General features: G+C 74.9%; 16 protein-coding genes. 5 read left to right on the forward strand and 11 right to left on the reverse strand.

Annotated elements, in window-relative coordinates; all coding sequences use genetic code 11:
* The 11 genes from AB0H12_RS42500 to AB0H12_RS42550 all read right to left on the reverse strand — a co-directional run.
* Nucleotides 1-9,088: amino acid adenylation domain-containing protein (locus AB0H12_RS42500; protein WP_499631592.1), on the reverse strand; the 9,088-nt coding region annotated here is incomplete at its 3' end.
* Nucleotides 9,081-10,079 carry a TauD/TfdA family dioxygenase gene (locus tag AB0H12_RS42505; protein ID WP_499631594.1) on the reverse strand — a complete coding sequence of 333 codons (999 nt, stop codon included), beginning with the start codon at nucleotides 10,077-10,079 and terminating at the stop codon, nucleotides 9,081-9,083. The genes AB0H12_RS42500 and AB0H12_RS42505, both read right to left, overlap by 8 nt.
* 49 nt (nucleotides 10,080-10,128) lie before the next feature.
* Nucleotides 10,129-10,584 (reverse strand): flavin reductase family protein, encoded by a 456-nt coding sequence (locus tag AB0H12_RS42510; protein ID WP_499631597.1) that lies wholly within the window; start codon nucleotides 10,582-10,584, stop codon nucleotides 10,129-10,131.
* Nucleotides 10,585-10,631: 47 nt separating this feature from the next.
* The gene (locus tag AB0H12_RS42515) at nucleotides 10,632-12,215 is read right to left on the reverse strand and encodes a tryptophan halogenase family protein (protein WP_499631600.1); all 1,584 of its coding nucleotides are present in this window, start codon (nucleotides 12,213-12,215) and stop codon (nucleotides 10,632-10,634) included.
* A 45-nt stretch (nucleotides 12,216-12,260) separates the two neighbouring features.
* Nucleotides 12,261-14,315 carry an aminotransferase class I/II-fold pyridoxal phosphate-dependent enzyme gene (locus tag AB0H12_RS42520; RefSeq protein ID WP_499631603.1) on the reverse strand — a complete coding sequence of 685 codons (2,055 nt, stop codon included), beginning with the start codon at nucleotides 14,313-14,315 and terminating at the stop codon, nucleotides 12,261-12,263.
* Complete coding sequence (locus tag AB0H12_RS42525; RefSeq protein WP_499631606.1) at nucleotides 14,315-14,614, reverse strand: DUF1330 domain-containing protein; 300 nt, start codon at nucleotides 14,612-14,614, stop codon at nucleotides 14,315-14,317. Before AB0H12_RS42525 ends, AB0H12_RS42520 begins: the two co-directional genes overlap by 1 nt.
* Before the next feature lie 2 nt (nucleotides 14,615-14,616).
* The gene (locus AB0H12_RS42530; RefSeq protein WP_499631608.1) at nucleotides 14,617-15,618 is read right to left on the reverse strand and encodes an ornithine cyclodeaminase family protein; all 1,002 of its coding nucleotides are present in this window, start codon (nucleotides 15,616-15,618) and stop codon (nucleotides 14,617-14,619) included.
* 11 nt (nucleotides 15,619-15,629) lie between these two features.
* Entirely contained in the window at nucleotides 15,630-16,277 is a 648-nt protein-coding gene (locus AB0H12_RS42535) for a type 2 periplasmic-binding domain-containing protein (RefSeq protein ID WP_499631611.1), read from the reverse strand.
* A gap of 70 nt (nucleotides 16,278-16,347) precedes the next feature.
* The gene (locus tag AB0H12_RS42540) at nucleotides 16,348-17,286 is read right to left on the reverse strand and encodes an aminotransferase class IV (protein WP_499631614.1); all 939 of its coding nucleotides are present in this window, start codon (nucleotides 17,284-17,286) and stop codon (nucleotides 16,348-16,350) included.
* Nucleotides 17,283-18,677 (reverse strand): phenylacetate--CoA ligase family protein, encoded by a 1,395-nt coding sequence (locus AB0H12_RS42545; protein WP_499631617.1) that lies wholly within the window; start codon nucleotides 18,675-18,677, stop codon nucleotides 17,283-17,285. Before AB0H12_RS42545 ends, AB0H12_RS42540 begins: the two co-directional genes overlap by 4 nt.
* 24 nt (nucleotides 18,678-18,701) lie before the next feature.
* The gene (locus AB0H12_RS42550) at nucleotides 18,702-19,010 is read right to left on the reverse strand and encodes a Dabb family protein (RefSeq protein ID WP_499631619.1); all 309 of its coding nucleotides are present in this window, start codon (nucleotides 19,008-19,010) and stop codon (nucleotides 18,702-18,704) included.
* A gap of 186 nt (nucleotides 19,011-19,196) precedes the next feature.
* Here AB0H12_RS42550 and AB0H12_RS42555 point away from each other — a divergent pair, with 186 nt between their 5' ends.
* From AB0H12_RS42555 to AB0H12_RS42575, 5 genes are all read left to right on the forward strand, one after another.
* Complete coding sequence (locus AB0H12_RS42555; protein ID WP_499631622.1) at nucleotides 19,197-20,480, forward strand: condensation domain-containing protein; 1,284 nt, start codon at nucleotides 19,197-19,199, stop codon at nucleotides 20,478-20,480.
* A gap of 5 nt (nucleotides 20,481-20,485) precedes the next feature.
* Nucleotides 20,486-21,727: a cytochrome P450 gene (locus AB0H12_RS42560; protein WP_499631625.1), complete on the forward strand. Its 1,242-nt coding sequence runs from the start codon at nucleotides 20,486-20,488 to the stop codon at nucleotides 21,725-21,727.
* The gene (locus AB0H12_RS42565) at nucleotides 21,724-32,367 is read left to right on the forward strand and encodes an amino acid adenylation domain-containing protein (RefSeq protein ID WP_499631628.1); all 10,644 of its coding nucleotides are present in this window, start codon (nucleotides 21,724-21,726) and stop codon (nucleotides 32,365-32,367) included. The genes AB0H12_RS42560 and AB0H12_RS42565 overlap by 4 nt, the downstream gene beginning before the upstream one ends.
* A complete protein-coding gene (locus AB0H12_RS42570) occupies nucleotides 32,364-42,407 on the forward strand; it encodes a non-ribosomal peptide synthetase (RefSeq protein WP_499631631.1) in 10,044 nt (3,347 codons plus the stop codon). The genes AB0H12_RS42565 and AB0H12_RS42570 overlap by 4 nt, the downstream gene beginning before the upstream one ends.
* Nucleotides 42,404-42,499, forward strand: a 96-nt coding sequence (locus AB0H12_RS42575; RefSeq protein ID WP_499624959.1) for an MbtH family protein, incomplete at its 3' end; no start/stop codon positions are given. The genes AB0H12_RS42570 and AB0H12_RS42575, both read left to right, overlap by 4 nt.

The raw sequence follows: 42,499 nt of genomic DNA on the forward strand, positions 1-42,499 counted from the left end.
CACCGGCACCGGCACCGGCACCGGCACCGGCACCAACAACCCCGACCGGACCAGAACCCGCCACCGCCGCCAAACCCGCCACAGTCCCCCGACGAAACACATCACGCGCCGAAAACACCACACCCAACCGACGAGCACGACCCACCAACTGAATCGACAAAATACTGTCCCCACCCAACGCGAAAAAATCATCCTCCACACCCACCGAACCCACACCCAACAACTCACCGAACAAACCAGCCAACACCCCCTCCACCCGAGAACGAGGAGCGACGGACGCGGTGGTGAACCGGGGTTCGGGCAGGGCGCGTCGGTCCAGCTTTCCGTTGTCCGTCAACGGCAACTCGTCCAACACCACGAACACCGCGGGCACCATGTGCTCCGGCAGTGCCGCGGCGACGCGTCGCCGGACGTCGTCGGTGCGGACGTCGTGACCCGGCTCGGGCACCAGGTAGGCGACGAGGTGATGGGCGCCAGTCGGGGTCCGGTTGGCCGTCACGGCCGCCTGCCGCACGTCCGGACCGCCCACCAGGGCGGCCTCGACCTCACCGGGCTCGATGCGGAACCCGCGGACCTTGAGCTGGTCGTCGGCGCGCCCCAGGTACTCCACTTGGCCGTCGGCCCGCCACCGGGCCAGATCGCCGGTGCGGTAGAGCCGTTCCCCCGGGCCACCCCACGGGTTCGCGACGAACCGCTCGGCGGTGAGGTCCGGGCGGTTGAGGTAGCCCCGGGCCAGTTGGACGCCCGCGACGTGCAACTCGCCGACGACACCTGGCGGCACCGGGTTGAGCGCGGTGTCCAGGACGTGCACGCGCGTGTTGAGCACCGGCCTGCCGATCGGCGGCGCCGTGCCGTCGTGGGTCAGCGGCCCGGTCACGGTCGCCGCGACGGTCGTCTCCGTCGGACCGTAGGCGTTGACCAGGTGCCTTCCCGTCGACCAGCGGGCGACCAGCTCGGCCGAGCACACCTCGGCGCCGGTCATCAGCCCGCGCAGCTCCGGCAGGTCGCGCACCGGCACGCTCGCGAGCACCGAGCACGGGATCATCACCTGGGTGATCCGCCGCTGCGCGAGCAGGTCGGCCAGTGCGTCGCCGGCGAGCGGGCCGGGCGGTGCGAGCACGACCGTGCCACCGGTGAGCAGCACCGGGCACCAGTCGAGCACCGCGACGTCGAAACCCGCGGAGAGGTGCTGGAGCATCCGCGTGCCGGGTCCGAGGTCGAACCGGCGCACCTGGTCGGCAACCATGTTGGCCAGCCCGGCGTGCGTGACCACGACGCCCTTCGGCCGTCCGGTCGAGCCGGACGTGTAGACCACGTAGACCGGGTGGGACGGCAGCAGGGGCGACCGCCGCTCGCCATCGGTCACGTCGTCGGCCCGGTGCGCCGCCAGCTCGGCCTCGACGGCCGCGTCACCGAGCACGATCATGCCGGGCGCCTCGGGCCTGGGCCGGTCGCCGACCACGACGGCCGGCCGTGCGTCGGCGAGCACGAGCGCGATCCGCTCGGCCGGGTAGTCCGGGTCCACCGGCACGTACGCGCCGCCCGCCTTGAGCACCGCGAGCAGCGCCACCACCAGGCCGGCCGAGCGGGGCAGCACGACGGCGACGAGCCGCTCCGGGCCGACGCCGTGCGCGATGAGCAGGCGCGCCAACCGGTTCGCGCGCCCGTTCAGGTCCTGGTAGGTCAGCGCGGTCCCGTCGTGTTCGAGCGCGACCGCGTCCGGGCAGCGGGCGGCACGCGCCTCGATCCCCTCGACCACGTGCCGCCACGGCACGTCGCCCGCCGAGTCGTTCCACCCGGTGAGCACCCGGTGGCGTTCGTCCTCCGACAGCACGTCGATGCGGTCGACCCGGCTCCCCGGCTCGGTCGCCATGGCGCGCAGCACGCGCAGCAGGCGGTGCACGAGCAGCTCGACCGTGCCGCGGTCGAACAGGTCCGTGCTGTAGCCGAGCACGCCGCTCACCCCGGTCCGGTGCTCGTCCACGGTGAGCCACAGGTCGAACTTGGTGACCTGCGCGGCCACCTCGACCGGTCGGACCCGCAGCCCCGGCGGCCCGACGTGCCGCCCGGCCGCGGTCTCGAAGCCGAGCATGACCTGGAACAGCGGGTTCACCCCGACCCGGCGAACCGGGTTGACCGCCTCCACGACCCGCTCGAACGGCACGTCCTGGTGCGCGAACCCGTCGACGGCCACCTCCCGGACCCGGCGCAGCAGCTCGGCCGCGGTCGGGTCGCCGCCGGTGTCCACCCGCAGCACCAGCGTGTTGACGAAGAACCCGACCAGGTCGCGCAGGGACTCGTCGTCCCGGCCGCCGACGGCGACGCCGAGCGGGACGTCCCGGCCCGCGCCCATCCGGGACAGCAGCACCGCCATCGCCGCCTGGAGCACCATGAACACCGTGGCGTTGCCGGCCCGCGCGAACCGGACCAGCTCCGCGTGCAGCCCGGGGTCGATCTCCACCGGGACGACCGCGCCGCCGAGCGTCGGCTCCGCCGGGCGCGGCCGGTCGACGGGCAGCCGGATCTCCTCCGGCAGCCCGGCCAACTGCCCGGTCCAGTACTCCAGCTGCCGGGCCAGCGGGCTCGCCTCGTCGTCCTCCTGCCCGAGCAGGTCCCGTTGCCACCGCGTGTAGTCCGCGTACCGCACCGGCAGGGCGGGCCACCGCGGCGTGGCGCCGGCGAGCCGGGCCCGGTAGGCCTCGAAGAGGTCGCGCGTCAACGGTCCCGTCGACGCGCCGTCGACCACGATGTGGTGCATCACCAGCAGCAACACGTGGTCGGTGGGCGACAACGCGAACAGGTGCGCGCGCAACGGCGGCCGGGCGGCGAGGTCGAAGCCCTCGGCGGTGGCCGCGGCGAGCGCCGCGGGCAGGTCGGCCTCGGCGAGCGCCGTCACCGACAGATCCGGAGCGACGGGGTCGAGCACGTGCTGGTGAGGGCTGCCGTCCACGTCCGGGAAGGTCGTGCGCAACACCTCGTGGCGCTCGACCACGTCGGCCAACGCCGACGCCAGCGCGGAAGCGTCCAGTTCGCCGGACAGCCTCAGGGCCAGCGGCAGGTGGTAGGCGGCAGTCGAGCCGGCCATCCGGCCCAACGCCCACAGCCGCTGTTGCGCGAACGACAGCGGCACGTGCTCCGGCCGCGGCCCGGCGGCGAGCACCGGCCTCGGTCGGTCGCCGCCGAGCGCGGCCTCGGCCACCCGGTCGGCGAGCGCGGTGGGCGTCGGGTGCTCGAACAGCGCGCGGATGGGCAGGTCCACCGCGAGGAGGCGGCGGATGCCCGCGATCAGCCGGGTGGCCAGCAGCGAGTGCCCACCGAGGCCGAAGAACGAGTCGTGCGGCCCCACGTCCTCGATCCCGAGGACTTCGGCGAACAAGCCGCACAGGATGCGTTCGCGCTCGGTGCCCGGTCGTTCGCCCGGTCGTGCCTCGACCGGCGCGGGCAGGGCGGCGCGGTCCAGCTTGCCGTTCGGGGTCAGCGGGAGCTCGTCCAGCACGACGTACCCGGTCGGGACCATGTAGTCCGGCAGCAGCCGGGCGGCGTGGTCGCGGACGCGGGCGACGTCCACCGGCCCGGCGCCGACCAGGTAGGCGACGAGCCGCCGGTCGCCCGGCACGTCCTCCCGCACCACCACGGCCACGCCGGCGATCGCGGCCGACTCGGCGAGCACCGCCTCGACCTCGCCGAGCTCGATCCGGAACCCGCGGACCTTGACCTGGTCGTCGGCGCGCGACACGAACTCCAGCTCACCGGCGGTGGTCCGGCGGACCAGGTCACCGGTCCGGTACAGGCGGCTGCCGGGCGGGCCGGACGGGTCGGCGACGAACCGCGCCGCGGTGACGTCGGGTCGGTCGAGGTAGCCGCGGGCGAGCTGCGCGCCACCGACGTACAGCTCACCGGTCACGCCGGGCGGTGTCGGCCGCAGCATGGCGTCGAGCACCTGGAACCGGGTGTTCCAGACGGGGTCGCCGATCGGCAGCACCCCGGTCGGGATCGGTTGTCCGGGCTCGATCCGCCAGACGCTGCACCCGACCGTGGTCTCGGTCGGCCCGTACTCGTTGAGCACGGTCACCCCGGGGTGCGCGTCCCGCCACCGTTGCAGCACGGCGCCCGGCAGCGGCTCGCCGCCCAGCACCAGCTCGTGGGTCGGCGAGCGGTCCGGCGGCAGGGAGGTCAGCACCGGCACGTGGCTGGGCGTCGCCTTGACGAACGCGGGCCGCTCGCCCGGGTCGGGAAGGCCCGCGACCCGCACGGAACCGCCGGACAGCAGCGGGGTGACCAGGGCGGTCATCGTCAGGTCGAAGACCACCGGCGAGTGCAGCAGCGCGGTCCGCGCGGTGGCCGGGTAGGCGGACCGGCACCACCACGCGTAGTTGACCAGGGCCGCGTGGTCGATCACGACGCCCTTCGGGCGGCCGGTCGAGCCGGACGTGTAGATCACGTACGCGGCGTTGGCCGGTCGGGCCGGCACCGGCACGCCGGTCGGACCGGTCAGGTCGGCGAGGTCGGTGATCACCACGGCCGGGTCGGTGTCGGCGACGAGGCGGGCGATCCGCTCCTGCGGGTGGTCGGGGTCCAGCGGCACGTACACGCCACCGGCCAGCCACACCGCCCACACCGCGACCACGAGGTCGACCGACCGGGGCAGGCACACCGCCACCGCCCGCTCCGGCGTCACCCCGCGGCCCGCCAGCACGCGTGCGAGCCGGTCGGCCCGGCGGTCCAGCTCGGCGTAGGTCAGCACGTCGTCGCCGCGCACCACCGCCACCGCGTCCGGCGTGCGGGCGACCTGCCGCCGGAACAGCTCGGCGACCGTGGCGGACGGGACGTCGTGCGTGGTGTCGCCGCCGATGACGTGCCCGCGCTCGTCGTCCTCCAGCACGTCGACGCGACCGATCCGGCCGTCGGGGTCGGCCGCCATCGCGGTCAGCACCCGCAGCCACCGACGCCCGAGCCGGGCGGCCGTGCCGGCGTCGAACAGGTCGGTGCTGTACTCCACGAAGCCGTCCACGCCCAGCGGCGCCCCGTCCGGCGCGTACCGCTCGGTCAGCGAGAACAGCAGGTCGAACTTCGTCGCGTCGGCCTCGACCGGCAGCACGCGACTGTCCACACCCGACAGCTCCGGCACGGCCTCGACGTGGTTCTGGAACGCGAGCATCACCTGGAACAGCGGGTTGCGGGCCAGTGAGCGGTCCGGGTTGAGCACCTCGACCAGCCGCTCGAACGGGACGTCCTGGTTGGCGAAGGCGGCCAGGCCGCGGTCGCGCACCCGGTCGAGCAGCTCGGCCACCGTCGGGTCGCCCGAGGTGTCGGTGCGCAGCACCAGGGTGTTGACGAAGAAGCCGATCAGCTCGTCCAGCCCGTCGTCGGCGCGGCCGGCGGACGCGCCGCCCAACGGGATGTCGGTGCCCGCGCCGAGCCTGGTCAGCAGGATCGCCAAACCCGCCTGCGCCACCATGAACAGGCTGGCCCCGCGCTGCCGGGCGAGCGCGACGAGGTCGCGGTGCAGGTCCGCGGGGAGCTGGAAGTGCTCCCGCGCGCCGCGGTAGCCGGGTGTCGCGGTCGACGGCCGGTCGACGGGCAGGTCGATCCGCGCCGGCAGCCCGGCGAGCTCCTCGGTCCAGTGGGCGAGCTGCCGGGCGATGGGGCTGTCCGGGTCGTCCTCGGCGCCCAGCACCTCCTGCTGCCACAGGGCGTAGTCGGCGTACTGCACCTCCAACGGCGGCCAAGTGGGCGCGCCGCCGTGCCGCCGGGCGTCGTAGGCGGTGGACAGGTCGCGGCTGAGCGGCGCCGTGGACCAGCCGTCGCCCGCGATGTGGTGCATCACCAGCAACAGCACGTGCTCGTCCGGGCCGAGCTCGAACAGCCGAGCGCGGAACGGCAGGTCGACGGTCAGGTCGAAGCCGGTGGACGCCTCCGCGGCGAGCCGCGTGTCGAGCCGGGCCGGCGGCAGCGCCACCACGGGCAGGTCGACCGGCGCCGGGGCGTGGACGAGCTGGACGGGTGTGCCGTCGACCTCCGGGTAGGTCGTGCGCAGCACCTCGTGCCGCGCCGTCACGTCGGCCAGCGCCGCGCGCAGCGCCGGCACGTCGAGCGGCCCGGACAGCCGCACGGCCAGCGGCACGTTGTAGGCCAGGCTGGCGTGCTCCAGCCGGTTGAGGAACCACAGCCGCCGCTGGGCGTAGGACAGGGGTGGTCGCGGTGGCCGCGGCATGGCCCGCACCGCGGGGCGCGCCTGCCCCGCACCGGCCAGCCGGGCCGCGAGACCGGCCACCGTCGGCGTCTCGAACACCGCTCGCATCGGCAGCTCGACGCCGAACACCGAGCGGACCCGGCTGATCAGCCGCACGGCCATCAGCGAGTGCCCGCCCAGCCGGAGGAACGAGTCGGCGACCCCGACCGACGACACCCCCAGCACCTCGCCGAACAGGCCGCACAGGATCTCCTCGGTCGGCGTGCGCGGCGCGCCGCCCTCGGACCAGGCCGCCGGGTCCGGCGCGGGCAGCGCGTCCCGGTCGACCTTGCCGTTGCGGGTCACCGGGAACTCGTCCACGACCACGATCGCGCCCGGGACCATGTACTCCGGCAGCACGTTCACCAGGTGCTCCCGGATCGAGGCGACGACCTCGCCCGCCCGCCGCGAGAACGACGGTTCGCTGGTGTGCGCGGCGAGCCGCCGGTCCGGCACGCCCGCGGGCAGGTGCGTGTCCACCGGCCGCTCGTCGCCCGGCGGGTGGAAGACCGCGTCGAACTCGGCGGCGCCGCGCCACGTGGTGGCGACCCGGTAGCCCAGCCGCTCGCCGAGCACGTGCACGTCCTCGGGATCGACGCCGCCGCACACGTCGAGCAGGTCGCGGCGCAGCTCCCGCGCGGCGGCCACCTCACCCGCCAACCTGGCGTTGGGCAGACCGGTGACGCGCAGGCCGCCCGGCGCGCCCGCCGACAGCCGCCGGGCCACCTCGTCCAGGTCACCGCCCCACGGCACGGTCGGCACGGACGCCAGCGACCGCAGCCGGTCGGCGGGCCCCTTGTGCAGCACGACGTCGTACCGGTGGCGGGTCAGCTCGTTGTGGTGCGCGCCGCGCTTGAGCCGCACGTCGACACCGGCGATGTCGGGCACGTGGTCGCGCAGCGCGCTGAAGAACTCCGGCGCGACCAGCAGCTCCTTGTCCAGCAGCACGGCGCGTTCGATCGACCGGCGCAGCGCCGCCTCGTCGCCGTCGAGCCGGCCGAGCCGCACGGCGGTGTGGAACACCCGGCGCAGGGCCAGGTTGCGGAGGTCGCCGATGACCATCGCACCACCCGGCACGAGCAGCCCCATGGCCCGCCGCACCACCTCGGCGAGGTGGTCGACGTGCGGGAAGTACTGGGCGACCGAGTTGAGCACCACGGTGTCGAACAGCCCGCGCGGCAGCCCGTCGACCACTTCCGCGGCCTGGACGCGCAGCTCGACGTTCGTGTCGTCGGGCAGCGCGGCCCGCAGCCGTGCGACGGCCGCCGCGGAGAAGTCCGTCGCCCAGTAGGTCTCGCACCGGGGCGCGAGCTCGGCGAGCAGCAGTCCGCTGCCCACGCCGATCTCCAGCACGTGGCGCGGCCCCAGCTCGGCGATCCGGTCCACGGTGGCCCGCCGCCACTCCCGCATCTGCTCGACCGGCAGCGGCTCGCCGTCGTAGCTGCTGTGCCAGCCGGTGAAGTCCTCGCCGAGCGGCGCGGGAGCGGCCTGGCGGTAGTGCGCGTCGTAGATGCCGCGCCACTCGTCCACCTGGGCCTCGGCGGTGGACTCGTCGCGGTCGGAGTCGTCCACGACGACGTACGCGACGAGCTGTGCGTCCGGCGCGTTGCGGGCCACGACCGCGGCGCCGGCGACCACCGGGTGGTCGACCAGCGCGGCCTCGACCTCGCCCGGCTCGATCCGGTGGCCGCGGACCTTGAGCTGGTCGTCGGTGCGGCCGAGGAACTCCAGCTCGCCGTCGGGACGCCACCGGCCCAGGTCGCCGGAGCGGTACATGCGGGCGCCCGGCTCACCGAAGGGGCTGGCCACGAACCGCTGCGCGGTCAGCGCCGGGCTGTGCAGGTAACCGCGGCCGAGCTGGGCCCCGGTCACGTACAGCTCGCCGGGCGTGCCCTCCTCGACCGGGCGCAGCGAGGCGTCCAGGGCCTGCACGGCGCTGTCGGGGAACGGCGTGCCGACCGGCAGCGGGGGCCGCGGGTCGACCAGCGGTGCGCTGGCGGTGACCGCGATGGCGGTCTCGGTCTGGCCGTAGACGTTGACGAACTCCCGGCCCGCGGACCAGCGTGCGGCCACCTCCACCGGGCAGCGGTCGCCGCCGATCACCACGGTGCGCAGCGCGGGCAGGTCCACCACGGGCACGCTGCCGAGCGCGGCGGGCGGCAGCTGCGCGTGCGTGATGCCGTTGTCCGCGAGCAGGGTGACCAGCTCGGACCCGAGCGGGTAGCCGGACGCGGCGGGCAGGACGAGCGTGGCGCCGGACAGCAGCGCCATCGCCTGGTCGGCGATGGCCGCGTCGAAGCCGGGTGAGACGTACTGCACGACCCGGCAACCCGGACCGAGCCGCAGCCGTTCGACGTGCGCGGTGGCCGACCGCAGCAGCGCGGCGTGCTCGACCACGACGCCCTTCGGCCGACCGGTCGAGCCGGAGGTGTAGACGAGGTAGGCGGCGTTGTGCCGCAACGGCCCGGCCGGATCGGCCTCGCCCGTCGCCGACGGGTCCAGCACGGGTGTCCCGGCGAACCGCTCCGGCTGGTCGGTCACCACCAGCGCGGGCCGGGCGTCGCGGACCAGCAGCGCGAGCCGGTCGGCCGGCACGGCGGGGTCCACCGGCGCGTACACGCCGCCCGCCCGCCACACCGCCAGCAGCGTCACGACCAGGTCGACGGAGCGCGGCAGGCACACCAGCACCACGCGCTCGGGACCGACGCCGTGCGCGGCGAGCGCGCCGGCCAGCCGGGCCGAGCGGCGGTCCAGCTCGCGGTACCCGACCTCCACCGGGCCGTGCGCCACCGCGACGTCGTCACCGGATCGCAGGACCTGCCGCTCGAACAGGTCGACCACCGTGGCCTCACCCACGTGCGCCACCCAGGTCGGTCCCGACGGCCTCCAGCACCTGGCCGTTGCCCGGCCGCAGCGCCCGCGACCTGCGGTGGTCGAGGTGCACGAAAACCCGTTGCAGCCAACGGTCACGGCCGTCGTAGCGCGGCGTGAACGGCGTGCGCCCGTGCAGCGCGAGGCGGTTGTCCACGATCGCGAGGTCGCCGGGTGCCAGCACCACGGTCTCGCACACCTCCGCCAGCGCCGCGCCGAGCCGTGCCATGGCCCGCTCCGCCGCCTCGTCCAGCGGGCGGGTGCTGAGGAAGTCCACCCGGATGTCGGGGTCGTCGTGGGCGCCGCCGAGGACGGGGTGCGGCACGGGAGCGTGTCGCACACCTCCGAACGACCCCGGCGGCTCGGTGACGAACCTCGGTGCGGCCAGCACCGACCGGTCCGGCGTGGACAGCAGCGGCAGCGCCCGGCGGACGGACGCGATCTTCAGGCCCGCCACGTCGTCGTGGTCGTTGCGCAGGCACAGCAGCGCCACGTGGTCCGGTCGGTGGTCGTGGAACGCGTTCTCCACGTGCATCGTGAGCGCGACCGAGCCCGCGTTGCCCTGGAACTCCTCCCGGCCCGGCACCGGGACGACGTCCTGGACCAGCGCGCCGCCCTTCTCCTGCCGGAACGCGACCGCCTCGCCGAGCTGGAGCGCGATCAGCACCAAGGCCGCGGCGGGCACCGTCACATCGCGCTGCGCGGACTCGGCCACTCGCGGCGTGTCCGGCAGTTCGTCCGGTCGCACGGGCAGGTTCCCCAGCAACAGCATGCCGTCCGGTCCCGCGTCGTGCCGGAACCGGCGCAGCCGCCCGCTCAACCGCTCCGGCAGCCGGCACGACAGGTCGCGGGCCAGGTCGACGAAGCGCGGGTCGTCGAGCAACCGGGACGGGCCCGCGCCGACCAGCTCCGCGATGGCGTCGAGCTCGGCCCGCTCGGCCAGGTCGAGCACGAACGACGAAGAATCCTCTGCCATGACAACCCCAGTTCTCACTGTCGTGCGGTCTCCCGTGCGAGCACCCGGCTCACTGGTCGGGCCAGGTGGCGTAGCGGCGCAGGCCGTACAGCAACGGCGGTTCCGCCGCGGTGGTCGACACCCGCCGCACCTCGCCGAACACCACGGCGTGGTCACCCGCGTGGAGCAGGCGCCGCACCTCGCAGTCGGCGATGGCGTGCGCGTGCTCGGCCAGGTGCGGCCCGCCCGCGTCCGGTCCCACCTGCCACGGGACCCGCTCGAACCGGCCCGGCGCGCCGGACGCGAACAGCTCGGCCACGTGCCGCGCACCGCCGTGCAGCAGGTTCACCGCGAACGCGGCGCCGTCCTCCACCGCGGCCAGCGTCGGGCTGCCGGCACGCAGGCACACCAGCAGCGTCGGCGGCGCGACGGCGACCGAGCACAGCGACGAGCACGTCATGCCCCGCGGCTGCCGTCCCGGACCCAGCGCGGTGACCACCGCGACCCCGGTCGGGAACGCGCTCATCAACGACCGGAAACCCCGCTCGTCGACGGGTTCCGCCGCGGCACGGGTCACCGCGGCCCGCCCGGCGCCGGTTCCGGCCGCAAGCCCTGCAGCTCGGCGAAGTACCCGTACTGCGAGGGGAGCCGGTCGACCAGGTACCGCGCCTGGTCGCGCACTCGGGCGAACTCCTTGGCCGCGGCGGTCTCGTCGAACAGGCCGAGCGCGGGCGCGGACCGGGTCGGCAGGCCGCCGAGCCCGAGCAGCATGCAGATGTAGGAGTACGGCTCGAACCCGTGGTAGTGCGGGAAGATCGTCTCGGTGTCGGGCAGCCTGGTCCGCCACTGCTCCAGCCGCTCCGCCAACCCGTCCGGGAGCGCCCGGGTCTTGGCGTCGCGCCAGTACCGGTTGTCCGTGCGGGCGGCGGCGTGGTAGTGGAGCACCAGGAACTCGCGGACGCCGTCCATGCACCGGCCGACGACCCGGTTGTACGAGGCCCGCTGCCCCTCGTCCCAGCCCTCCGCCGGGAAGTGCTTGACCAGCTGCTCGATCGCGTGCTGGATGAAGAAGATCCCGGTGGACTCCAAGGGCTCCACGAACCCGCTGGACAGACCGATCGCGACGCAGTTCGCGACCCACGACTCGGCGCTGCGGCCGATCCGCATCCGGATGTGGTTGGCCTCCAGGTCCTCGGCCGCCGGTCCGACGAACCCGCGCAGCGCCGCCTCGGCCTCCTCGGGTTCGCAGTAGTCCGACGCGTACACGTACCCGGTGCCGATCCGGCCGAACAGGGGGATGGTCCAGATCCAGCCGGCGTCCATCGCCGTCGCCGTGGTGCACGGCCGGAGGCCGCGTTCCTCCATGTCCACCGGGACGCGCAACGCGACCGCGCGGTCGTTGGGCAGGGTGTCCTGGTAGGACTGGAACGGCACGCCCAGGGCCTGGTTGAGCAGCAGCCCCCGGAAACCGGTGCAGTCGATGAACAGGTCACCCTCGATCGGGCCGTGTTCCTTGGTGAGGACGTGGCTGATCCAGCCGCGTTCGTCCAGGGTGATGTCGACCACGTCGTCCACCACGTGCCGCACGCCGCGCGCGGTGGCGTAGCGGGTCAGGTAGTCGGCGAGCAGCGAGGCGTCGAAGTGGTAGGCGTACGGGAACTGGGTGTTCTGCTCGGCCAGCGTGGTGCGGTAGGTCCGCCCGTCCCCGCGTTCGGCGAACTCCTGCTCGAACAACGTCCCGTCGAGGTAGCGGGGCGAGCTCTTGGCCTCGCACAGGGAGGCGATCAGGAAGCAGTCCTCGTCGAACCGCTCGGACGGCTGCTGCCGCAACCACCAGTCGGTGAGCGGGAAGCCGTCGACCACCCGGATGCGCTCGAACGGGTGGTAGAAGTGGTGTCCCGGCTCGCGCCAGTTCTCGAACCGGATGCCCAGCTTGTAGGTGGCGTGGCAGGCGGGCATCCACTCCCGCTCGTCCAGGCCGAGGAACTCGAAGAAGTGCCGGACCGTGCTGAAGGTCGCCTCGCCGACGCCGATCGTGCCGACCCGGGCGGACTCCACGAGCGTCACCGAGACCCGGTCGCCGAAGGCAGCGCGCAGGTACGAGGCGGTCATCCACCCCGACGTGCCGCCACCGACGATCACTACGTTGTTGAGCACTTTCCTACCTCCCCCGGGCACGACGGCCCTCGTGCAGCGGATGTGTCACGCCGTGGTCAGCGCGTAGAGCCAGGTGGACGGCGAGCCGAACGGCACGCGGCGCTCGACGCGCAGGTCGGCGTCGGCGAAGGCGCGCTCGTAGGTGTCCCGGCCGAGGATCGGGGTGTCCATGAAGGCGTGCACCAGCTCGAACTCCAGCGAGAAGGCGGGCAACGGGCCCCGGTGCCGGTCCCAGTCCTGGCCGACGGTGTCGGCGATCAGGAAGCGGCGCGCGTCGGGGAACGCCTCGCGCAGCGACACCATGACGCCCGCCGGGTCGCCGGTGGCGGCGAAGAGGTCGTGCATCATCAGGAAGCTGGTCACCAGGTCGACGCCGGGGAACACCCGGCCGTCGGCCTGCCGGAGCACGTCGTCGTGCACGATCTCGACCCGGTCGGCGAGCCCGGCGGCACGCACACGCCCGGTCGCGGCGGCGCACGCGTCGGCGCTGATGTCGATGCCGACGCCCCGTCGGCCTGGGTCCGCGCCGCACAGCCGCACCAGCCGCGAGCCGTCACCGCAGCCGATGTCCGCCACGGAGGCGAACTCCAGCCCGGCGAGGACTTCCTCCTCCACCGGCCGCATCAGCGTCCGGCCCGCCATGCCGGAGCCCGCGGCCACGCGGTCCTCGTCGCGGCGGACCTCCCGCCCGAACGCGACCTTCCCGGTGGCCAGGCCGGCCAGTTCGAGCAGCATCGAGCCGTACCCGCCGACACCCCAGACGATGAACCCGAGGTGCCGCACCAGGTCGCGGCCCGCCGCGGTCAGCGTGGCGGTCTCGCCGACCAGCTCGACGTACCCGAGCAGGGCGGCCGTGCGCAGCAGCGGGCGGAGCCTGGTGGGGCTCGTGGCGCCGCGGTCGGCCAGCGCGGCGACCGACCGGCTGCCGGCGGCCAGCTCCTCCCACACGCCCAGCTCGCTGAGCGCGAACGCGACCTGCGTGCCGACGTAGCCGTTGAACAGGTCGGGCAGCGTCGGCGCGTCGAGGGTCGGCACGGTCACGTCCGGCGGTGCGCCCAGCCCGACCGTCAGCGCGTGGGGCCGCGGCAGCACGTCGCGCAGGGCCGCGCAGAACGCGTCCACCTGCGCCGGCGTGCCCACGGTGACCCGCAGGTGACCGGGCAGGCCGAACACGGCCAGGTCCCGGACCAGCACGCCGTGCTCGGCGGCGAGGCGGTCCGCGATGTGCGTGCTGTCGCCGCCGGTGCGGACCAGCACGAAGTTCGTCGCGGACGCGACGTGCCCGACGCCCAGCTCGGTCAAGCCGGCGCAGAGCCGGGCACGGGCCTCGGCGGTCCGCCGGCGGACCTCGTCCACGAAGCCGCGGTGGCCCAGGGCGGCGACGACCGCCGCCTGTGCCGGCCGGTTCACGCTGAACGGCACCGCGCGGCGCGTGTGTCGCAGCCGGCCGATCAGGTCCGGCGGGCCGAGGACGCACCCGAGCCGCAGCCCCGCCAGGCCCCACGCCTTGGAGAACGTGCGCAGGACCAGCAGCCGCCTGCCCGCCGCGACCGCGGCCACAGCGTGCTCGTAGGCCGGTCCGGCGAACTCCATGTACGCCTCGTCGAACACCGCGACCACCCCGGCCGCCTCGGCGGTGGCGATGATCCGCTCCACGTCGGCGGGGTCGAGCACGGTGCCGGTCGGGTTGTGGGGGTTGCACACGTAGGCGAGCACCGGGACGTCCGCGAGCGCGTCGAGGAGCGCGGGCACGTCGAGGCGCAGGTCGCGCAGCGGCACGGTCCGCGGTGTCGCGTCGGCCACCCGGCAGGCGCTGACGTAGCCCGGGAAGGTCGTCTCGGTGACCAGCACCGCGTCGCCGGGGCGGGTCAGCGCCAGGGTGGTCAGCAGCAGCAGCTCGTCGGCGCCGTTGCCGACCTCGACCATGTCGACGCCGACGCCGAAGTGCTCGGCCACCGACTGGCGCACGTCGAGCGCCTCGTTGTCGGGGTAGGTCCCGGACCGGCCGTCGACCTCGACGGCTGCCGCCTTCAGCGCCTCCGGCGGTGGCCCGTACGGGCTTTCGTTGCAGTGCAGGCGCAGCGCGCCGTCGTCGTCCATCACCCGTCGCCCCCGGTTCCCTCGACCAAGACCAGCTGCATGTCGGAGCCCTCCCGCAGCGGCACGATCGCCCGGTACTCGGGCGAGGCGTACCAGCGGCGGGCGTGCTCGGCGGACGGGAACTCCATGACCGACAGGTGCGTCGGCCACCAGTCCCCCTCCAGCACGTCGAACCGGCCGCCGCGGATGGCGAACCGGCCGCCGTGCAGGTGGAGCGTGCGCAGCACCTCGGCCCGGTAGCGGGCCATCGACTCGGGGTCCGCGACGCTCGTGACGTTCCCGATCAGGAAGGTCGGCACGCTCACTCCCCCGTCCGAGGGCCGAAGGCGACCCTGGTGCCGAGGCCGCGCGCGGTGGCCGCGGCGGCCACGTGGAAGCCCGAGGCGATGTCCTGGGCGGCGAGGCCGAGCGACTTGTAGAGCGTGATCTCCGCGGGGTCGCGGCGGCCGGGGTGCCGGCCCAGCAGCACCTCGCCCAGCTCGGCGAGCACGTGGTCGGCCCCGATCAGGCCTTCGGTGGAGGGGATCAGGAGGTCGTCCGCCTCGACGGCGGCCGATTGGCGGCTGTCGACGAAGACCGAGCACCGCGCCACGGCGTCCGACTCCAGCTCGCGGTGGCCCCGGACGGACGCGCCGATCGCGTTGACGTGCGCGCCGGGGGCGAGGTCCGCCGCGCGGACCACCGGCTCCCGGCACGGCAGCGTGGTGCAGACCAGGTCGGCGCCGGTCAGGGCGTCCGCGACCGTGGTCGCCACCTCGACCGGCACGTCCACTGTGGACGCGGCCAGCTCGCGGAACTCCTCGGCGTGCCGCGCGGTGCGACTCCACACCCGGACCCGCCGCAGGTCACGCACGAGGGCCATCGCCTCCAGGTGGCTGCGTGCCTGAACGCCGGAGCCGAGGATCGCGAGGTCGCCGGCGTCCGGGGCGGCCAGGGCGCCGGTGGCGACCGCCGACACGGCGGCGGTGCGGATCGCCGTGACCGCCGCGCCGTCGAGCAGCGCGGCCGGGTAACCGGTGTCCGGGTCGAACACCACGACCACGCCGACCACGGAGGGCAACCCCTTGGCCGGGTTGCCCGGCTTGAGGGCGACGGCCTTCAACCCGAATCCCGCGTCGGTGTCGCCGGCCACGTGGCAGGGCATCGACGCGAACACTTCACCGCCCGGCGGGGGCACGACGACGGTCCGCAGGGGCTGCGTCACGGCCCCACCGCTGTACCGCCGCATCACCTCAGCCATCAGCGGGATGGCGAGGTCCATCGGGTACGCCTCGCGGACCGCGGCGCTGTCGAGCACCAGCACGTTGCCTCCTCTCACGGTCGGGGGTGGACGGACGGCCCGCGCTCGGGGGCGGACTTCCCGGTGGCAGGCCCGGCGGGCCGCTCGGCCACGAACACCGACCAGAGCATCCGGATCGGTCTGGTCCGCGAGATGAACCGCAGTCCGTGGAGCCGCGCGGCGGTCTCGGTGGTCAGGGCCAGGTCGGTGGCGCCGTCCACGGCGGCGCGTGCGGCCAGGCTGGTCGAGGACATGACCTTTATCTCGCCCGCCGTGTACCGGTCCGGCAGCAGTTGCATGATCAGGGGCACCGGGGAGGGGTGGCTCGCGATGACCGGGCGTGCGGGCACCTCGCGGCCGTCGTCCGGCACCGCCAGCCCGTACTCCGGTGTGTCCATAACGAACACCTCCGCCAGCGCGATGCGGGTGTCCATGTAGAACTCGTTGACCGACTTGTACGCGTTCGCGACGACGAAGTGGCTGACCTCACCGGACCGCAACGCGCCCGCCGCCTCCTCGTAGGTGTCGAACAGCCGCAACCGCGGGTGGTCGTCCGCCGCGGCGAGCCGCCGTGAGGCCAGGCCCGCCGCCTGCTCGCTGCTCGTGCCCGCCGGGCCCAGGGTGCCGATGGTGACCGGCCGGCGATGTGCGGTGTCGATGGTGATCCAGCCGAGCGCTTCCACGGTGATCGCTCTCCTCGTGCTCCAGCCCGGCGGATCGGCCGGGCGGGCCTCGCAGGCCGACGGATGCCGTTCATCGCGGCCCGATCCTGGTGATCCAGCCGGTGTGCGGTGGCTCGTCGCCCCGCACCACCCGGTCGTAGCGGGTGGCCAGCGCCTCGGTGACCGCGCCGGACTCCGGACCGCCGATCGGTCGTCCCGCGATCTCGACGACGGGGGCGATCCCGAGGCCGGTGCCGGTCAGGAACACCTCGTCGGCGGTCAGCAGGTCCGACGGCGCCAGGTCCTCCTCCACCGCCGGTATGCCGAGCTCGGCGGCCAGCACGAGCACGGTGTCGCGGGTGATGCCCAGCAGGATCCCGGCGTCGGCGGGCGGTGTCGTCAGCCTGCCGCCGCGTACCGCGAACACGTTCGACGTGCCCGCCTCGGCCACCTCGCCGCGGGCGTTGAGCATGATCGCCTCGTCGCAGCCTGCCGCCCTGGCCTCGTCGGTGGCGAGCGCGGAGTTCACGTAGCCGCCGGTCACCTTGGCCCCCACCGGGATCTCCGCGCGGCCGGGACGGCGCCACGAGCTGATCGCGCACCGCACACCCGCCGCGGGCCGGTACGGGCCGAGGCGCGTGATCAGGATCGACAGCCCGTCCGAGATGCCCGCGAGCCCCACGCCCGGCGGCGTGCCGGGCCGCAGCGACCGCTTGTAGGCGACCGGCCGCACGTACCAGTCCGCGGGTTCGTCCTCACGACCCAGCAGGTCCGCGGTGATGTCGATCAGCTCCCCGGCCGTCACGCGCGGTTCGATGCGCAGCACCCCGCACGACCGCAACAGCCGTTCGTAGTGGTCCTGCGCCCGGAACAGGACAAGCTCACGGCCACCGGCGGGGCGTGCGCGGATGCCCTCGAACACGCCCGTGCCGTAGTGCAACGCCTGGGTGTTCAGCGGCACGGTGGCCTCGTCCAGCGGCACGATCGCGCCGCCGTGGTACGCCCAACGCCCCGGCCGCGGCGCGGTCACGACGTCCGCCGCGCCGCGATCAGGCGCGCCGCACGCGTCTCGTCGCCGACCCCCGACTCACGCCGGTCCACCACCCGGGCGGCCTTCCAGCTCACCATCGCGCCGGTGCCCGTGATCGCACCGGGATCCCCCGCCACGACCTCCAGCCCCGTGGACAGCTCGTCGCGGCAGCGGTCGGCCACGCGGCGCAGCGCGGGGTCGCCCGGCGCCGGCCCGTCCCGCAGCACCAGCGTGATCCGGTCCTCGCCCGCCACGTGCTCCAGCACGACCTGGTAGTCCAGGAAGCCGGTGACGCCGTCGAGCAGCAGGTCCTCCAGGTCGTACCCGGTGACCACGTGGCCGTTGAGCCGGATGCGGTCGCGGGTCCGGCCCAGCACCTCCAGCCGTGGCGCGGGCACGACCTCGCCGCGTCGGGCGGGGTACATCCGCACCAGGTCGCCGGTCCGGTACCGGACGAGCGGTTTCGCGCCCTGGTACAGGTTCGTGACGACCAGCTCACCGTGGCGGACGCCCCGCGCGTCCGGCCGGACCAGCCGGGCGGTGGCCGGGTCGACGACCTCGTAGTGGTTGATCAGCGGCGCGGTGCGCAGCGTGCCGTCCGCGCAGACGGCGCCGAGCACCGACGCCTCCTGCGAGGCGTACAGCGCGTTGTGCGCCTCGGCGGCCCACAGCCCGCCGATGTTGGCCAGCAGGCTCGGCGACGCCAGCTCGCCGGTCAGCATCAGCACGTCGACGGCGAGGTCACGGCGCGGGTCGAGCCCTGCCGCGCGCACCGCGCGCACCAGCGCGAGCGCCATGCCCGGCGTGCAGAACAGGCCCGTCACCGGCAACGCCCGGAGCACCTCGACGGCCCGGTCGAAGCCGACCACCGGCGAGTGCGGCCACATCTTCGCCACCGCGAGGCCGAGGTTGCGGCACACGTCGCCGAACGTGTCGCCGGTCGCGTGCAGCTCGCTCGGACCGCAGACCCCGATCACCTGGTTCCCGCCGAACCGGCGGAACACCGCGTCGTAGTAGACCGTCAGCACGGTGTTGTTGTGCAGGCTGTCCACGTTGTCCCGCGGGCAGGGCACGACGGCGCCGGTGGTGCCGGTGGTCTCGTAGAACACCCAGGCGTCGGACACCGGCCTCGCGGGCAGGTCGAAACCGGCGCGGCGCAGGTCGTCCTTGGTGGTGAACGGCAGCCGCTCCACCGGCTCGTCGGCGAAGCCGCGCAGGTGCTCGCGGTAGAACGGCGACCGCTCGCGCACGTACTCCACGGTGGCGCGCAGCCGGTCCTCCTGGTGGCGGGACAGGGCGTCGTCGTCCCACCAGCCCGCGACGAAGTCCACGTGCCACTGGTGCAGCAGCCGGGTCAGCTCGGCGAGTTCGGGGCGCAAGGCGGTGAACATCAAGTGCTCCAGGTGGGTGGGCGACTACCGGACGGGCGCTGGTTCCTCCAGGTCGACGACGACCCAGTCGCTGATGACCCGCCACCGGCGCACCGAATCCCGGTGGAACGGGTGGTCGAGGTAGCGGCGCAGCGCGTCCTGGTCGTGCACCAGCCCGATGACGGCGAAGTCGTAGGCGATGTCGCGGTCGGACACGTTGCGACCGGCGCGCCACTCCACCAGGTCCTCGACCTGATCGCCGACCTCGCGAGCCGTCCGCTCGGCGGCCCGGACCTCGTCGTCGTCCCACGAATAGCCGGGCTTGAGCTTGAACAGCACGATGTGCCGTATCACGGCGGACCACCTCGCAAAGCGTGAAACCGACCTCTCGAATCGAGTGCCGGAGAATGTGGCGACATCGCTATCGAACAAGTCCGGATTCGTCGGGTCAAGACGATTCGACCTCTTTTCGGACGGCTATGCGGTCGGCTGTGCGGTGCGCTGTGCGGCTGTTGGCGACGATGGGCATCGTCACCGCGAATGGGCCACGACGAGGAGGTTGATGTGCCGGCACAGCGCCACGTCACCCTCCCGCTGACCGCCGCGCAGCGCCGCGTCCGACTTGCCGGCGCGACCGGAGGTGATTTCTCGACCGGAAAGGTCGCCCGCTGCGTCGAAATGCGAGGACCGACCGACCGGGTGCATTTCGAGACCGCTTTGCGGGAAGTGGTCGCGCGGACCGAGGCATTACACGTGCGCGTGGTGGACGGCGTGGACGGACCCGTCCAGTTCGTCGGCCCACGCACACCCGTCGCGCCGAGTTCGGTCGACCTGGGCGAAGAGGACGATCCCGTGCGTGCCGCCGACGACTGGCTGGCCGACGCCGCGACGCTCCCGCTGCCGCCGGGCCGGACCTTCCACCACGTCGTGCTGCAGGTCGTGCCCGGTTTGTCGTACTGGTACGCCGAGTACCACCCCATCGCGCTCGACGCGTTCGGCGCGGCGCTGGTCGAGCGGCACGTCGTCGACGCCTACCGGACCCTCGGTCGGCACGACTGCCGCCAGCCGACCGGGACGGGCGCGCTGCGGGAGCTGGTCGCCCTGGACGTGGCGTACCGCGCCTCCGCGCAACGCGACCGGGACCGCGCCTACTGGCGCTCGCTGCTCGACGGCCCGCCCGCCCGCCCGGCCCGGAACGTCGGGACACCCGGCAGGCACCGCATCACGCTGCCGCCACACGTCGCGATCGGCTCGCATCGGCTCGCGCACCGGCTCGGCGTCCCGCTGCGGCGCCTGCTCGTGGCCGTGTCGGCGGTCGCGGCGCGGGCAGTCACCGGAGAACGGGACGTCCTGCTGGGCTTGCCGGTGACCTGTCGAGCCGAGGCGGCGAGCAGGCTGCTGGCCGGCCCGATGGGCAACGTCGTGCCGTTGCGGCTCAGGGTGGATCGCGGTGTGGAGGAGACGTGTGCCGCGGTGACCGCGGCGCTCGCCGACGGCCTGCCGCACCAGCGGTACTGCGGTGAGGACGCGGTGCGGGAGGCGGGGTTGCCGGGCCCGGTCGGCACCGCGGTGGCGCCGGTGGTCGACGTCGTGCGGGACGGGCCCGGCCACCGACTCGGCGGGCGGCGCTGGCGGTCCCGGCCCCTGCGCGGCGGCCTGACCGGCGACGTCCACCTGACCTTCACCGACCGGGCCGGCCCCCGGCTCGACCTCGACGTCACCGCGGCCGACACCGGGGACGCCGACGCCTACCTGGACCGGCTGCGGCAGGTGCTGGACGACGTGACGACGGGCGGCCGGGCGGCCACCCGACAGGCGGGGTGACCGCTGTGTCGGCACGCACGAGCACCGGCGTCCCGGACCTCACCGACCCGGAGACGTTCCAGCGCGAGGACATGCCGGACGTGTGGCGGCGGCTGCGCGCGGACGCGCCGGTGTGGCGGCACCCCGCGCGCGGCGACGCGCCCGCGTTCTGGGTGGTGACCCGGCACGAGGACGTGGTGGCGGCGCTGCGGGCCGGTGACGTGCTGGCGTCCGGTCACGGCAACGTGCTGACGTCGTTGCTCAGCGGCCACGAGGACGGCTCGGGCCGGATGCTGCCGGTCACCGACGGCACGCGTCACCGCGACCTGCGCCGCGTGCTCCAACCGGCATTCACCCCGCGGGCGCTGCGCGACGTGGAGCGGCGCGTCCGGGAGCACGCCCGCGAGCTGGTGCGGGCCGCCGCCCTCGCGGGCGAGTGCGACTTCGCGCGCGACGTCGCCGAACACGTCCCCATGCGAGCGATCTGCGACCTGCTCGGCGTGCCGGAGGTCGACCGGCCCGCGTTGCTGGACCTCACCAAGTCCGCACTGGGCTCCACGTCACCGGACTGGTCCGACGACGACGCCCGGCTCGCGCGCAACGAGCTGCTGCTGTACTTCACCGACCTGCTGGCCGACCGCCGGGCGGGCGGCCGGCGCGGCGACGACGTGATCGGCTTGCTCGCCGCGGCCGAGGCGGGCGGCGACCCGCTCGACGACGCCGACGTGGTGCTCAACTGCTACAGCCTGATCCTGGGCGGCGACGAGACCAGCAGGCTGTCGATCACGGCCGCGGTGGCCGCGTTCTGCCGGTTCCCCCGGCAGTGGGACACGGTCCGGGCCGGCGCCGGGTTGCCGGGCGTGGTCGAGGAAGTCCTGCGGTGGGCCTGCCCGGCGATGCACGTGGGCAGGCGCGCCACCGTCGACACGACCATCGGCGGCACGCGGATCGCGGCGGGCGACCTCGTGACGCTGTGGATCACCTCGGCCAACCGGGACGAGGAGGTGTTCGCCGAGCCGGACGCCTTCGACGCGACCCGGACGCCCAACCGGCACCTCGCCCTCGGCCACGGCGCGCACTTCTGCCTCGGCGCGCAACTGGCGCGGATCGAGTTGGGCGCAGTCCTGGAGGCCTTGCGGGACGTCGCGGCCTCGTTCACCGCAACGGGTCCGGCCACCCGGGTTCGTTCGACCTTCCTGGACGGGTACGCCGCGTTGCCGGTCCGGATCACATCCGCGCGGCGGTCAGGCGAGTGGGGGACGGGATGACCGACGGGGTCGTGAGGTTGCCGTTGACCGGCGCGCAGCGCGGGCTGTGGTTCGGCGAACGGCTCGACCCGGGCAGCACGGCGTTCCTCGTCGGCGACCACGTCGACATCGCCGGCCCGGTGGACCCGTCGCTGTTCGAGGCGGCGATGCGGCGGCTGATCACCGAGAGCGACGCGCTGCGCACCTCGGTCGAGGTGGCCGGGGACGGCACGCCGCGGCAGGTCGTGCGCGCGTCGCTCGACTGGTCGCTGCCGGTCGTGGACTTCACCGGCGCGCCGGACCCGCACGCCGCCGCGCTGGCGTGGATCGACGCCCGGCTGGACGAGCCGATCGACCCGACCGGGCCGCGGCTGTTCGTCTTCGCCCTGCTGAAGGTGGCCGAGGACCGGCACCTGTGGCTGCGGCTGCTGCACCACCTGGTGTCCGACGGCGTCGCGTTCGCCGAGCTCGCCCGGCGTGGCGCGGCGATCTACACGGCGCTGGCCGCGGGCGAGCCGGTCGGCGACTCCCCGATCGGGCCGCTCCGCCTGCTGGTCGACGCGGAACGGGAGTACGCGGCCGGCCGTCGGCACGAGGAGGACCGCGCGCACTGGCACGGCCTGCTCGCCGGGCGCGACGAGCCGCCCGGTCTCGGCCGCGGCCCGCACACGTTGCCCGGCAGGCTGATCCGCCGCACGGACGTGCTCGCACCCGACCTGGTCGTGGCCGTGCGCGAGGCCGCACGGCGGTCCGGCTCGTCGTGGACGGCGCTGCTGATCGCGGCGGCCGGCGTGCACCTGCACCGCATGGCGTCCGCGGACGAGGTCGTGCTCGGCCTGCCGGTGAGCACTCGTACCGCGGCGGTGCGCCACGCGGCGGGCATGGCCACCAACATCCTGCCGCTGGTCCTCACGATCGGACCGCGGCTCACCGTCGGCGAGCTGGTCCGGCACGTCTCGCAGCGCGCCCGCGCGGCCCTGCGCCACCAGCGCTACCGGCTGGAAGACCTGCGGCGCGACCTCGGCCTGCTCGGCGGCGGGCAGCGGCTGTTCGGCCCGCAGGTCAACATCATGACGTTCGACTACGGGCTGCGGTTCGGCGACGCGCCCGCGGTCAGCCACAACCTGAACAACGGTCCGCTGGACGACCTGTCGATCACGCTGTACGACCGCCGCGACGGCGGCCCCGTCCGGCTGGACGTCGACGCCAACCCGCACCGCTACCAACCGGACGAGGTCACCCGGCACCTGGACCGCTACCTCCGGGTGCTGCGCGGGTTGGCCGAAGCCGCGCCGGACACCCCGCTCGGCCGCGTGGACGTGCTGCTGCCCGCGGAGCGCGAGCGCGCGATGGCCGCGGCGACCGGACCGGCGCGGCCCGTGCCCGCCCTCACGCTGCCCCAGCTGCTGGAAGCCTCCGCCGGGCACGACGCCGACGTGGCCGTGGCGTGCGGCGCGGAGACCCTGACCCGCGGTGCGTTCGCCGCGCGGGTCGACCGGCTGGCCGGCGCGTTGGCGCGGCGCGGCGTGGGGCCGGAACGGGTGGTCGGCGTCGCGTTGCCGCGGTCGGTGGACCAGGTGGTGGCGGTGTGGGCGATCTGGCGCGCGGGTGGCGTGTACCAGCCGTTGGACCCGGAGGCGCCCGGCGACCGGCTGCGCGCCGTGCTGCGGGACACCGCCGCGACCGCCGTGATCACCACCGCGGACCTGGCCGGCCGGTTCGACGTGGCGCGGGTGTGGGCGCTCGACGAGCTGGACGAGTCCGACGCCGTGCCGCCGCCGCACCGGGCGCGGCCGGACAACGCCGCGTACGTCATCCACACCTCGGGCAGCACCGGCCGACCCAAGGGCGTGGTGGTCTCCCACGCGGCGCTGGCCAACTACGCGTCGTGGTGCCGCGAGGCGTACCCGGGCACGGCGGGCGTCGCGCTGGCGCACTCGCCGACGGTGTTCGACCTGACCATGACCGCGCTGGTCACCCCGCTGCTCGCGGGTGGCCGGATCGAGCTGGCGCCGCTGGACGAGGACACCCCCGCGGCCGGCGCCGTCCCGGACTTCGTCAAGGCGACGCCCAGCCACCTGCCGCTGCTCACCGCGTTGCCGCCGAAGGCGCTGCCGACCGGACAGCTGGTGCTGGGCGGCGAGCCGTTGCCCGGCGACCTGCTGCGGGCGTGGCGCGGCCGCAACCCCGGCGTGACGGTGGTCAACGAGTACGGCCCGACCGAGACCACGGTCGGGTGCAGCGAGCTGCGGATCGGTCCCGACGACGAGGTGCCCGACGGGGTGCTGGCCCTCGGCGCCCCGATCTGGAACACGCGGATGCACGTGCTCGACCGCACGTTGCGGCCCGCGCCGGACGGCGTGGTCGGCGAGCTGTACGTCGCGGGCGCGCAGTTGGCCCGCGGGTACGCCGACCGCCCCGGCCTGACCGCCGAGCGGTTCGTGGCGTGCCCGTTCGAGGACGGCGCCCGCATGTACCGGACCGGCGACCTGGCCCGCCGGGACGCCGACGGCGGCCTGCACTTCGTCGGCCGAGCCGACGACCAGGTCAAGGTCCGCGGGTACCGGGTCGAGCCCGGTGAGGTGGAGGCGGCGCTGGCGCGGCGGCCCGACGTGGCGCAGGTGGCCGTCGTGGTGCGCGAGGACGTGCCGGGTGACCGGCGCCTGGTCGCCTACCTGCGTGCGGACGGTGAGGTCGACCTCGACGCGGTGCGCGCCGAGGCAGCCGCCGCGCTGCCGGCCCACCTGGTGCCGGACGTCCTGGTGGTCGTGCCGGAGTTCCCGTTGACCGGCAACGGGAAGCTGGACCGGGCCGCGCTGCCCGCGCCGCACGTCACCGGCTCCGGCACGGCACGCGCACCGCGCACGGCCGAGGAGGCGGCCCTGTGCAGGCTGTTCGAGGAGGTCCTCGGGGCGCGCGAGGTCGGCGTCGACGACTCGTTCTTCGCCCTGGGCGGCCATTCGCTGCTGGCGACCCGGCTGATCGGCCGGATCCGGGTCGAGTTCGCGTCCGACCTGGCGATGCGGGAGGTGTTCGAGCACCCCACCCCGGCGGGGCTCGCGGCCCGGCTCGCCGACGCGCCGACCGCCCGCACACCGCTGGCGGCCGGTCCGCGGCCGTCACGGCTGCCGCTGTCGTCCGGCCAGCGCCGGCTGTGGTTCCTCAACCGGTTCGACCGCTCGGCGGGCACCTACAACGTGCCGCTGGCCGTGCGCCTGACCGGTGAGCTGGACCCGACGGTGCTGCGGACCGCGCTCGGCGACGTGGTGGCCCGGCACGAGGTGCTGCGCACGGCGTACCGGGAGGTCGACGGCGAGCCGCACCAGGTGGTGCTGCCGCCGAGCCCGCCGGAGCTGCCCGTCGTGGCGGTCGAACCGGCGGAGCTGGACGCCGTGCTCGCCGAGGTCGCCCTCGCGGGCTTCGACCTCGCCACCGAGCCGCCGCTGCGGACGCGGCTGCTGCGCCTCGGGCCGACCGAGCACGTGCTCGTGCTGGTCCTGCACCACATCGCGGCCGACGGCGGCTCGATGGAGCCCCTGGCCCGCGACCTGTCCCGCGCGTGCGCCGCGCGCCGGGACGGCAGCGCACCGGACTGGCCGGACCTGCCGGCGCAGTACGCCGACTACGCCCTGTGGCACCTCGCCGAGCTGGGCGACGAGGACGACCCGGGCAGTCCACTGAGGACTCAGCTGCGGTACTGGACGGAGCGGTTGGCCGGGCTGCCCGAGGAGCTGCCGCTGCCCACCGACCGGCCGCGGCCGACGACCGCGCACCACGACGGCGACGCCGTGTCGTTCCCGGTCGCGCCCGACCTGCACGAGCGCCTGACGACCCTGGCGCACGCGCACGACGCCAGCCTGTTCATGGTGCTGCACGCGGCGCTCGCCGCGCTGCTGACGAGGCTGGGCGCGGGCGAGGACATCCCGGTCGGCAGCCCGGTGGCGGGCCGCGCCGACCCGGCGACGCGTGACCTGGTCGGCTACTTCGTCAACACCCTGGTGCTGCGCGCGGACACCTCGGGCGACCCGACGCTGGCCGAGCTCCTCGACCGCGTCCGCGACGCGGACCTGGCCGCGTTCGGCCACCAGGACCTGCCGTTCGAACGGCTGGTGGACGCGCTCAACCCCACCCGGTCGCCGGCCCGCAACCCGTTGTTCCAGACCATGCTCTCGCTGTACGACAACACCACGCCGACGCTGGAGGTGCCCGGCCTGGCGGCCCGCCCGCAGCCGCTGCCGCGCCGGGTGGCGCGGTGCGACCTGTGGCTGTCGTTCGCCGAGTCGGCCGGTGGCGGTCTGACCTGCACGGTCGAGTACAGCACCAGCCTGTTCGACGCGGACACCGTGCGCCGCCTCGGCGAGCGGCTGGTCCGGGTGCTGGAGACCTTGGCCGCGGCGCCCGGCACCCGGCTCAGCGGGGTCGACGTCCTCGACCCGGCCGAACGCGCCCGGGTCGCCCCGCGGCCCGCCGAGACGATCCCCACCCCGGACCCGCTGCCGGTCCTGCTGCAACGGCAGGTGGCGTCGGCGGGCGGCCGGGTGGCCGTGCTGTCCGGCGACGCGGCGCTGACCTACGCCGAGCTGAACGAGCGGGCGAACCGGCTCGCGCACCTGCTGATCGCCCGCGGCGCCGGACCGGAACGGCTCGTCGCGATCGTGCTGGACCGCTCGGTGGACCTGGTGGTGGCCGTGCTCGCGGTGCTCAAGAGCGGCGCGGCGTACCTGCCCGTGGACCCGACGTACCCGCCCGAGCGCATCCGGCTCCTGCTGGACGACGCGCGCCCGGTGCTCGCGCTGACCACCGCCGAGCACCGGCCCGCCGACCTGCCCGTGCTGCTGGTGGACGACCCGGAGGCGGCGACCGCCGGCCCCGCCGACCCGACCGACGCCGACCGGACCGCGCCGCTGCGGCCGGACCACCCGGCGTACGTCATCCACACCTCCGGGTCCACCGGCCGTCCCAAGGGCGTGGTCGTCACCCACGCCAACGTGGCCCGGCTGTTCGGGGCGACGCAGGGTCTGTTCGGGTTCGGCCCGGACGACGTGTGGACGCTGTTCCACAGCTACGCCTTCGACTTCTCGGTCTGGGAGATGTGGGGCGCGCTGCTGCACGGCGGCCGGCTGGTCGTCGTGCCGGAGTCGGCCCGCCGCACGCCCGCGGAGTTCGCCCGGCTGCTGGCCGACCACCGGGTCACCGTGCTGAGCCAGACCCCGTCCGCGCTGTACCACCTGCTCGCCGCGGCCGGTGTCGGCGCCGACGTGCGCTGGGTGGTCCTCGGCGGCGAGGCGTTGGACTCCCGTCGGCTCGGCTCCCTGCCTGGCTCCGGGCCCGCCGTGGTGAACATGTACGGCATCACCGAGACCACGGTGCACGTCACCGCGCACCCGGTGGCCGCGGCGGACGTCGGCCCGGCCTCGGTGATCGGCGAGCCGCTGCCCGGCCTGCGCGCCACCCTGCTGGACACGAGGCTGGCGCCGGTGCCCGACGGCGTCACCGCCGAGGTGTACGTCAGCGGCGGGCAGCTGGCCCGCGGCTACCTCGGCAACCCCGCCCTCACCGCGACGAGGTTCGTGGCCGACCCGTTCGGGCCGCCCGGGAGCCGCATGTACCGCACCGGTGACCTGGCCCGCCACCACCGCGGCGTGCTGGCGCACCGCGGCCGTGCCGACGACCAGGTCAAGATCCGCGGGTTCCGCGTCGAGCCGGGTGAGGTGGGGGCCGTGCTGGCCGCGCACCCGGCCGTCGCCGCCGCCGAGGTCGTCCAGCGCCAGGACGGCCCGACGGGTGACCTGCTCGTCGCCTACGTGGTGCCCCTGCCCGGCGAGACCCCGACCGGCCTGCGCGAGCACGCGGCGCGGTCCCTGCCCACGCACATGGTCCCGGCGTCGTTCGTCGTGCTGGACGAGTTCCCCCTGACACCGCACGGCAAGCTGGACCGCCGGGCGCTGCCGCGGCCGGACCTCGGCGCGCACAGCTCGCTGCGTCCGCCGCGCGACGAGACCGAACGGCTGCTGTGCGAGCTGTTCGCCGAGGTGCTCGGGCTCGACCGGCTCGGCGCGGACGACGACTTCTTCCGCCTCGGCGGGCACTCGCTGCTGGCCACCCGCTTGCTCAGCCGGGTGCGCGGCGCGTTCGGCCGGGACGTGCCGGTGCGCGTGTTCTTCGAGGACCCGACCCCCGCCGGGGTGGCCGTCGCGCTCGGTCTCGCGGAGGGCGCCCGGCCGCCGCTGGCCCCTCGGCCGCGGCCGGAGCACGTGCCGCTGTCCTCGGCGCAGCGCCGGTTGTGGTTCCTCAACCGGCTCGACCAGGCGGGCGGCGCCTACAACATCCCGCTCGTGCAGGAGCTGTCCGGCGAGCTGGACGTCACCGCGCTCGGCGACGCGCTGCGGGACGTGGCGACCCGGCACGAGGTGCTGCGCACCGTCTTCCCCGACCGGGACGGCGAACCGCACCACCTGCTCACCGACCGGCTGCCCGCGCTGCCGGTCACCCGACTGACCGCCGCCGACCTCGACCCGGCGCTGCGCGCGGAGAGCCTCGCCGGGTTCGACCTGTCGGCCGACCCACCGCTGCGGGCCAGGCTGTTCCAGCTGGAGGACCGCCGCCACGTCCTGCTCGTCGTGGTGCACCACATCGCGGGCGACGGCCTGTCCGTCCGGCCCCTGGCCGAGGACCTGTGGTCGGCCTACCGGGCGCGGCTCGCCGGCCGCACGCCCTTCCCCGGCGCGGCGCCCGTGCAGTACGCGGACTACACGCTCTGGCAACGCGAAGTCCTCGGCGACGAGGGGGTCCCCGGCACGGTCGCGGCGCGGCAGCTCGCGTACTGGACCGCGCAGCTCGACGGACTGCCCGACGAGCTGCCGCTGCCCGTCGACCGGCCTCGGCCGGCGTCCCCGCGCGAGGACGGCGACGAGGTGGTCTTCGAGCTCGACGCCGACCTGCACCGCGACCTCGCCGACCTCGCGGCCCGGTGCCGGGCGACGCCGTTCATGGTGGTGCAGGCGGCGGTCGCGGCCCTGCTGACGAGGTTCGGCGCCGGTGAGGACATCCCGCTCGGCAGCCCGGTCGCGGGACGCGGTGACGTGGCCCTGGAGGACGCCGTCGGGTGCTTCCTCAACACCGTGGTGCTGCGCGTCGACACCTCGGGCGACCCGACCGCGCGTGAGCTCCTCGGCCGGGTCCGGGACACCGACCTGGCCGCCTACGCCCACCAGGACGTGCCGTTCGAGCGACTGGTCGAGGTGCTCAACCCGGCCCGGTCGGCGGCGCGCAACCCGCTGTTCCAGGTCGCGCTCGGGTTCCGGGGCGACACCGAGGCCGCCGACCTCGTCTTCCGGCTGCCCGGCCTGACCGCCACCGGGTGGTCGTCACCGACCGTGGTCACGAAGTTCGACCTGTGGTTCAACGTGGACGAGCAGCACACGCCCGACGGCGGACCGGCCGGGATGCGAGGCGCCACCGGGTACCGGACCGACCTGTTCGACCGGTCGACCGCACAGCGCCTGACCGACGCCCTGGTGCGCGTGCTGCGCGGGATGGCGGCCGATCCCGACGCCCGGGTCGGCGACCTCGACGTGCTCGGCCCGGACGACCGGCGGCGGCTGCTGGTCGAGCACAACGACACGGCACGGCCGGCGCCGCACGGGACGTGGCCGGACTGGTTCGAGGCGCAGGCCGCCCGCACGCCGGACCACCCGGCGCTGGAGTCCGGCGGCACGACGCTGACCTACGCGGCGCTGAACCGCCGCGCCAACCGCCTGGCGCACCGGCTGATCCGCCAGGGCGCCGGACCGGAGCGGCGGATCGCGGTCGTGCTGCCCCGCGGCGCGGACCTGTTCGTCACGCTGCTGGCGGTGCTCAAGGCGGGCGCGGTGCACGTGCCCGTGGACCCGGACTACCCGCGGGCGCGGATCGACGCCATGCTGTCCGACGCCCGCCCGCTGCTGGTGCTCACGTCGGCCGACCTCGACGTGCCGGACGACGTGCCGGACACGGACCCGGTCCGCGACCTGCGACCCGACCACCCCGCCTACGTCGTCTACACCTCGGGTTCCACCGGCCGGCCCAAGGGCGTCGTGGTGACGCACCGCGGCCTGGTCAACGTCGCCGCGGCGCACCTCGACCTGTTCCCGGTGGACGAGCGCACCCGCGTGCTGCACGTCGTGTCACCCAGCTTCGACGGCTCGGTGCCGGACTGGTGCCTGTCCTGGCTCGTCGGCGGCACGCTCGTGGTGGCCGGGCCGCAGCCGCTGGTCGGCGCCGCGCTGGCGGAGGCGCTGGCCGAGCTGCGGGCGACCCAGGCGACCATCCCCTCGTCGCTGCTGGCCGGGATGCCGGACGCCGACCTGCCCGCGCTGCGCGGCGTCCTCACCGGTGGTGAAGCGTGCCCGGCGGAGGTGGTGGCCCGCTGGTCGGCCGGCCGCACGTTGGTCAACGGGTACGGGCCGACCGAGACGTCGGTGATCGCCACGGCGACCGGGCCCCTGTCCGGCTCGGGCACCCCGCCGATCGGCCGCCCGCTGCCCAACACGCGGGTCTACGTGCTGGACGCGGCGCTGCGGCCGGTGCCGCCCGGCGTCGTCGGCGAGGTCCACATCGCGGGCGCCGGCGTGGCCCGCGGCTACCTGGACCGGCCGGGCCTCACCGCGCACCGGTTCGTCGCCGACCCGTTCGGGCCGCCCGGGGAGCGGATGTACCGGACCGGCGACCTGGCCCGGTGGGCGGCATCCGGTGAGCTGGAGTTCGCCGGCCGGGTCGACGACCAGGTCAAGATCCGGGGCGTCCGGATCGAGCCCGGCGAGGTCGAGTCGTGCCTGGCGGGCCACCCGGCCGTGGCGCGGGCCGCGGTCGTGGTCCGGGAGGACGTGCCGGGGCAGCCGCGTCTGGTCGCCTACGTCGTGCCGACGGCCGAGGTGACCGAAGCAGCGCTGCGGGACCACGCCATCGGCGAGTTGCCCGCGCACCTGGTGCCGTCGGCGTTCGTGCGGCTGGACCGGTTGCCGGTGACCGCCAACGGCAAGCTCGACCGCGACGCCTTGCCCGCGCCGGTGGTCGTCACCGACGCCGAGGGGCCGCGCGACCACCGGGAAGCCGTCCTGTGCGCGATCGTCGGCGACCTGCTCGGCCGGTCCGACGTCGGCAGGCACGAGAACTTCTTCCAGCTCGGCGGTGACAGCATCCTGTCCATCCAGCTGGTCAGCCGCGCGCGCAAGGCGGGGTTGGCGTTCTCGCCGAAGGACGTCTTCCGGCTCGGCACGGTCGCCGCGCTGGCCGCCCTGTCCGCGGCCGGTGCGGCCGACCGGCGGTCCGTCGCGGCCGTCGGCGAGGTCCACCCCACGCCGGTGGTGCGGTGGACGTGGGAGTACGCGGGGCCGGCGGCGAGGTTCGACCAGGCCGTGCTGCTGCGCGCGCCCGCCGGGCTGGACCTGGCGACCCTCACCGCGGCCGTGGGTCGCCTGGTGGACCACCACGACGCGCTGCGCCTCACCGTGACCGAAGGGCCGGGCCTGGTCGTGCCGCCGCCGGGCGCGGTGGACGTGGCGGCGTGCGTGCGCACGGCGGGCGGGCCGCCCTCGCCGGACGTGATCGACGCCGAGCACGCCGCGGCCCGTGAACGGCTGGCCCCGGACCGCGGCGTCGTGTTCCAGGCGGTGTTGTTCGACGCCGGGCCGGTGCTGCTGGTGGCGCACCACCTCGTGGTGGACGGCGTGTCGTGGCGGGTGCTGATCGCGGACCTCGCCGAGGCGTGCCGCGCCGCCGCCCTGCCGCCAGCGCCGACCTCGTTGCGCGCTTGGACGCACGGTCTGGCCGGGTTGGACCGACGCGCCGAGCTCGCGCTGTGGACCGACCTGCTCGCCGGGCCGCCGACCCCGGTGGCCGACCGGCCGAGGGACCCGGCGGTGGACACCGCCGCGACCGCGCGCGAGCTGACCGTGGCGCTGCCGGCGGACCGGACCGCGGCGCTGCTCGACCGACCGCACGCGACCGTCACCGAGCTGCTGCTGGCGGCCACCGCCGAAGTGCTGGGCCCGGACGACCTGCTGGTCGACGTGGAGGGGCACGGCCGGGAGGAGCACGTCGTGCCCGGCGCCGACCTGTCCCGCACGGTCGGCTGGTTCACCAGCGTCCACCCGGTGCGGGTCCGCCCCGAGCGAGGCTCGTGGCTCGCCGGGGTGAAGCGGTGGACGCGGGCCGTGCCCGACGGCGGCATCGGCTACGGCCTGCTGCGCCACCTCGACCCGGACGCCGGTCCGGTGCTGGCGGCCCTGCCCGCCGCGGAGGTCCGGCTCAACTACAACGGCAGGCCCGCCGTCGACGACGACCGCGCGGGGTGGGCCGTCGAGGCCTCGTTCGGCGGGATGGACCCGGACATGCCCTTGGCGCACACGCTGGCGATCGACGTGGTCGTGCGGGACGGCCCGGTCCTGGCCGCCACGTGGACCTGGGCCGGCCGCCTGCTCGACGCGGACCGGGTCGACGCCCTCGCCCGCGCCTGGCTGGCCGCGCTCGACCGGCACGCCACCCGGCCGGCCGCGCTCGTCCCGGCCGACCTCGACCTGGTCGCCCTCACCCAGGACCAGATCGACGGGCTGGCGGGCGGCGCGCAAGAGCACCACGAACAGGACGACGAGGACGGCGCCGAGTGGGAGATCGTGACGTGACCGGACCCGGGATCGAGGACTTCCTGCCGCTGACCCCGTTGCAGGAAGGCATGGTGTTCCACTCCTCGTACGACGAGCGGGACGCCGACGTCTACACCGCGCAGCTGGTGCTCAAGCTGCACGGCCCGCTGGACGCGTCACGGCTGCGCGCGGCGACCAGGGCGCTGAGCCGACGGCACCCGGTGCTGCGGTCGGCGTTCCCGCGCCGGGGGCTGGACCGGCCCGTCCAGGTCGTGCACCACGCCGCCGCCCCGCCCTGGCGGCAGTTCGACCTGTCGGCGAACCCCGACGCCCTCGAACGGGTGTTGGACGAGCAGCGCTCCGCCCGGTTCGACCTCGCCGCGCCGCCGCTGCTGAGGTGGGCGCTGATCCGGCTGTCCACCCGGGACCACCGGCTCGTGCTCACCAACCACCACGCGTTGTTCGACGGCTGGTCGGTGCCGGCGCTGGTCGCCGACCTGTTCCGGTTCTACACCGACGGCGACGACGCCGACCTGCCGCCGGTCACGCCCTACCGCGCCTACCTGTCGTGGTTGGCCGAGCAGGACACGACCGCCGCCGAGCGAGCCTGGCTGGACGCCTTGGCGGGCGTCGACCAGCCCACCCTGGTCGCGGCCGGCCGCCCCGCCGCCGCGCCCGACGTCGAGCGGATCACGCTGGAGGTGCCGGACGACCTGCGTGACGCGCTGGCCGCCACCGGCCGCCGGTACGGCCTCACCCTGAGCACCCTGGTGCAGGGCGCGTGGGCGATCCTGCTCGGCCACCTCACCGGCCGCGCCGACGTGACCTTCGGCGCCACGGTATCCGGCCGGCCGGCCGAGGTCACCGGCATCGAGACCGTGGTCGGCCTGCTGATCAACACCGTGCCGGTTCGGGCCCGGCTGTCGCCGGACCGCCCGGTGCTGACCGTGCTGACCGGGTTGCACCGGCACCACACCGACCTGATGGAGCACCACCACCTCGGGCTGGCCGACATCCAGCGCGCCACCGGCGAGCTGTTCGACACGCTGGTCGTGGTCGAGAACTACCCGGTGGACGCGGACGGCCTGCGTGACGTCGCACCGGGGCTGCGGATCGCGGGCGCGGACGGCCGCGACGGCGCGCACTACCCGTTGTCGCTGGCCGCGATCCCGCGCGAGCGCCTGACCCTGCGGCTGGACCACCAGCCCGCGGTGTTCGACCGAGACACCGCCACCGACCTGGGCCGGCGCCTGCTGCGCGTGCTGCGCGTCATCGCCGAGGACCCGGAACGGCCCGTCGGCCGGATCGACCTGATCGGGCCGGAGGGACGGACGCTGCTGCGCCGCTTCGAGGCGCCGACCCGGCCCGTGCCGCACGGTTCGGTCCCCGAGCTGTTCCGGGCGCAGGTGGCACGCGTGCCGCGCCGACCCGCTGTCGTCCACGGCGACCGGACCGTCGACTACGCCGAGCTCGACGCCCGCGCCAACCGGCTGGCCCACCTCCTGCTCGCCCAGGGGGCCGGGCCGGGCGGCACGGTGGCCGTCGCGCTGCCGCGCTCGGTCGACGCCGTCGTGGCCGTCCTGGCCGTGCTCAAGACCGGCGCCGCCTACCTGCCGGTGGACCCGGACTACGCGCCGGACCGCATCCGCTACATGATCGCGGACGCGCGGCCGGGCCACGTGATCGCCGCCGCTCCCCTGCCGGTCGACAGCGCGCCGGCCGAGGTGGTGATCCCGGACGCGGCCGACCTCGACCGCCACCCGGCGCACGACCCCGGCGTCCGGCCGCACCACCTGTCACCCGCCTACGTCATCTACACCTCGGGCTCGACCGGGCGCCCCAAGGGCGTGGTCGTGCCGCACCAGGCCGTGCTGACCCTGCTGGACGACCAGCGCGAGCGGTTCGGCGCGGACACCGGCACCCGCCTCCTCCAGTTCTCCTCGACCAGCTTCGACGCGTCGGTGTGGGAGATGCTGCTGCCGTTGACCTCCGGCGGCGCCTGCGTGCTGACCACCGACGGGACGCGGGTACCCGGCGCGCCGCTGGCCGCCCTGATCCGCGACGCGGGCGTGAACCTGATGGTGATGCCGCCGTCGGTGCTGGCGACGTTCCCACCCGACACCGTGCTGCCGACGGCGATGACGTTGATCGTGGCGGGCGAGCCGTGCCCGCCGGAGCTGGTCCGCCGCTGGGGCGCCACCCGGCCGATGGTCAACGCGTGGGGCACGACCGAGGTCACCGTCTGCTCCACGATGACCGGCGCCATGCCCCCGGGCGAACGCCCCCCGATCGGCAGGCCGCAGCACAACGCCGGGGTGTTCGTGCTGGACTCGGCGCTGCGGCCGGTGCCGCCGGGTGTCGTCGGCGAGGCGTACCTGGGTGGCGCGCAGCTCGCCCACGGTTACCTCTACCGGCCCGGCCTGACCGCCGGCCGGTTCGTCGCCTCGCCGTTCGGCGCGCCGGGTGACCGCATGTACCGCACCGGCGACCTGGTGCGGTGGCGTGCGGACGGGCAGCTCGACTACCTGGGTCGGGCGGACGACCAGGTGAAGATCCGCGGTTTCCGGATCGAGCCCGGCGAGCTGGAGTCCGCGCTGCTGGCCTGTCCCGGCGTCACCGCCGCCGCCGCGGCGCCCCACCGGGACGACCTGGGCGCCGTCCGCCTGGTCGGTTACGTCGTGCCCGCCTCGCTCGACCCGGAGGTCGTCCGCGAACGGCTCGGCCGGACGCTGCCCGACCACCTGGTGCCCGCCGCCGTCGTGCCGTTGCCCGGGTTGCCCTTGACCGCCAACGGCAAGCTGGACCGGGAGGCGTTGCCCGCGCCGGACTTCGCCGCCCGGACCACCGCCGGTCCGCCCCGGACGCCGCGCGAGGAGATCGTGTGCGGCATGTTCGCCGCCGTGCTCGGGTTGCGGTCGATCGGGGTGCACGACTCGTTCTTCCACCTCGGCGGCGACTCGTTGTCGGCGGCCAGGGCGATCAGCCGGATCAGCGCCGCGTTCGGCGTGGACCTGCCGCTGCGAACGTTGTTCGAGGCACGCACGGCAGCCGCGGTCGCGGCGGCGGTCGACGCGGCGATCCGGGAGGGCGCCGGTGGTGCGCCGGTCGCGGTGCGACCGGTCGAACACCCACCGCACGTGCCGCTGTCGTCCGGTCAGCGCAGGCTGTGGTTCCAGAACCGGCTCGCGGGCTCGGCGTACACCATCCCCGTCGCGCTGAGGTTGTCCGGCGGGCTGGACGTCGCCGCGCTGCGGGCGGCGCTGGGCGACGTCGTGGACCGGCACGCGCCGCTGCGGACCACGTTCCCCGAAATCGACGGTGAGCCGAGGCAGCTGATCCGGCCGGCGGGGGCGGTGCGCCCGGAGCTGCCGGTGATCACGATGAGCGGAGCCGGGCCGGCCGACGTCCTGGCGGCCGGGTCGTTCGACCTGACCGCCGACCCGCCGCTGCGCGCGCAGCTGTTCGCCACCGGGCCGGACGAGCACGTGTTGTTGCTGGTGGTGCACCACATCGCGGTCGACGCTTGGTCGATGTCCCGGCTCACCGGCGACCTCGCGACGGCGTACGCGGCACGTCTGGACGGCGTGCCGCCGTCGTGGGCGCCGTTGCCCGTGCAGTACGCCGACTACGCCCTGTGGCAGCGGGCCCACCCTCCCCGGCCGGACTACTGGCTGCGTCAGCTGGCCGACCTGCCCGCGGAGCTGCCGCTGCCGTTCGACCGGCCCCGTCCGGCGGTCGCCGACCACGCGGCGGGCACGACGCGGATCACCGTGCCGCCGGAGCTGCGTGCCGGGCTGTCCGCGCTGGCCGAGCGCCACGGCGTGACGCTGTTCATGGTGCTGCACGCCGGTTTGGCGGCGTTGCTGACGAAGGTGGGCGCCGGGACGGACATCCCGATCGGCACCCCGGTGGCGGGACGTGCGGACGAGGCGCTGGACGACCTGGTCGGGTTCTTCGTCAACACGCTCGTGCTGCGCACGGACACCTCCGGCGATCCCGGTTTCGCGGCCCTGCTGGCCCGCGTCCGGGACGTCGACCTGACCGCGCACGCGCACCGGGACGTGCCGTTCGAGCACTTGGTGGAGCGGCTGGCGCCGGAGCGTGCGACGAACCGGCACCCGTTGTTCCAGGTGCTGCTGGACCTGCAGAACACGGCCGAAGCGACGCTGGAGCTGCCGGGCGTGCGGGTGCGGGCGCACCAGCCGGAGATCGGCACCGCGGAGTTCGACCTGGCGGTGTCGGTGCGCGAGACGTCCGACGGCGGGCTGGCCGGGACGCTGGTCCACCGCGCCGACGTGTTCGACGCCTCGACCGCGCAGTCCCTGGCGCGCAGGCTGGTGCGGGTGCTGGAGGCGGTGGTCGCGGACCCCGGGCTGCCGATCAGCGCGATCGACCTGCTGGAGCCCGCGGAACGCGAGCGGCTGCGCGCGGAACCCGTCCACACGCGGGCCACGGTCCTCGACCTGCTCCGCCGGCGGGCGGACGCGCGGCCGGACGACCCGGCGCTGGTCGGCGACCGCGCGGTGGGCTACCGGGAGCTGGTCGGGCGGGCCGAGCGCCTGGCCCGGTCGCTCGTCCGGCGTGGTGTCGGACGGGAACGGGTGGTCGGCGTCGCGCTGCCGCGCTCGGTGGACCACGTCGTGGCGATGTGGGCGATCTGGCTGGCGGGCGGCACGTACCTGCCACTGGACCCGGCGGGTCCGGGTGATCGCCTGGCGTACACCGTGGCCGACGCGGGGGCGGTCGGCGTGCTGACCACGTCGGAATCGGCCGACCTGTTCGGCGACGCCGCTTGGCCGCTCGACGCCGACACCCTGGACGACCCCGTCCCGACAGCGGTCGACACCGCGGCCACCGACCCGTTCGGCGACGCCGCGTTGCCGGAGATCCACCCGGACAGCGCGGCGTACGTCATCTACACCTCGGGCACCACCGGCCGTCCCAAGGGCGTGGTGATCACCCACGGCGCGCTCGCGCACTGCGCCGTGCAGCACGTGCACCGGCTGGACATCACGCCGGGCGCCCGGCTCGTCCAGTACGTGTCCCCCGTCTTCGACGCGGCGATCGCCGACGTGGTGCTGGCCGCCGCGGGTGGTGCGGCGCTCGTCCTGCCCCCCGGTTCCGACCGGGCGGTCGGGCGTGATCTCGTCCGGCTCCTCGCCGAGCACCACGTCACGCACGCCCAGCTGCCGCCCGCCGTGTTGGCATCGGTGTCCACAGTGGACCTCCCGGAGCTGCGCGCCGTGGTCATGGGCGGTGACTGGTGTGCGCCCGACACCGTGGCGCGGTGGTCCGCGGACCAGGCTCTCGTCAACGTGTACGGGCAGACCGAGACCACGATCGCGGTCTCCATGAGCGCGCCGTTGGAGTCCGGGCGGCCACCGCTGCCGGTCGGCGCGCCGCTGCCGGGCTCGGCCGTGTTCCCCCTCGACGCGACCCTCTCGCCGGTGCCGTCGGGCGTCGCCGGCGAGCTGTACGTCGTCGGCGTGCAGGTCGGGCGCGGCTACCTGGGCCGACGAGCCCTGACCGCCGAGCGCTTCGTCGCCTCGCCCTTCGGCCCGCCGGGCAGCCGGATGTACCGCACCGGCGACCTCGGCCTGGTCCGGCCCGACGGCACGCTGCACTTCCTCGGCCGCGAGGACGACCAGGTCAAGGTCCGGGGCCACCGGGTCGAGCTGGGCGAGGTCGAGGCGGTGCTCGCGGCGTTCCCGTCCGTCGGCCATGCCGTGGCCGCGGTCGACGACGAGTCACGCCTGGCCGCCTACCTGGTGCCGGTCGAGGGCACGACCGTGGACGTCCGGGAACTCCGGGCGCACGCCGCCCGGCTGCTGCCCGACCACATGGCGCCGACGGCCTACCGGGTGCTCGACGCGATGCCGCTGACCGACAACGGCAAGCTCGACCGCACCGCGCTCCCGGCCGCCGACCCCGTCACGGCGGAGCCGTCCCGGCCGCCGCGCGACCGGCGCGAGGAAGTCCTCTGCTGCCTGTTCGCCGACGTGCTCGGCGTGCCCGCGGTGGGGGTGGACGACTCGTTCTTCGCCTTGGGCGGCCACTCGCTGCTCGCCGTGCGACTGGTGTCCGCGATCCGCGCGGCCCTGCACGTCGAAGTGCCCGTGCGGGACGTGTTCGAGGCGTCGACCGCGGCGGCCCTGGCGGCGCGGGTGGCCGACGCCGCACCGGCCCTGCCGCCGCTGCGACGACAGCAACGCCCGGACCCGGTCCCGCTCTCGTTCGGGCAGCGGCGGTTGCGGTTCCTCAACGAGCTGGAGCAGTCCGCGACCTACAACGCCCCGATCGCCCTGCGCCTGCGTGACGACGTGGACCTCGACGCCCTGCGTGCGGCGCTGCGCGACGTCGTGGCACGGCACGAGGCGCTGCGGACGACCTACCCGGACCGGGACGGCGAGCCGTACCAGCAAGTGCTCGCCGAGGCCTCCGTCGACCTGGTCGTCAGCGATCACGAGACCGCTCTCGCCGACGCCGTCCTCGCGCGGTTCGACCTCGCGACCGACCTGCCGATCCGGGCCCACGTCATCGGCGGCGTGCTGCTGGTCGTGCTGCACCACATCGCGGCGGATGGCGGCTCGACGGGCCCGCTCCTGCGCGACCTGGACACCGCCTACACGGCCCGCCGCGCCGGCCGTGAGCCGGACTGGGCGCCGCTGCCCGTGCAGTACGCCGACCACACCCTGTGGCAACGCGAGGTGCTGGGGTCGCCGGACGACGAGAACAGCGTGCTGGCCACGCAGCTGCGCTACTGGACCCGGCAGCTGGCGGGCGTGCCCGACGAGCTGGACCTGCCGACCGACCGGTCCAGGCCCGCGGTGCCCGGCCACGGCGGCGGCACGGTCGCCGTCACCGTCGACGCGGCCACCCGCCACGGGTTGGCCCGGCTGGCGGAACGGGAGTCGGCGAGCCTGTTCATGGTGCTGCACACCGGCGTGGCCGCCCTGCTGACCAGGCTCGGCGCCGGCACCGACATCACGGTCGGCACCCCGGTCGCGGGACGTGCCGACGAGGCGCTGGACGACCTGGTCGGGTTCTTCGTCAACACGCTCGCGCTGCGCACCGACACCTCCGGCGACCCGACCTGTCGCGAGCTGCTGGGCCGGGTCCGGCACACCGACCTGTCCGCCTACACCCACCAGGACCTGCCGTTCGAGCACCTCGTGGAGGTGCTCAACCCGACCCGGTCGCTGGCGCGCAACCCCCTGTTCCAGGTCATGCTGTCGGTGCGGGAGGGAACCGCGTCCGCGACCCCGAGCTTCACCACGGGCCCACAGCCGCTCCCGGTCGAGCTGACGAAGTTCGACCTGGTGTTCTCGTTCGACGTGCGGCCGGACGGCGTCGACGCGGCCATCGGGTACAGCACGGACCTGTTCGACGAGGAGACCGTCGCGGCGTTCGGGCGACGGCTGGCCCGGCTGCTGGGGGCGGTGGCCACCGACCCGGACCGCCGGATCGGCGACGTGGACCTGTTCGAGCCCGGTGAGCAGGCCCGACTGGCGGCGTGGAACGCCACCGACCGCGACGTGCCGCGCACGAGCGTGCCGGAGTCGGTGCGGGCGCAGGCGGCGCGGACCCCGGACGCCGTCGCCGTGGTGTCCGGCGACCAGGTGCTGACCTACGCCGAGCTCGACGCGAAGGCGAACCGACTGGCCAACCTGCTGCTGCGCCGCGGCACGCTGCCGGAAGACCTGGTCGCCATCGCCCTGCCGCGCTCGGCGGACCTGGTGGTCGCGATCCTGGCGGTGCTGAAGGCGGGCGCGACCTACCTCCCGCTGGACCCGGACTCCCCACCCGCGCGCAACGCGCACGTCCTGGCCGACGCAGCCCCCCGCCGCCTGATCACCACCGCCGCCGCGGACACGCCGCCGCCCGCCGGCACCAGCACCGCCGTCGAGGTGCCGCGGGTCATCGTCGAGGAGTCGGCCGCGTACCCCGACACCGACCCGGGCGTCCGGCGCCACCCCGACCACGCCGCCTACACGATCTACACCTCGGGTTCGACCGGCCGCCCCAAGGGGGTCGTCGTCACCGACCGCGGCCTGATCAACCTGCTGGAGTCCATGCGCGACCGCTTCCCGACGACACCCCGCGACCGGTGGATCGCGGTCACCACGGTCACCTTCGACATCGCGGCCGTCGAGCTGTACCTGCCCCTGATCACCGGCGCCCGCATCGTCCTCGCCGACACCGCGCAGGTGCGTGACCCGGCCGAACTGGCCGCCCTGGTCCGGCGGACGGGCGGCACGATCATGCAGGCCACCCCGACGTTGTGGGACGTGCTCGTCGCACACGCGCCGGACACCGTCCGCGGCCTGCGCAAGCTCGTCGGCGGCGAAGCGCTGCGCACCGACCTCGCCGCGAAGCTCGCCGCACCCGCCGGGACCGCCACCAACCTGTACGGCCCCACCGAAACCACCGTGTGGTCCACCGCGTCCATCGTGGACGGTCGAAGCACAACCCCGCCGATCGGCCGCCCGATCGCCAACACCGGCTCCCACGTGCTGGACGACCGGCTGCGCCCGGTGCCGGTCGGCGTGCCGGGCGAGCTGTACCTGTCGGGCGCCGGCGTCGCCCGCGGCTACCTCGGCCAACCCGCACGCACCGCGGCACGGTTCGTCGCCGCCCCCGGTGGCCACCGGGTGTACCGGACAGGTGATGTCGCCCGTTGGAACGCCGCGGGCGAGTTGGAGTTCCTCGGCCGGGTGGACGACCAGGTGAAGATCCGGGGTCACCGGGTCGAGCCGGGCGAGGTCGAGACCGTGCTCGCCGGCCACCCCGACGTCGGCGCCGCGGCCGTGGTGGCCCGGCACGACCGGGGCGAGGCAAGGCTGGTCGCCTACCTGGTGGCGCCCCGACTCGACCTGGACGACCTGCGCGCACACGCGTGCACCCGGCTGCCGGACCACATGATCCCGTCGGCGTTCGTCCTGCTCGACGCCCTCCCGCTGACGTCGAGCGGAAAGGTGGATCGCAACGCCCTGCCGGAGCCGGCGCCCACCCCGACCACGAGTCGGGCGCCGCGCTCCGCCCGGGAACGGGCGCTGTGCGAGCTGTTCGCGGAGGTGCTCGGCCTGCCCTCGGTGGGCATCGACGACGACTTCTTCCGGCTCGGCGGGCACTCGCTGCTGGCGACGCGGCTGGCCCGCCGGGCCCGCACCACGCTCGGCGTGGACCTGCCGGTGCGCGCGTTGTTCGAAGCCCCGACCGTGTCGGCCCTGGCACCGCGGTTGGACGACGAGCGCGACGGTTCACTGGACGTGCTGCTGCCGTTGCGGCCCGACGGCGACGGCGCGCCGCTGTTCTGCGTGCACCCCGGCGCGGGCATCAGCTGGGTCTACTCCGGACTGGTCCGCTCGCTCGACGCCCGCCACCCGCTGTACGGGGTGCAGGCCCGCGGCCTCGCCGGTCCGGAACCGCTGCCCACCAGCATCGAGGAGATGGCGGCGGACTACGTCGACCGCATCCGCACCGTTCAGCCGAACGGGCCCTACCACCTGCTCGGGTGGTCGTTCGGCGGCGCGGTCGCGCACGCCATGGCCACGCTGCTCCAGCGGGCCGGTGAGCCCGTCGCGCTGCTGGCCATCCTCGACGCGTACCCGGCCACCGCGCCGCAGCCCCGGCTCGACGAGACGGAGCTGTTGCGCGTCATGGTCGACCTGCTCCTGCCGCACCGCGCGGGCGACGCACTCGACGCCGACGGGATGGTCGAGCTGCTGCGCGACGACAGCCCGCTGGCGGGGCTCGACGCCGACCAGGTCCGGCGGGTGGCCCGGGTCGCCGGCAACACCAACGCCTTGCGCGACACCTTCGCCCCGGACGTGTTCAAGGGTGACGTCGAGTTCTTCGCCGCCACCGTGAACCCGCTCGGGGACCCCGCCGACTGGGCGTCGCACGTGTCGGGCCGCATCCGCGTGCACGGCATCGCGTGCGGCCACGACGAGCTGACCGGCCCGGAACCGATCGCGCTGATCGGCCGGGTGCTGACCGAGGTGCTCCACCGGGCCGGCGGCCGAGGATCGCCGGTCGACAAGACCGCGAGCACGAACACGAAAGGGCACGACGAATGACGAATCCGTTCGAGGACCCCGACGGCACCTACCTGGTGCTGGTCAACCACGAGGAGCAGTACTCGCTGTGGCCGCAGTTCGCCGACGTGCCG

It is taken from the genome of Actinosynnema sp. NPDC023794 (genome assembly GCF_040639675.1).
GTDB lineage: Bacteria > Actinomycetota > Actinomycetes > Mycobacteriales > Pseudonocardiaceae > Actinosynnema > Actinosynnema luteola.

Coding starts and splice junctions, on each gene's coding strand:
- AB0H12_RS42505 (WP_499631594.1), bottom strand. CDS start 10,079: ATGGCAGAGGATTCTTCGTCGTTCGTGCTCGACCTGGCCGAGCGGGCC.
- AB0H12_RS42510 (WP_499631597.1), bottom strand. CDS start 10,584: ATGAGCGCGTTCCCGACCGGGGTCGCGGTGGTCACCGCGCTGGGTCCG.
- AB0H12_RS42520 (WP_499631603.1), bottom strand. CDS start 14,315: ATGGACGACGACGGCGCGCTGCGCCTGCACTGCAACGAAAGCCCGTAC.
- AB0H12_RS42545 (WP_499631617.1), bottom strand. CDS start 18,677: ATGTTCACCGCCTTGCGCCCCGAACTCGCCGAGCTGACCCGGCTGCTG.
- AB0H12_RS42555 (WP_499631622.1), top strand. CDS start 19,197: ATGGGCCACGACGAGGAGGTTGATGTGCCGGCACAGCGCCACGTCACC.
- AB0H12_RS42565 (WP_499631628.1), top strand. CDS start 21,724: ATGACCGACGGGGTCGTGAGGTTGCCGTTGACCGGCGCGCAGCGCGGG.